Here is a 57671-nt window from a genome sequence, read left to right on the forward strand (position 1 = left end):
GGTATTTACATCACGACTAAGTACACTATCGGCCGATTGCTGCAAATTTAAAGTATTTTCTAATCGATACTCAATGGTATGAAAACCAAGCTGAGTAAATTGCGTTAATAAACTTTCTTGAATTTGCTGACTCAAGCCACTGCCCTGATCTTCAGCTAAATCAGTACCTAAGCCATCAGCCATATAAAAACTGGTCACAGCAATACGTGCATTGCCTTTGTAAGGGCCTTGAATACGGCTCAGCTGACTACTTAAATCAGCAACGTATTGATGCACCGTATAAGGTGCCATCGGCGATTTTGGGGTTTCTCTAGGGGGCGTTTTTTGTGGCTCTTCAGTTAAGCTACAACCCACCAACACTAAAAAAACTGAATAAAATAACAGGCGCATAATTGCCATCCTCACTAAACTTAGTAAGTACAAAGCAATAATTATGCCTAAGTATTATTGTTGATGGGATAAATCAAGCGGATTCTGTACATAATGTGATACCAAGCATGCCACCCCGACTGATGCTAACTTTTTACAATCATTAGCTGCTTGCTGCTTTTGTTGATATGCACCAATTTTCAAACGATGAAAAGTGCTGCCATTCACTGTTACTGACTCTACATTAGCAATAAACTGGCCATTAAATAGCGCCGGCGCTTGTTTTTTAATTTCAGCAAGGCGAGCTGTTAGTCGAGGTAATTCTGTTACGGAAGCAAGTTGTAGTGCAAATTTGGCTGTAGGCTCAGCTATAAACTGAGGTGCGGTTACTGATGACTTTTTAGTCTTTTCAGGCTCAGTTTGCTGCGCATTTAGCAAAGTAAGTTGTTCAGTGAGTAAGGTTAACTCACTTTCTATTGTCAGCAAGCGCTCAAGCTCTGGCTTCATCGCTTGGAATTGTTGATGCGACTGCCTAAGCTCTATAAGCTCTTGCTGGCTAATTTTTACTAAGTTTTCTTCACTCACTTGTGGCTCTGACATGCTTTGGCAACCAATGATAGGAGTAACCAGTAAGACTAACCATACTTTCTTCAGATTTTGAAAAGTAGTAAAAACCATAATTTGCTCCTTGCTAGTGTTGAACATGCTGTTCTGTTACATGGCATTTAATTGCTTGTGATATTAGCTGCACACATTGCTGCTCAAGCTCGTTTGCAGACTGTGGGTCAAAGCCTATCGCAAGCGTGTAGTGTGCATTTGCTTTATCGTGTATATAAAAAGCGTTATGTAACCCTTGCTGTAACAAACGCTGTTTCACCAATGAGTAATACACCTTTAAAATTTTCAGTGAATTAAACTTGCCAATACTCGCTATATATCCTTGGCGCTTTTCGAGTGATCGCAAAGTAATATCAACCCCCACCAGCACATCACCTTTAGGCGATAATTGTATTTTGTGTGTTTGAGCACTGGTCAGTGATTTTTGCTCTTGGTATTGCTTATCAACAACCGCTTTATACTTACCGGGTTTAATATCAGTAAACAAGTAATAGCCATCATAAGCCGCTTGCGTAGTAGCTACATCATTACCTTGTTCATCCACTAAAGTAATTTGGGCATAAGGTTGAACATTAGAGCCTTGCTCTGTTTGCTGATAAACAGTACCTTCTATTTCGCTGGCATTATTTACTGGGTAATCCATGTACTCAACAAAACCTGCTCGTGGTGTTATGGAGAAACCATCGTGGGCGGGGATCATAAAAGGGTCAGAAAAACTGTCACGATCTAGCACTATATCTGTTGTGCGATTAGCTGGCATAGCTGAAAGAATCGCAATACCTTGTTCATCGGTAATAGCTTGGCGATAATTTTGTAAGCCTTTTACTTTAACACCCGCCAAGCCTTTTTCATTGTAGTCTTTAAGGCCATTATCATTTTCATCTAAAAACACATTAACCATCAAACTACCAGTATTGGTCAATGTTCGATTACTCATAAATGGCTGATTATATTGACTATCAAAGCCAAAACTAAATCGACTATTTAAGCGAATTTGCCATTGATCATTGCTGTCGTAATTAACATTACTGCTTAAGTTAATCCTGTCATTTTGCCACGTTAATCCTAATTCGGCAGACTGAACATCGTAATCTAGAGAATCCCTTAAAGTTAGTTCTGTTTGTAAGCTTGGGCCTAAACTTCTGCTAAACTCAGCTTCATAACTCACTATTTCACTAACCGGAGAGAGTCGATAATTAACCCCAAATCGACTATACACTCTACCTAGGCGTGTTTGTAAACGCGTCGTACCATCAACACTTTCTTGCCCAACACTTAAGTCTTGCCACTGCAATAAATTATTTATAGAGACGTTTGCATAGCTGTAATTTAAACGGTTATAAATTTGCTTTAAATCACCACTTTGTGCATGTTGAATCAGAAAGTTGTTCTGATAATTAAGCCGCCCAAAATCATTTTTCATCAGCTCACCAGACATATCAAACTGATAGCTTTTCAGCGTTATATCTCGACCATTCTGATTATCAGTACGGTTCGTTGCGCTGAATAGCAAAGACTGATCAGCCAATTTAGTTCTTGTTGTTAATTCAAATTCTCTTTGTTGTTGATTGTTTTCTTCATATTCCAGATTAACCAAAAACCTGTCTAACAAGCTAAGGTTCGTTCCTAGAGCAACATGATATAGCTCATCTTGCTCTCGTTTTTGCGCCATGAAGCCTGAATACATGGCAATGTTATCACTCACACCATATTGGTATCGCCCTGCAGCAACCCAGCCCTTGTTGGCACTGTAGTTACTGCTGCCAAGTAACTGCTCACCTTGCTCTGAAACAGATAGCTCATAAACAGCTTCCCCTTGCTCAAGCTGCGTGCCATCAATGTAGTAATATTCAGTTTTTCGCTCTACTTGTCCTTGTGGGCCATAAAAGATCAACTCAAAGCTGTTTTCACCAAACAGTAAATCAATATCAGCAAAAACATAGCGACCATCAGTCAAGCTCAGCTGCTGATCAATTAAAATGCCATTACGATATAATTCAACATCCCAACCTGGCTGTACTGCACTAGTTAGATTCACCCGATTATTATCAATAGCTTGCCCTAGTTGATAATTCGAAATTTTAACCCCGCGACCGTATTGGTTGTTATAACGGCTGCCAACTTGAGTAGCTGTGACATCACCTACTTCAATAAGACTTGCAGCAAGTGGACCTAACAATTGATTATTCACATCTTGCTTGGAGAAAGTTAGCCTTGAGTTATTCAATAAATCACTTTCACGACCCGATAAAAAGTATTCCATCGTTAAATATGCAAAATCTTGCGAGCCAAGTAATGAGTAACTTGCCTGACTGCCATCATTATCTTGGGTATAATTCAATTGTAAGTCAGCCACAGGGACTGATAAGGCCTGATATGGGCTTGGTTTCCAAGGTAAGGTTGCTTGTTTTTGAGTACTATAGCTTTGCAGTTGTTTTTTATGACGCTGCGCTTGGGCGACAACCGGATAAACAGACTCAGTTTCAATATGTAGCTCTAAGCTTGCGTAGTCAGAGCGGTGCTTAAATTCTAAAGCCTCTGCAAGTACTGCTGCCTCAATATAAATATCATCGTCAACACTAATTTGTTGCTCAGTAAGCTGCCACTTTTTATTATCTGTAATCAGCTCTTTTTGAGCTGTTAATTGAAAGGTTTTATTAGTGTTGATGAACCAACCTTCTGCCCTCTCGGCCGATAAATCGACATTGATTGCTAATTGTAAGATATCAACTAGCCCTGAAAGCCCGAGCAATATGTCTTGATCAGACTTAAGGGCAAAAATCTCACCGAGGTAATTTTCATTTAAATAAATTGAAAATAGCAAAAACTCCCCAGTCGCAATTCGCTGCTGGGTGTCTAAGGTGTCTGCAGAATGATTGACAGCAGGTGTATGCTTTGATTGTGGAGCATGAAGCTGTTCGCCATTTAGCTTAGCCTTTATGGCATTGAGTCTAGCTAGTACATCCTCTGTACTCACAGTCGAATTAGCAAAGCTAATAGGGCTTAATAGCATAAGCCCTAACGCAAATAAGCGATTCATAAGTTTTTTCGCATTAATCCCTAATGTCGAATAGCAAATGAATATGAGTCAAAAACTATACCTTCATACTCATCAGCACCTTCATATTTAATCTCAATAGGCCCTTTCTTCGGTAGTTTTTTATCGGTAAATAGAGCTAGGTAAGCTGTTGTTTCATTGACTTCAGGGTACAAACTCAAGTTACCAATTTCAGCGATTTTCTCTTGTTTACCCGCTGTATTAGTTGCATACGCACTGAGCCTCCCATAACTACTAAAGCCTTGGCTTTCGGTTAACTTAACTGCAAGACTAAGTTTTTTATTAATAGAGTCTTCAACCAGCTTAACGTCCCTAATTTTAACATTCGGTTGTTCGCCTTGCTCACGATATACAACTGGAATACTAAAACTCATTATCATGTTCACTTTAATACCTGGTTTAGTGCTTTTCACTTCATTGGGTAATGCTTGAAACAATAAGTGAGAACGATACTCCCCTTTAGCCAAATTCTTAGGCTTTCTAATTGCTATTTTAATCGTTTGCCTTTCGCCCGGTGCTAAGCGAATTTGCTTTGGGGATAAACGCGTCATTGGTGAAAGGCTCCTTGCTACAGGCTCACTCAATGTTTGGTAACCACCTGCGGGGAGCGCTAATTTTTCGCTCCATACCACGCGATATGTTCTATATTCATCTGAGCTATTAATGACGGTGACTTTTGCGCTACGTTGGCGCTCATCAAATGAAACCCGCGTTGGTGAAATAAGTAAATTTGCTGTTGCATATTGACTGAATAAAACAAAAAAGAGTCCACATAAAAGACGTTTTGCGAACATATCTATCCTTAGTAATCGACCGATATTTCTAAATAAGTTGAAGAAGAGTAATGACCATCTGCGTATGCTTTAGCGCTACGATCTGTTGTTAAAATACCGCCAATAAATACTTTTGCCTCACCAAACTCATTGGTGATCACATATTTAGGAAAACCATTAAGGCGCACAGAAAACTCAGCACTCGTGTTGCCATCTACATCATGTATTAAGTCAACTGGAGCAACTAGATTCATAGTTAGTTGGGTTCTGGCAGGAAAGTCAGTAAGTAATAATTCTGCTGGGTGGCCATTTTCAAGTACATAAACTGAGCCCTGAGTATTGATACTGCCATCATCTTTGACAATTACAGAGCTGGTATTTGTATTAGCTAAAATAACAAGAGTGCCAAAATCAAGCGCTTGTTGCTCTGTGCTCGCTGCTTGTAGAGGCAAAGAGAAAACAGAAAATAGCACAGTGGCTAATAGCAAAAAGCGCATAAAAATTACCTAAAATAATTAATAAGCGACTTCGATTTGAAAAGTCCCCGCATAAACACCATCAGCATATGGCTTTGTGGTAGTACGATCTGATGTATCTAAGCTTGCGCCAATATTGAATGACACAGTACCGTCTTGCGCAACCTGTAAGTTAGGTGTACCAGAATTGTAGTTCGCATTTGCGTTTGGCCCGCTAGTAATAACGAATAACCAATTACCAATTTCAAAGTCAGGACGGTCAGTATCTTGTCCATCTTCAAATTCTAACTGAGTCTGAGTAGGCTCAGTAATCGATAAAATAGCATTTGGAACAGCTTCAGACACAGTAAACGCCGCAGGCTCGCCATCTTCAATGACAGCAAATAAAGCGTTTTCTGTATTATTGGTACTTACTGATATTGGACTAGCATTTGGTGTCGCATTAACTGTAAGCCTTGCTCGATCGTTTCCAGATGGGTCTGCAACAGCACGAATAGTCCCAAAATTAAGGTCACTATCTTTGGTCAAAACAACAGTGTTTTGAACTGTAACTTCAGCACGAAAAGTTTCAGTAGCAGAAAAGGCAGTTGATGAGGCGAAAATAACACTAAGAGAAAGTAAAGAAAGAGGTAATTTCATATTAAGTCCTTATAATTAAATGGCTAAGCCATTTTTCTGTATCTTAAGCTTTATCGACCTCTAGAACAAATACTTTAAGATTAATTACCTAATTTTTAAGAGGAAAGATGCTTAAAGCATCTCTCCAATAAATGGTGCCGTCACACAGGTTTGCCCCATTCTTTTGGCTATCTCACAAAATGCAGTAGCCTGAGTATAATTTGCAAATGGACCGGCCCTTAACCCATACACGGTTACGCCTTTTTGCTCTCGTGTTTTAAAACGAAAATCAAGGCCATTTAAAACAGCAGGATAATCACGTTTGAGCTTTAAGACCTGATAACTAACTTTTTTCGGCGTTAAATATAAACCTAATTGCACACCCGCTTCAGCCGCTTTGTTTGCTGCAATAATCGCCTCAAGTGAGTCTGTGGATGATGTTTGCTGTACTTGCGTTTGTTCGCTTTGATGAATAATCACATCATTTTGTGGCTCAAATTGTGATGGTTGTGCGGTTAAATCGCTATTGGCTGAAAGCACTTCGATTAACAACGCAAGGTCTTTTTCCATCAACGCAAGACGTTCAATACTAGGTTGTTTATTTTGCCACTCGGCAGCAAATTGCTGTACTTGCTGCTCAGTGTAAGCTGGCTGGGCTTGCTCTTGGCTCATCATACATGCTGTTAGAGCAGTTAAGCTGATGGTTATCAGTAGATATTTAGAAAAAATAGAAAAATGCATGGTGACGTCAATTCTAAAAAACAGACTTAAATCTTAGCAATAAAAATGCCACCTTTAGAGTGAATATTTGACGCTAAAAATAAATTCGGTTGTCAGTGTAGTTACTTACCCAGCAATCAATGCCTTGTCGTTTAATCGCTTCACAATCAGCTTTCGCGTTTTTCAAATACTTATAGCCACCAAACTTAAGTCGATAGTAGGTATGCTCATTTACATCAGCGACTTCAACATTAAGTATCGGCTTTCCTTGAAAAATACTGGGTGCTCGTTTAGCCATTTTCTTTAATGTATAAGCAAGACCTTGTTCCGTATTAACAGACGCTAATTGCAAAGCAAATGCATAGTCAGGTTTAACAGAGTCTTTAGAGTCGCTTGATAGTGCTTGAGAAGTATCAGCCTGTTCTAGCACTGTACTGACAGGTTCACTTTGGGTTTGCGCCAACAAAAATGAGTTTTGCATTAGCGTTACATCACTAAGGTACTGAACAACATTGAAAACAGGAAGCTTGTTAAAAGAGATATCAGGAAATGCCTTATTACTGCAACCAGACACAGTCAATAACACCAACAGGTATATACTGTAACGCAAAGGTTTTGAGCAATATTTCATAAGTAGGATTCTTAAACGTACCATTAAAAATTTGCTTCTTTTTAAAGAAGTCTATCTGTTAGCACTTACCTATACAAAAACCATAAAAGTGATTTACGACATTGCATAAGAAAACTCTAACACATTATTTGTTATTATAATATTTTCAGTACAGTGCTTAACTAACTGCAATAAAAACTTAATGACACCCTAATACTTAAGTTTTCATATTAGACAACCTAAAGCAATAAAAATCCGTCTTTACATAGGTATTTTTATAAGTATAGCTGAGTTTAACTATCCTACAGGGGTAAATAAGCATCTCACTGATCTTTAATCTTAACAATGCGTTAAGACTTAGGTATATCAGAAAAATCCTTTATTGGGTAATAATCGACAATTGGGAGGAACATGTAAATAACAAAAAAGTGCCATATAGACACTTTTTTTACATAATTTTCAATTAGGTAATTTGAATTGCTTATTTAACCAGCGACTTTATGAAGTCTGTAAGCTCACCTTTGAATTCATCACGACGCAGTGCAAACTCAACTATGGCTTTTAAATAACCAATTTTGCTACCGCAATCATGGCTTTTCCCCTTCATTGAGTAAGCATCAACAATCTCTTTTTCCATGAGCATGGCAATGGCATCTGTTAATTGGATTTCATCGCCTGCACCGGCTGGGGTTTTTGCAAGTAATGGCCAAATATTTTTGCTCAATACATAGCGACCCACAACAGCAAGATTTGATGGAGCTTGATCAACTGGAGGCTTTTCAACCATATTTAAAATAGCTGCGCTTTCACCTTGATTGATTTTTACATCACCTAAGTCGACAACACCGAACTTGTCTACTTCGTTTTGCGGCACAGGCTCAACCATGATTTGGCTCTCACCGGTGGTTTCAAAGCGCTGGATCATTTCAGCTAAGTTATCTTTTTTAAGGTCGCTTGCTACATCATCGATGATCACATCCGGTAAGATAACAACAAACGGTTCATCACCTATGATAGGTGCAGCACAGTTAATCGCATGACCAAGACCTTTCGCTTCCCCCTGACGAACATGAATAATTGTTACATCTTTCGGGCAGATTGATTGTACTTCTGCAAGTAACTGACGTTTTACACGCTTTTCAAGCGTTGCTTCTAACTCAAAACTGGTATCAAAGTGGTTTTCAATTGAGTTTTTACTTGAATGCGTTACTAAAACAATTTCTTTAATTCCTGCTGAAATAGCTTCATTCACAACGTACTGAATCAACGGGCGGTCAACAATAGGAAGCATTTCTTTAGGGATTGCTTTTGTTGCAGGTAACATACGCGTGCCAAGACCAGCAACTGGGATCACTGCTTTCATTGATTTCTCCTTAAATTTTATTGTTCTTAAACTGAAAACGGATACTTAATTGCATCGTGACACTGATAACCTACTACTTCAAAATCATCTTTTGTAACCCAGGTTTCAATGTCTTCTAATGATTTAATATTTGGGTTTATTTTTAATTCTGGCGACGCGAATGGCTCACGCTTAAGCTGCACATCACGCATCAACTCAAGTTGGTTTTCATAAATATGCGCATTCGCTATTTTATGATACGCCTTCCCCGGTTTGTGGCCGGTGATTTGTGCAACTAAAGCAAGTAACACAAAACATTGAATTTGATTAAAGTTCAAACCCAAAAGTTTTTAACCCCATTAAATCTGGTCAACTCACTATAAAATGCGACATTCCAAAGAATATTAAGGCTGACCAGCTGCAACTTTTGTCATTATATATAGTTTACAGGAAAACAGCACTTAATTTCCTAATATTGATACGCATTAGAAAGCCTCATAATCGAGGCTGAGTTAGCACTCATCAATCAACCCTATACTTTTCCATCGCTTCTTTATACAACCCCTCGATTTGATCTTTGAAATTCACTTTATCATCTATGAACTCTTTGAATTTATTATAAATATTAGTGAAAATAATCTTCTGCGCTGGATTCTTAATCTGAGAACAATCAATATTTTCTAAACTAACATCTTCCTTAATACAAAGGTTTAGCATATCTGATATGTCATTTTTGTTTATCTCATCAATGTTTCTCCAATCATTGCCATTTGTGGTGAATTGCGGAATGTCTGTAGTCTCATTAATTCTTAATAGTTTCATAGTCAGCACTTCTTTTTGCGTAAGGGGACTCACCAGCCTCAAGTGAATCCATTTGCACGATATAGTTCTCTATGCTTTTTCCACATTTTGTGTAAAGGTACTTATCAGTGGGGCGTCCTGAGTAGATGTCGTATACTAGCCCATCCTCAGTTTGAGATTTTTCTGTATATATAATGTAGTTTGGTATGATCGAGCTACCAACTGTACTGTTGTGGGTTACAACAACTACAGGCATCTGCTTTGACAAGTCTTTAATTATTGAGTTAACACTACCAAACAAGAAAGTATTATCAAAAGAGGACTCTGGCTCATCAATTAATAGAATGTCATAATTTTTGGCGTCATTTAACTTTCTCAATAATCTATATTCTGAACGCTCACCTCCGGAAACACTATCCCCAAATTTATTCAGAATTCGATAATTAACTTTGGTGATTAATTTATAAACTTCACTATCTTCTACCCCTGACTCTCTGAGCTTCTCGATGTAGGCCACCGGATCATCGTAATAACCGAATGCTTCTACCAAACTTAATTTGCGCTTGATTACCCGCTGTAATTCGGTCGCATTTTTAAACCGGCTTCTTTCAGCTACAACGCTGTAGCCATACAGTTCTTTTTTATCAATCCGCTTGTCTAGCTTTACGAGCTCAGCTAACTCGTTGAACCTTTGCACTTTAACTCTATTTAAAGCAATCTGTTTCAGATCTATTTGCTCTATAGGTGTCAAAGTCGTTTTTACGTTTAGGCTTGATTTAATACTCAATATTAAATCGTTAGTGAATCTCTTTATTCTTCTATCCGACTCTTCTTGCTTATATTTAGCAACCAAGTCGGCATGCAAGGCAATAAGGCTAGTTCTAGACAGATGCTTCTCGACAATAGGACTATATTCTAAATTATTTAACAGGTTTTGAACGGAAGAAATAAGACTGGCGAGACTACTACTGTCTCTCTCAGGAAATAAAGTTTCTGAAAATAAAGCTACTTTTGAATAAGCATCTTTTCTAGTTTGATTGTTAGCATTATCCGAAAGAGACTTAGCAAACCTCTCCAATTGATAATCATCATTCCTCAAGTCAATTGTCTGAATATCATCTATTGCAATCTTTAGTAGGCTTAAATACCTTTCGGTTACGTCGCTTTGATTCCTACTGATATGGTCATCAAAGTCTTTCTTGTCACGACCCTCATCACTTTCGAGTAATTCAAACTGCTTGATATACTTTACATCATCCTCTCCAGCACCTTGATATATTGAGTTGAGCGTATATGACTTACCTGATGAACGCTTACCTAAGATGACGTTCAGCCCTGTGGAAATTTTGACATCACCATTCATAACTTCAATGAAGTCATTACCTTCCTCTTCAGTTAAACTAACATGTTCCCGCTTCGATATTCCCAGTTTTATACTTCTAAAATCACAATCACTAATATTAAGGCAAGTGTATCTAAAGGGATAGTTAGTGATATTTTCGCCCATCCTCATGTCACTAAACAATACAGGTACTAAATCATCACTTTGCTTATAGGTATTGATAAACTTCTTTGCTGACTGAACCTCTCCGGCAGTTATGAAATTTGAGAGATCATCAATGACAAATTGTTTAACTTTTGGGGTCTTATCATAGTGAGGAATAAGGATGTATCGTCCCAAATCTGGAAATATAGCTTTGAAATTATCTAAGGTTATATTCGGGTTTGGATATGATATGAGCTCAGTAATCCTCTGGCATTTCTCGGAAAATAATTCCAACTCTTGGTTGTCGGAAATCAAAAGCATATGGCCATTTTCCAGATCAATTTCAATCCCTGGGAGCACAGTTATATCTAGGCTTTCATTAATTTCGTTGAACTGATATAAATCAAATACATTATGATTTGTGATAGCAATGCAATCCAACCCCACAGCTTCTACATAATGCTTCAACGTTGCTAGTGAATATGTAAATCTAGCATCCGATTCAGTTCGGACAGTATGAATGTGAAGGTCAACTTTTTTCATCTTGAAGTCCATTTCAAATCGCTTGTATAGTCTCCCTAAAAGTTAATCACGATATCTAGATTAATGCAATTAGAGCCTCATTGATTAACTTTAGCACATAAACTAGCCTAGAAATCTTCTTCTATGCTTTGAAAATCTTTGATTTCACTTAACCATAGAAAATCAAAGTCGTAATTGCCCGAAATGATATTCATCAACCCTTCTAGTCCTTCTTTCAAGTAAACATATTTTAAGGATGACCAAACTTTTTCAATACCTGGGTTTACTAAGCAGTTTTCCTTGCTAAAGTTCCTTAGATGGGACCGTAAGCCATCTGAAGGGTCAAAATGATTCTCGACATTCATAGATACCCAAACTGCACCGGCTATCAACAATTGCCTAAATTCATTAAATACAATCTCATCACACTTCTTTCCCATTACTTTTGTTCTCCTGACAATAAGTTAATTTTCGATATAATAAGTGGCACCATATTGGTGCCGGGAGGCTATTGTATACCGGCACTAGTTTGGTGCCAACAGGGAAAGGTAATAAAATGCGGAAATGATCAAACATATCAATAACTCTCGTTATAAAGCCTTAATTGATTGGCTTAAGACTGCTCGCATAGAGCAGGGCTTGAGCGTGCGCGATTTAGGTAAGCTTTTAGATGAGCCGCATCAGTTTGTGGTTAAAGTTGAAACTTGCGAGAGGAAACTTAACGTTTTTGAATATGTTCAGTACTGTGAAGCACTAAAGCTTGATTCAAAGAAAGGCATAGATAAACTAAATGTTAGGCAAAAGTAGACAGTTTTCGTGACCCACGAAGGTTAGTGAATTTCTGAAAAAATCTCACAAAATACAATTTAAGGCACGCCAGTCAATAGCGTGCTTTTTTATTCGAAAAATGAGGCTGAATTTGCTAAGCATTGGTACATTACTTTTTTCCAATGGTTAGGAAATTGATTTGAGTTCACTATAGGCATTAGGTTTGAGTTTATGAACTCATCTTTTATCGCTTGAGCTGACACATTTGGAGCCAATCTAATGACACTTGCTTCAAAAGCTCTTTTTTGGTCAATAATTTCACTTAAATGCTTTCCTGCTTCCAGGCGATATCGATTACTCAAATCAAGTTCGTTAAAATGATTTTCAGCCCTATTTTTATCTTCTTGACTCCAAACATCAGGACATTGAACGTAGTAACGTAAAGCACCGTCATTTTCATTAATGTATTCTGCATATACCCACTGTTCCTGAAAAAAGATATCTTTATCAACATATGGGTGAATGGCTTGCTCTTCTTCAACGGTCGCGTATGCTTGGCCTTTTTCACCCATATTACAATCACGACATGACGGAACTAAGTTAAGAGGCATTACTGAAAACTCAGGAAAGTGGGCTTTAGGTAAGAAATGATCTAAATTCTTGGTGTGACCAATATCCCCGCAAAATGGACAACGCTCACCAGAAGAAACTAGTAATGCATCGTAATAATCCCTTGCAGGTTTATCTTTATTCCGTAAGTTATTTTCATATAAATTGATTAGCTTTGTTTTGGTGAGATGACCTATAACAGGCGTAGTATTAGCTAAAGGAGTTACTCTTGGGTAGGTATACAAGTTACCCGTCAAACTTAACGCTTGATATTGTCGCTCTTTCGTATGAAACGTTGGAAAAACTGAAATGAAGTTATTGCGAACATGTATTTGCTCCATTCCTTCTGCACATTTATTCAACATTTCAGTAAACGAGATACTTGGTAGGTTTAACTTCTTCATCCTATCGTTCTTGCATCCCTACTTAACACCATTGCCTTTAACACTGTTCGTCCCTCTAGACCTATTTGCCCCTTATACTCATCTAATATTTCCTCATATGAGGCTCCAGACTCAACAGATTTAGTAAGTAATGAATGATATCCAGAGTTCGATACTTCGAGCACGAAAACTTCGCGAGTTAACACGCCCAGATTTTCTCCAAACGTTTCAATATCGGGTCTTTCTATACCTATAACTTCCCTTGAGCGAATAACTTTCCATACGCAGGATTTAGGTATTTCTTGTAAAACAACAGGGGAATGTGTTGCGATGATGGCTACGCCATTCTTGACATAAAGTAGGTCACTTAATGTACGCAGAAATGCAGAAAGCAAGGGAGGGTGTAAATGACCCTCTGGCTCATCTAATAAGACTAGCGATTTTTCACCAACTGTGTCGACTAACCTTGTTATAGTAAATAAAACAATTGCATGGCCTGAACTCATTCGCTTTAGATAGCTTTGTATATCTTGAAAAAACAACTCTTTAAACTCATCACTATCGACCTGGGTGTTGGGGTGATACTGTCGTAAATTAGCATACCGAGTATTTAGGATGCTTAGCCCCATGTGTTCGAAATTTTGATCGCTACTTAGTTTTTCAATCGCATCAAGCCAAAGTCTTTTTTTGTCGTCTTTACGTAAACAACCTATTAGTGCCGAAATGAAATCTTTGCGCAGATCTTTTAATGAATTTAATTCATTATCATTTTCTCTATTTTTAAGCCCAATATAAAAATACTTAGTACCTTTGGCTGGGTCGGGTTGTTCTTGTGGTGGAGTAAATGGATCAAAAGCGCTAAAAGACACTGAAACAAGAGACCGAAAATATCCATTTGGAATTCTAGACTCAGTAAAAAAGTTATTTTCAGTAAAATAATAGTTTTCGTTCTCAGGTTCGGTTATGGCTTTAATCATTCCGTTCAAAATAGTTGTTTTGCCACAACCGTTACGCCCGATAAAAGCATGGATATTTGTACTAGGAACTGATCCGACTTTCACTCCGAATGGTATTTTCAAATCGCAAAAATCATCTAAGCCTTGTCGTATAAAATTAAAATTGAAATCGGATAATTCAGCTAAGCCTGCGAGGACTCTTGAGAACTGACCATGAACGTCCGATAAGGTAACTCCACGGAAAAGAGATGTATTTAATACTTCTTCATCTTCAATTTCTTTTAACTTTTCTGGCTTATATACAATGTCTTGCAATGCAGATAGAAGGCTATTTTTAAGTTCGGCACTGAGCTTATTTAGGTTTTTGTAATATTCAGTATCTGTACCTAACGAAAAATATTGATCTGTTAGTAAGGAAAAGGCATTCCCCAAAGTTGAGTAAGTTTTTGTCTCGGTTGTCTGCCCTTTGTAAGCAATCTTCACATTACCAATGTCATGTTTTGTTCCTGAACTATCAAAAACCGTTAAATAAAACATTGTTACAAAGGAGTAGTCGTTCCAGTTATCTACACTTAAATAAGCCGTATCTATGGCTGTAGCAGGTGCTCGCCCGTAACTATTTAAAACAATAAAATTCATCCCTACATCCCACCATAAAACGTATTAACAAAACCTTTTAGCTTTTCTGCCAACCTTGGTATTACTTTCTTGCGTTGCAATACGCTAGGTGGCTTTTCCATCGTTGCTACTATGTCTTCACGTAGTGGTTCTTGATTGTTGAAGATCATGCGTTCGACTAGTTCTTTTACGTTTTCTGGAATAAGGTTTTCTTCCTCAGCCATTTGCTGAGTGGCTTTTTCTTTTTCTTCTTCCCAGTAAACTGCAAACGCGTCATCCACTTCTTCGGCTGACTTCACTTCTGGTAAGCTTTCTTGGATGAATTTATCAATTAATTCTTGTTTGCTGCGAAGGTTAGGATCACCACCAATAACCTGCATAATTGCTTTATATTGATACTGGTATTCTTCTTCAGTGTCTGTCTCTTTGAGCTTGCTAAGCAGCTTTAAGATGTAGGCAACGTTTACTTCATCCATTGCCAGTAGCTCTAGTTCAAAGTCGACTTCTTCGAGAATAGATTCTTTTTCAGGTGCCGTATTAGTCTTAACTTTGTCATAAAGATCAAGGTACTTACTCTTATAGTCCTCGAACTCTTGTTCACTGATGTCTACGTCATCAAACTCAAAGTCGACAAAGGTTGAAAGCACATTACGCAATCGCATTAATTCCCTAAAGGCTTTAACGTATTCCAGCTCCATATGCTCATCTTGCAACGAATCAACACTATCTACCTCTGGCGCAATCTTTTTAAGCTGCTCTAAAGCCTGGTTAAACAGCTTAAGGAATTCTTCATACGGCGGCATTATAACCGTATCTCTAGCGTCTTTATTTGAGAAAAGTGCTAAGGCTTCGTCTGTGCGCTTTTTAAGGTTACGGAAACAAACAATATTGCCTTGTGATTTTTGCTCATTCAGAATGCGGTTAGTGCGTGAGTACGCTTGAATCAACCCGTGATATTTAAGGTTTTTATCAACGTACAAAGTATTAAGTGTTTTGCTATCAAAGCCGGTAAGGAACATGTTCACGACTAGCAGAATGTCGATTTTTCTTTCCCGAACTTTTTTGGAAATATCGTTGTAGTAGTTATAAAACGATTCGCTGTCTTTCGTGGTATAGCTACAACGGAACATCTCGTTGTAATCGCCAATGAACTGTTCTAGCTTATCTCGGCTATGGCTATATGCAGCCTGAGGCTCGGCAACTTTATCCAACACTGCCTCATCTAAGCCATCAGCGTCTGGGTCTTCTTCATTGGCAGCATAGGAGAATATCGTCGCAATTCTGAGGTTGTGTTTACCTTCAGCCTTTTTCTTAGCAAACAGCTCATAATACTTAATTAAGGCAGGTACGCTCGACACACAAAACATGCCGGTAAATTCTTTACTGTGCGTTTTGCGTTTATGCTGAGCGATAATGTAATCAGCGATCTTTTCTAACCTAACATCAGATTCCATCAGCTCTTTGGTATCAATGCCTTCAACCTCAATATCCATCTCATTAGCGCTGTCTTTCTTCTTATAGCGGCCAACGTACTCAATATTGAATTTGAGCACGTTCTCGTCCTTAATCGCATCAACAATGGTGTATTTATGAAGTGGCTTGTGGAATAAGTCTGTCGTGGTGTATTTACGAGATGATTTTGACACCGCATTCTTTTCAAGAATAGGTGTACCGGTAAAACCAAACATTTGATGATTAGAGAAGAACTGAGTGATTTTCTTATGGGTATCGCCAAATTGACTGCGATGGCATTCATCAAAGATAAACACCATACTTTTGTCTTGCACCGGTTCCATTCGTTTAGAATAGCGTTTATGACTAATGGCGTTATTGAGCTTTTGTATGGTAGTAACAATCAGCTTGGTATTACGTTTTTCGTTAACCTTATCCGCAGGAATTGGCGCGTCAGTAAACTGGTCCACTAACAACTTAGTGTTATCAGTGCTATCAACACAGCCTTTGGCAAAGCCATTAAATTCTTTACTGGTTTGGTAGTCGAGGTCTTTACGATCAACCACAAATACTACTTTATGGATGTTGCTATCGCCGGTAAGAAGCTGTGCTGTTTTAAACGAGGTTAGTGTCTTACCAGAGCCTGTGGTATGCCAGATATAACCGTTGAGCTCATCAGTTGCTTGATTCTGAGCTTTTAACTGTTCACGTTCTGCAACTCGTTCAATAATCGCTTCTGTGGCATAGATTTGATACGGGCGCATGACCATAAGAATGCGGTCAGTTTCATTCAATACCACATACTTAGTGATCATATCTGTTAGGTGTTGAGGCGTTAAAAACTCGTCGGCAAACTTAGTTAACTCTGTAAAACGCTCATTTTTAACATCGGCCCAATAGAAGGTTTGTTTAAAGCTTTGTTTGCGATTATTGGCGTAATATTTAGTATTTACGCCATTGGAGATGACAAATACTTGAACGTACTGAAATAAGCCATCTTCAGCCCAGTAGGAGTGGCGCTGGTATCGGTTAATTTGATTAAACGCCTCTTTAAGCTCTAACCCTCTGCGCTTAAGTTCTATTTGAACTAAAGGCAAGCCATTAACCAATATGGTTACGTCATAGCGGTTTTTATAATGGCCTTCTACCGTAACTTGCTGCGTTACTTGAAAATGATTTTTGCTAAAGTCATCATCAAGAAACCGAACATAACCAGCCGTGCCATCGTCCTTGTTTATTTGAAGCCTATCACGTAGCGTTTTCGCTTTATCAAACACGTTGCCTTTTGATAAAGCATTACGAACTTGCTTAAGCTCGTTATCACTAATTTCAAACCCATTAAGCTTTGAAAGCTGTTTCTTTAGATTAGCTCGAAGGGATTTAACATCATTAATGACGGCATTCCCAAAGCCACCTTTAACGAGCTGTGCTACTAAATTATTTTCTAATTCTTGTTCAGACTGGTAGGCCACAATAACTCCTTTTAACTCTATCCCTTAAACAAACATCTGCTGCAACAAGCCTTTTTTAAAGGTTTGCGTTAGTTCAATTTGTTGATGCACCGCTGCTAGCTTTTTATCTAACGCCCCAGCAAACTCAGCAATTTTGGCTTGTTCTTCAGTACAAGGCATAGCAAATTTTATGTTTTTTAATTCATTGAAGGACAGCACAACTTGAGAAGTACCAACAGCTTGCCTACCAAACCGATTTTTGTGAAATCTTGATAATTCGATGAAGAATTTGTTTTGGTCATTCTTCATCTTAAAAACTGGGTAATAGGTGCTAATAATTCCCGTGTAGTCAAGTTCATTTAAATTAAAAAAGAATTGTCTGTCGTCACTTCTTGACCGGAAAGTTAAATACCCACTGGGAATAATATTAAATCCTATATTCGAGCGCTCTGTAATTCGCCCCTCACCATAATAATCGGACTGTTTCATAAGTCCTGTTCTTGATGACGTTAGGACTTCAAACTGATTCTCTTCGGTTGACTTGGCCTTATATTCTTCCAGCCATTTTCCGAGCTTTTCATCTTGCCAATCAGGGAAGTCATTACCATTATCATCTTTAAAGCGGATTTCTTGCTTAAACAGCTTTTGCATCACGCCTTTTTTGTATTGAGTCAGTAAGGTATTCTTTTCTTTAAGTAGGCTTATTTTTTTGTCTACTGAAGATAGGAAATTAGCAATTTTTTGTTGCTCATCATGATTACTAGAAATATAAATTTTTACTTCTGAAAGAGTATCTTGCCCTACATTATATCTAGTACTTCCACCGCTTTTTGTGACTATTTCTTTTCTTGCTAAATAGCTTTTGAGCAAATAGTTTAAATACACAGGGTTGTAGGCTTTCTTAGCTTTCCCCCTAATTACAAACCCGCCAAAACACGATGTCTTGTCAGGGTCTAAATAAACATTGGATTGTCCTGCTTCTTCACGATTTTCAGAGCTTCGCTGAAATAATATATCCCCATAAGCGACTTCATTTCTTTCAAAAACTTTTTCATCAACATCAACAGAACCAATAATAGATTCATGAGTAATAAAGTTATTGTTAATTATGTCGAGAACATTAATAAACTTATACCCTTTACCGTATGATTCTTTATCAGCATTAATACCGTTTTTAAAACTTAAGTAGTCGCCCAGTCTTTCAATATTCCAATACTCACCAAAGCCTTTAAACCTTAAATTGGGTTTAGCACGTTGTGATAGTTTACTCATGACATTAACTCTCCGAAGGAGCTTTGATGCCTAGCTCATTGCAGAATTTTCGAATATCTAAAACTGATTCTGACAGCAATGAATCAACGCTTTGTAGATTTTTAGAAACATCATTGATATCAACCTCAGGTTCTTCAACAAAATTATCTACATATCTGGGGATATTTAAGTTGTACCCATGTTCTTCTATAGATTCTCTCTCTTCATCTAGCTTGATTGGAGCCACATAAGAAAATTTATTAGCCTTTTCCGGCTCAAGCAGCTCTCTTTTTTCCACGGCTTCTAAAATCGCTTCTAAATCTTTATCACGCAGGTAGTTTTGATTCGTTGCTTTGCCATAATTCTGACTAGCATCAATAAACAGAATATTATCACTATGCTTGCGATTTTTCTTTAGTACCAAAATACAGGTTGGGATTGAGGTTCCGTAAAAGATGTTTGCTGGCAGACCTATTACCGCATCTAGATAATTTTTATCTTTAATCAAATGCTTACGAATATGTCCTTCTGCTGCACCTCGGAATAACACACCATGCGGTAATACAACCGCCATAGTGCCATCATCATCTAATTGATGCACCATATGTTGAACAAAGGCAAAGTCTGCCTTTGAGGCGGGCGCTAACTTGCCATAGTCTTGAAAGCGCTCATCAGTTAAATAGCCAGGCGATGCACTCCATTTTGCTGAAAACGGTGGGTTAGCTACCACTGCTTCAAATCGTTTTTCAATATGATGCGGCTGCTCCAACGTGTCATCTTGTTGAATATCAAACTGACGGTAGTGCACACCGTGCAAAATCATATTCATTCGAGCAAGGTTATAGGTACTAGGGTTTGACTCCTGACCGTAATAGTTACCAACTTCCTTTACTTCTTTCGCTACCCGCAGCAACAATGAACCTGAACCACAGGTTGGATCGTAAACGCTTCGCAATTTGTCTTTGCCCATAGTCACTAGCTTTGCTAGCAATTTTGAAACCATGGGTGGGGTATAGAATTCACCGGCTTTTTTACCAGCACCAGAAGCGAATTGGCCGATTAGGTATTCATATGCATCACCTAATACATCGATTTCTGTTTCGTGGTGTAGGAAGTCGATATCATCAAGGTGAACAAGGATTTTTGAAATCAGCTCGTTTTTGGCTTTTTCAGTTTTGCCCAGCTTGTTTGACGTTAAATCTAAATCATCGAACAGACCATTGAAGTCATCTTCTGATGCCGTGCCCATAGTGCTTTGTTCAATATGGTTAAGCACTTCAGATAAGGCTTCAAGGATAAACTCACCGTTTTCACCTTTTTGAGCAAGCACATGGAAAAGCTCACTTGGCTTTAAAAAATAACCTAAGTGGTCAATGGCTTCTTCTTGAATGGCTTCTAGGTATTCTTTGCCTTCATCGGTATTTTCATCAATAGCATCAAACTTAATACCGTCTTCTTTTAAAAGCTCATCAGCGTATATATCCATACGCTCAGATAAATACTTGTAGAAGATAAACCCTAAAATGTAATCACGAAATTCATCAGCACTCATGTTGCCACGTAAGGCGTTGGCAATATTCCATAACTGTTTTTCGAGTGCTTTTTTATGTTGTTCAACCATATTGTCTACTTACTTTAATTCAGTTTCAGCCCATTTTATGTGGGCGCTAATTCCATCAAGCCCCGGATAAATAGTAGCTCGATTGATTCCATAGGCATGAAGCTGCCTCTTAATTTTCTCTCTTAATCGATTTGGAATAACTATTTTTTCTAGGTGTTCCGATTTAAATTCCGAATTTAATTGATGATGAACTGTAAAAAGTCCACTTTGAGCAACAATTCTCCGAGTTGTATGAGCTGGGATAAATCTTCGCACAGGTTCTGTATTAGGAACTTTTAAAGGGTTCTGTATATCATCTTGTTTGATTGGGTCTTTTTTGTCATTAAAAACATATACAGCAGAATCAGAGGAACACTTTTCTTCGACTGCGAAATATAGTGCAACTAAAGGGTTTCTTGTCCAATCTAAAAGCCTAGTTGGTAGACCATGATGTTGAGCCAATGCTAGCCACTCCCATTCATTACGAGGCGAGAAATCAAGGAATGGCGGTGATTGCTGTTTAAACTCTGAAAACAAACGCTCTTCTACTTCATACTTCTCATCAGCTTCTACAGGTAATCGACCTACAGATGGGATTAAAGTATGAGATTCATCTTTCATTCCCCTATAAACTGCATACTTAGGATTTTGTTTTTCAAAGATAGCGGTTAAATCAGAGAAACTGTTAACAATATGCTGTTTACTAACCTTAACATAATGGCTAATTGCTAAATTGTAATCATTGTTACTTATAGATTTCAAACTTATTGACGTACAATATTGTTCTACATCCTTACGTTTTTCATATGCAGAAACTATACGTTGAACATCTTCAGAACGAAGGTAATTTTGGTTCTTATTTTTACCATAATCCAAGCTAGCATCGATAAATATAACTTGATCGGCTTTTTTCCTGTTCTTTTTAAATATTAGTATACAAGTGGGAATGCTAGTACCATTAAATATATTGGCTGGCAAACCTATTACCGCATCTAAATAGTTTTTTTCACTTATTATATACTTACGAATATGACCTTCGGATCCCCCTCGGAATAACACTCCATGCGGCAATACAACCGCCATAGTTCCGTCACCATCTAATTGATGTAACATATGTTGTACAAAAGCAAAATCAGCTGTTGAGGCAGGAGCTAGCTTACCGTACTCTTGAAAACGCTTGTCATTTAAAAAGCTTGTGCTTGCACTCCATTTTACTGAAAATGGTGGGTTAGCTACCACAGCCTCAAATCGCTTTTCTAAATGATGTGGCTGCTCTAAGGTGTCATCTTGCCGAATATCAAACCTACGGTAATGCACACCGTGCAAGATCATATTCATGCGGGCTAGATTGTAGGTGCTAGGGTTTGACTCTTGCCCATAATAGTTATCGATTGTTTGAACTTCATTGGCGACACTTAGTAACAATGAGCCTGAGCCACAGGTTGGGTCGTAAACGCTTCGCAATTTATCTTTGCCCATTGTCACTAGCTTTGCTAGTAATTTTGAAACCATTTGGGGGGTATAGAATTCACGTGCCATTTTACCAGCACCAGAGGCGAACTTGGCGATAAGGTATTCGTAGGCATCACCTAATACATCGAAATCTTTTTCGTGGGGTGGAAAGTCAATATTATCTAGGTGAACTAAGATTTTTGAAATTAGTTCATTCTTGGCTTTTTCAGATCTACCCAACTTATTTGAAGTTAAATCTAAATCATCAAACAAGCCATAAAAGTCACCTTCAGATTCCTTGCCTAAGGTGCTTTTTTCAATATGGTTAAGCACTTCAGATAATGCTTCCAAGATAAACTCACCGCTTTCACCTTTTTGAGCAAGCACATGGAATAGCTCGCTCGGCTTTAAAAAGTAACCTAAGTGATCAATGGCTTCTTCTTGAATGGCCTCCAAGTATTCTTTGCCTTCATCGGTATTTTCATCGATAGCATCAAATTTGATACCGTCTTCTTTTAAAAGATTATCAGCGAATATAGCTATACGCGCAGATAAATATTTGTAGAAGATAAACCCTAAAATGTAATCGCGAAATTCATCGACACTCATGTTACCACGTAGGGTATTAGCAATACTCCAGAACTGCTTTTCGAGTGTTTTCCTCTGTTGTTCAACCATATTGGCCACTGTTCCTAGTTAAGTTGTTGGCCTGGTGTTATTGAGAAGTCGATTAAATCGACCAGGCTGTTTTTATTCCTCAAATACAATTGATACTCCTCGCCAGTTAATGTTGCGTCTTCTGTACAGTCAACATTCCACTGACGGAGTACGTAATTTGCTAAAGCGGCTCGAACCTCAAGTTTAAGTATGCCCTTTATCATGCCGTAATCCATTTCAATAGCCTTGCTATGGCTAAGCCTTGGATGAGGTACTAGCTGCAATTCACAAAGCGTATTCCAAGCAGTATCTATGTCGGCCAGTTCATTATTTTTAGGCTCAGTTTCTTGCAGTTCGATACGCTTAAATCGCGTGCAAACAAAATCTTTAAACGCTTTGCTTTTACGGTCATAAGCTCGCACGTGCCAACGATGACCGTTATTAACAATGGCATGTGGTACTAACTCCCGTTTGGTTGCCCCGCTGCTAAGAGACTCATATTCACACTTAATGGCTGAATTCGAGTAAATCGCTCGCATGATAGCCGAAACGATTTCTGGCTTAGGGTGAACTAATCTAATAGCATCAAAACACCTTGGAGATTCCTCTTGTGGTAACGAGAAACCATCTCCAAAGCCGTTTGCCAATGTTCTAAGTACAGACTCAGGATTGTGCTCGAAAATGGCTCTGAATGCGTCTGAGCGCACATAGCGCTTGTTCTCATGCATGAGCACAGCGTTATCAGGTGATAGTTCTTTATATAGCGCGAGATCACGAGTACAAGAAGCTAGGCCAGTGCCAAACTTTTGGATCAAGTCAGCCCTTGCTATTTGACCAAAGAATTCGAGGCTAAAGTCAATAAAAGCAAGGCGTTCACGCTGTGCGTGATTAAGGTTATCGAGCACTGTAAACACATATTATATCAATAATTATATAAGCCAGATTAACCGATAAAAAACAAAGGAGCAATCAAATTGATGTAATCATTTTGATTTTTTATGCTAGTCTTATGAACATTATTAATTTGAGGCAATGCTATGATCATTAACCCTGACGGCTGGAGCGTATTGAGTCTTCTTCGTGAAAACGGAACAAGGACTTATAAAATCTTTTCATCATGGAAACACAATGATGTGTGGCGATTGTCTTCCGGTGCAAATAACCTAAAAGATATAACAGTGGAGGGTGAGTGCCTTGTATGGCCACAGATGTCGGGATCAGTGTACGAACTCTCATTTAGTGGTCAAAATATAAGTACACCATATACACTCAGCATCTTGAGCCAAAAGATTATCCCAACGTTAACTGAGGGCAGAATAAAACTGACCAGATTAGACTTAATCCAGAATGGCTCATTTGACATAAACTCAGTTAAAGAAACCGAGCTCAATGATATAAAGGATTTTAATCCTACAAGATTTGGCGATAATGCGTTGATAAACCAAAGTGATTCTAACTCAGATGCACCGGTGGAAGACAAGCAATCTGGGCATTATAAGCTAGCTAATGAGTTTAATGAATTGTTTAAACGGATTGAATCACCTAAGAATCCTCTGGGTATCTTCAGAGCTACAGAAGAGGAGCTAAGGATTACTTATAAAGCTGGAAAAACAGAAGATAATAACAAAGGCTAGAACAGATATATTGATGGCCCCAAAGGCAGTAGTCTAAATAACTGATCCTAAGTCTGCTACACCCTCGCCAGTCCAGGTTGGTTTCCAAGGAATGGTGAGGAGGTTCCCATAAAGCGACGCACTCTTTGCTGCAATGCCCACATTTCAGTGTATTTGTGATTGCGGGTTACGGTTTCGAGTAAGGCGTGCCATAGCTTTCAATCTTATAGACCCAAGGGCTATAAACCGGCTGGAACAGCACGATAAATTTCGGATTCTGCTTCAGCCATGCCTGCGTCTTTTTACTTTTGTGCACCACTCGCTAAATTAGGCCGCCTTGATTCATCGAATACCGTCACAGAAATGCTTACACTTAACCTCCATAAAAAAACGTTCAAAAAATAGACAAAACTTATTTTATGTAATATATGTTAAACTTAATCTGAAGGTTCAGCTTGTAAAGGATTACATATGTTAAAAAAGCCATTATTCATTTTTTTTTCAATCATTCTTATAACAGGATGTGTATCTAAAAATTCATTTAGACCACAAGCTGACTTTGTTTGTGAGTTATCCCCTTCAGAGCAATGTATAAAACAAGCTCGTCTTAGCGTACCTACAGCGAAAGGAAACTCTTACTTACTTAGTTTCTTCGAGTTCGATGACCAAGGTTTTCTTCACAACAAAGAGAACAAATCTACAATTATTCACGAATATAAGAATATTGCCGCTACAGAAGACGTAATTCTGATAGTTTTTGTTCACGGTTGGCATCATACAGCAGATAGTGATCCTGAAGATTCAAACATAACTTCATTCAGGGAAATTCTTGCCAATGCTTCAGATTATTTAGATAAGAAAGTCTTAGGCGTATATGTTGGGTGGCGGGGCGATTCCGTTAGAGTTCCACTATTAGACAGTTACAACATTGTTAACTGGTCTACTTTTTGGGAACGGAAAAACACAGCTCATGAAATAGGAACGCAAGGCTTAACAGATTTAATGCTTGAATTAGAAGAAGTTGTTCAGCCAAGATCTAGTAGTAATCACAAAATGCTGAGTATAGGACACAGTTTCGGTGGAGCTGCTTTATTTTCCTCGATAAAGCCAGTCTTAGCGGAACGACTAATTCAATCACGAGAGAAAAATTCCGGTGTTGAAGGTTTCGGCGACTTAGTCTTACTTATGAACCCTGCATTTGAGGGTACTAAATATGCTAGTTTATTCGAACTTTCGCAGAATGACTGTAAACCCTACATATCAACGCAAAAACCAAGATTCATATCACTAAGCTCCAGTGCAGATTTGGCCGTTAAATGGTTATTTCCAACAGGTAGACGCTTAAGCACTATTGCAGAATCTTATAGAGATGTATCACTTACGCATTGTAAAGATGGAGAATCAATACCCACTCCGTTATTAGACACTGAAGATACTGATAGATATGGCATGGGACACAACAGCTTCCTAATTTCTCATACTCTAACACTTTCAAATGATCCAGAAACCAAAGTTACTTCTCCTACAGTTAACCCTTTATTACAGAAAGAAGAATGGGATTCTAGTTTGGAGTCGGGAACAGCTTATTTTGCAAATTTTGAGTTGAAACACAATAAAATTACAGATGCGCATTCACCTTATATGAATATTCACACAGATAGTTCAATAATGGATGGGCATAATGACATTTGGAACGACAACGTAAAAATGTTCATTTATCAAATACTCAACCTAGCAAACAATTAATGTGAATTTGATAAGTTGCACCGACTCATACACGTTCTGGCTATTTTGGAATTTGTTTTGAGCAAATCAGACAGTCCTCAAAAAGTCGAGCTAGCAAGGGAAGTGCTGTGTCTTAATGCGTTAGGAGGCGCGAAGGTTCATATAAGTGTAAACTCATAATAGTGAAAATAAACACTGTACTGTAGGATTTCCCTACATAATAATGCTTTTTTGCACTATTACGGAACTCGATAGAAAAAGTAATTCATTATCCATTCAAACTATAAAATCAGATATGAGCTAGTACATCTAAAGCGAAGCAGCCGCTAGACCGCTTCGTATAACCTCAACACTCTCTAGATTGCCACTGGAGCTTTAATGTTTGGATGAGCGTCATAGTCAACGACTTCAAAGTCTTCAAATTTATAATCATAAATAGACTCTGGTTTTCGATTGATCTTTAACTGTGGCAATGGTTTAGGCTCACGTCCCATTTGCTCTTTGATTTGTTCCATGTGATTAGAATAAGCATGTAAATCACCAAAACTCACAATTACTTCACCAGGCTCTAAATCACATTGCTGGGCTAGCATGTGAACTAACAACGATAAACTTGCAATGTTATAGGGTAAGCCAAGAAAAATATCTGAGCTTCGAATATATAGCTGCCCAGATAGCTTGCCGTTGGCAACGTAAAATTGATAAAGCAGATGACACGGAGGTAATGCCATGCGCCCTTGCTTAACATTTTCTTGTGGGCTTATACTTTCATCAGGTAAATATTCAACATTCCAACCATGGAATAGAATTCTTCGACTATTAGGATTGTTTTTGAGGGTATCAACAACATAATCGATTTGGTTGATTTCACCGCCGTCTTTAGTTGGCCAAGCTGTCCACTGCTTACCATAAATTGGTCCTAAAGAGCCGTCTTCCAGCGCCCACTCATCCCAAATTTTCACACCATTTTCATTTAGCCATTTATTGTTTGTATCACCGTTTAAAAACCAAATGAGCTCATTGGCTATACTTTTAAAGTGCAGCTTTTTAGTCGTAAGCAACGGAAAGCCATCTTTTAAGTTGTGACGGATTTGACGACCAAATACTGAAGTTGTGCCTGTTCCGGTTCGGTCACCTTTTTGAGTGCCATTTTCAAGCACATCCTTTAATAGGTTTAAATAAATATTCATGACAATTCTCTTATTATTTCTTGTAATTTATTTCGTTCATCTATCAGTTTTGCAACTTCAAATTTAAGGTTATCAACATCTTTTTTTGTTGAATTAAGAGCATCTCTAGTTCTGTCAGCTTGCTTTTTATAGTCTTGTTTTATTTCGTAAGCGGAGACTGCTCTGGAAAACCAAAATCCAATTTCTAGTTGCAATTGAGCGATACAACTTTTAGCTTCTTGCAACTGTTCTGCATCAGATATAATCTCTTTAGATTCTTCTGGTATTACACACTTTGACTGAATTTCTCTAAGCTTTTCACTATTAAATCCACGGACTTTTAGTGTATTTCTAGAGAAACCAGTTACTCTTGCGAGCTCAGAAACTGTCAACTTCATTTCAGAAGTGTTTAATATCAAGTCGATAGCACTTTCTATCTCTTCTGTTCTGGCTTCATAAGCTTCAATGTTATGCTCATCAAAGTTAAATTGTACCATGTTTTATACCTCTACTCCCAGATCATCTAGCACCATTTTTGCTTCGTCTAACACGGCGATTAGTTGCTTTTTGACTTCAGGTTCTTTTTCTTTCGCAAGTTTAGATTTATTCGATATATACAGTTCTTTCCATTTAGGAATATGTACCTGAGAAACAACAGCATGCTTGCAACGAATAGGGTTACAACGTAGTGTGCCAATACAAGGTAACGATTCATCAAAATCTTCTCGGCCTCCACCACAGAATCCTGTCCCAACGTCAATTATCGCGATTCCTTGCTCAACCAGTTGGTCGATGATTTCTTCAACTGTGTATCCAGCCGCCATATATCCGACAAAAAACTTTTGGATTCTAGCTTTGTGCTCTTTACCTAGCTTTCCAACATAAGCTCCATCTGGATTGTAAAGACCAAGCACCTTCTCACGTTCTGCTTGCTTATAATAAAAGTCACTTTGCATCTTGTTCTCAACAAGAGACTCAGCAATAGACCCATAATCAATGGTTGTTACTGATGCAGCACCATCTTTAGTAAATCGTTCAACCCCTTCAACCATATGTTTAAGCTGAAAGGAAATTAGCGGTAAGCCAACCCCCATTCTGTGCAGTTGAAATGCCAAAGTATGACGAAAATAGTAAGGATTAAAGCCAATTTTTTTAATCTTTTGTTGTTTCGTTAGGCTACTATTGTAGTGAAGGCATACAGCAAGGTAATTGTTAAAGAAATTGGTCATTCCTGAGCTTGTCATTTCCTGCTGTTCTTGACTTGGACCTAAAGTATCTACATTTCCAAGTAAATAATTATTTTGATAAATACTAGAAATCATCCTCGCGACTTTAAAAGCATCATCCATAATCGGAATCCGAACCCACGCTTCATCAAACAGCTTAAGATTCTCAAATTCATTTTTACCTACATTCGATAAAATAACAGGTACTTCATCTTTCTCAGAAAAGCTATGTTCTAAATGAATATTTGAGAGTTCTTCTGGTCTAGCTCCCATGTACTGACAAATAATGAAGCAACTTGCATAATAAATTTCATTAATCTGCACCCTAAGGGTGTCCATGTGCTCTATGTCATGACGCTCTTTAAATAACTTTCCAAGGCTGGTCCGTTGATGAACTTTTCCATTCTCTTTAAAAAAGTAAGAAGGAAGTTCACAAACGGAATCTACATAACTTAAATCATAACCTTTTGCTAGCAACCTAATAGCGGTATACTCTTTAAGTATCTGCGGTGTTATTTTAAAATCACTTTCAAATTTAGCAGCATAATGTTGCTGGTAAAAAAGTAGTGAAGTTTTATCACTAATTTCAAGCTCTTTCTCTTGCCAAAGCAAAAATTGCATCACCCTGTTTGATGAGTGTGTCACTGCATCGCTAAACTCTTCATTAGTAAAGTATTTTTTCTTTACCGGCTCCCCTCCCCGTACTTTTGAAAGTTTAGCTTTTTTAGATTTCACTTTTCCTAAGATTTGCTCATGATAGTCAATTTCAAAACCTAAAAACTCTTTCAGCCTAGGACTCGTAAGGTGATTAAAAAACGATTTTAAAGTACTGTCTTTAGCCCCTTCAAAACTATCCATGCCTTGCTCAAATTCATCATAGTTAATATCAGATAACGACTGGTACGTTTCCATAACATACTTCTCAGTGTATTCGTTAATTAAGCCATTGAACGTATGATTCAAATAACGCATTCCAGCTTCAAGATGGCTAATGATGGTATTCGGCTTTAACGAAACTTTTCCTTTACGCTTTCCCTTCCGAGCAGGTTTAATAAAACTCTTTGGAAGCAGATATACACACTGAAATAAGCACTTCAGCTCAACAATGATAAATTTAGGAATGCAATTGTATTTCGAAAAATCAATTCTCAGTTTTGCACCTTTAACATTTGGAGCTGGATTTATAATGTCAGAGTTAAAATCCCAAATTGGATCTCTGAAAACACTCAATTTAGATACAGGTAAGTTAAGCAACTGAATTACAGAAAGATCTATAGACTCTGTATCTATTTGTCTGTCGCCACTGTCCAATATAGAGATTGCATGTCTGATCAACGCAGTTTTTTCTTTGACAGCGTTAAGTGTTTTTATTTTTTTATTTAATTCAATATCTTTCACTATTCACACTCCCATAGATTCAATTTCTGCAATATCAATATGAAAAGACTGCTTCTTTGCAAACTCTAGCTCAGCTGAAGAAAAATCAGACTCATTTGGATCTAAGATTTGTTCCAGAATTGCCAAGTTTTCTAATATGACGATCCCATATGGTGTATCTATCACCCGATTAACCTCTGATAAACGGATGTAATGTCTTTCCAAAGCGAAAAGAATAGGAAGATGCATAACACTCAGCATTATATTTTCGCAACTCAAACACTTATTAAATTGTGAGCAAGCCTGACCTTCTTTAAACTTTTGCGATTTTTTAATGAAGTCTGGTGGGTCAAATATATTTGCACATCCAGACAAAGGTGTTTGAAAGATAATTTTATGTTGATTATCTTTGTAAGTTTTAGGTCTTTTTACTTTCCTTATATCCTGACCGTGACGCTGTAATGCAGCCAGAGCATCAAATAATTTCAGTCTTGAAATACGTGAAAAGTCTAATCGATCCAAATAACTGATCGTAACGTCAATACTAGAGTGACCCAGCAACACTTGGATATCTCTAATTGACAAGCCATCCTCAAGCATCTCACTAACAAAAGACGGTCTAAATCGACTTAAACTAAATGACATCGGCTCTCCATTGTCATTAACTAACTTGTGCCTATCTATAAATGCGTTATAAAGGCCGTAAGAGTTTTGAGGTGTTAGATGCATTACTTTATCAAACGCCTTTCGTCCGTCACTTTGATAAATAAACAATTTATTTTTAAATTCAGGGGGTAGTTTATTTCGAATATTTTTTGTTAGTTCAATTACTGTATCAAAGATCTCCTTAACCATTTTCCCTTGCAGATCAGGCAACCAGGTTATTTCTGAATTAAATAGATCCAAGTGAACATCTTGTTCACCAATTCCCCTTTCTTTCCAGTATCTAATACAAGGCTTATGAGTAAGAGGGTGTTCTTCTAGGTAAGAGTCAACATCTAAATCAATCGCTGACTCAGGATTTAGTCCTGTAATTCGGCACAATTGAAAAAGAAATGGCGAAAGCACTTTTGAGCTAACTTTTGGCAAAATTCCCCAACATTCGTACAGTTCATGCAAACCAATATCCAATCGACTAGTAATCGAGATAAAAGCTTTTTCAACTTGTGTACTAGCTGTATGGTTAAAAATAAGCTTGCAATTCAGACGCTGCTCAAATAAATACCTAGCATTATCTTCCGTAGACATTCCTAACTTAACTCGGTAGTTACTATCTAAAGGATCTTCTCCAACACCTGTCAACTCATATTCCTTCATTAAAGATTGAATATGCGCAATATCACTCTTTATTGCGGAATCAATTTGTTCGCGCTCTGATAATGTATAAGGCTTATAAGATTCCCCAACTCTACCTTTAACTCTCAATTCATCATCATAAAAGGATTTGAATCCTAGGTTTTTAATCTTTGTCGCACGTTTTAGTGTCATTCTTAATGAACTAAATACTGTTGTAGCTGTGCTTGGTGAGATTAATTTTTGCTCTAAAAGCGGCAGTAAATATTCTTTTTTAAAACTAGTAAGAAAGAACTCATTAACACTCTCACTCAATAACGATAAAGGTGATACTTCGCACTGAGATAAATAAGCTTTGGTATGGTTTAAAGCGTCTTGGTAATTAGACTTTCCGGACTCTGATGCGACACCTTCTGATGCTGCCATAAAAAGTTGTTCCCACTGAACATAAGGTCTATCTAAATCAGGCTCGACTAAGTCATCCACTGTCTGTAAAGGCAGTTTACCAAGAGACCTTAATAAAATTTTATTGGCACTTTGCATTTCATGAAACTTGGAGTTCCTAAGCTTATCTCTATTTTTAACAGGTACATATCCAGCGTCTAGCACCCCCATATCTAATAGTTCACCATGTATTACTTCAATTTCCTCTTTAAGCAACTCATAGCCTTTGCCCGTTCTCAAGTTTTCAACGTACTTCGATATTTGTATCCGATTTCCGAAGATATCGAGGGAGCGTTTGTCTTTTTCTGTTAAGCTTTTCCACCACAACATTAATCTACGTCGCATATTTAATACAGATGGCCCATATTCAGGCAAAATTACCTTTTCTAAGATTAACAACTTCGTGATTTCATTTATCTGAACCTTGTAAGAGCTTTTCGACAAGACACTTTTTGAAATCCCTAAATTTTCAGATAAAAAAGAATAAGACACTTGGCTTTTATAGCGTTTGCTATTACTCCAACGATCTAACTTAACTAACCACAGAAGCTCTCTATTTGATTTAAGAGTCGCTATGTATTCATTCAATTTTTCAACTACTTGGGTATTTATCATTTAGCTCTCTCTACTTGCCGAACTTTTTAAATAAATTCATCTTGGTTTTGTCCCAAGTAATCTGCATCAAATCATTTCTATGTAGAGCTGAACCGTGTTCATCTAAATAATGACAGTAAATATCTGCTGGAATAGTGGTATAAACCTTTGTTGTATCAAGAAACTCATGTCCCATTGCAGTCATAAGAATTAATAACCGGTGAGCTGCATCGGTTCCTAAATCATTAGAGTTTAAAAAACCAACAGCAAAGCTATGCCTTAATTTATGAGGGTGAAGATTTTTTTTAATAATTCCTTGTAAAAGAGCTTTTTTGGATACTCGGCTTATCATTTTTTTGAGAGAAGCAGTCGTCCATGGCTTTCCTCTACTATTTAGAAAGATAGGATTATTCGATTGATTTTGTTTAAAGTGTTTTCTGTAAATAGGGCTAGAAATATAACGTTTAACTCGATGCAGTGTCGAAACAGATACATAGGTATACCTTGGTTTAATTTCATTTCTACGACCTTTAGATCCCATAACGTAGAATGGCTTATAAACAGTACCTTCACAAAATGTGTCATCATCAATAATTGTTCCACTTTCATAGGCTAGCGCATCATCAATATCAGCTTTAGTTATTCTTGGTATTTCAGAGACCCTTAAACCAGAATCAAACATAAATTGAATCACGGCTCGCTCTGACTCACGAGCTAATAAATTAAGAATGCCGATTAACTCATCTATTTTAATCAATTCAATTAGTTTGTTTTTTCCCTTTTTAGATAAACAACCTGAGGAAAAAGGCGAATCTTCTCGGTATTGAAGAGGTCTAGATTTTTTCTTCGATAAATAAGAGTTAAAAAAATTTGAATAGGCACCTTCTCTATTTCTGATAGTACTTAAGCTCAAATTTTCTTCATTTTCGAGATATACAAAGTATTCTTTAAAATGATGTTCCTCGATATACATTAGAGCATCATCATTTGAATAATCCTTAAAAAGATCATGCTCATTTAGATAATCAATTAAATAGCTAAAGCTTCTTCCATAGTTCTTAATTGTCGTTGTAGCCAACACCTCATTTTTAAAACACATTGAAAGCCAATGAGAAACTTTAGGTAGTAACTGACCTTTCGAATTGAAAACAGCCACATTTTTAAATGGGTTAGCTTGTTGTAGTAAACTTTCTATCGACGAAGTTAAATTTGATTTTTCAAAGTTCTTTTTACTTACATAAGAACAGGTTAAGTCAAATAAACCATCTGAAATTAGTATACGACTTAAAAACATGCTAAAACCTCTATTTCCAACAATTTAAGAAATAGCAATATAGTCTGTTTTTTTTCTACGCCCACATAAAGAGCTAAAAAATTTTAGTCTTTTTATAAACTATTTTTTTTGGGACTGTTAAAAAGAGAGAGGGGGGATAACAAAAAGAAATTGAATGCAGAGTTGACCACTTAATGAATGGGGTTTAAAAGCGGCACATCGCAGCTACGTTGGTATGATGTTAAGTATAGAGTATCGCCCAACAAAGAAAAAGTGTGCGTGTGCATACAAGGGCGTAAACAGCCTAACTCAAACTCACCTGGGTTATAAAATGTGACGATTTCACCGCGATCATCAATCCCTTTTGATAAGTTATCGATAACTTTTTTAAGTTGATCAAGGTGGCTGCCATCCGGACGTTGCCAACTGCGGCCTTGCACACCATACACTCGACCCATATCATCTTCACCACGGCGATGTGGGTTTTCTAGCCAAGCTTTGTTTTCGTTTGCGTTAGCATTCCAAGTCATACAGCCGATATCACGAAACTGTGCAGCGCTGTCGTAACCACGTAAATAACCAAGTAACTCCGCTATCGCCGCTTTGTAAAAGCTCTTGCGCGTTGTTATTAGCGGAAACTTATTATTTGCCACATCATATTCAAGATCGGCATTAATAACGGTTAAACACTTGGTACCTGTGCGTTTGTTCTCAACCCACACACCTTCGTCAACAATACGCTGACATAAATCTAAATACTGTTTCATTGATTTGCTCTTGTTATGCTTTGCTTGCCACGCTGTGTTGCGGCTTTTTATAGGCCCATATTAACAAACCAAGGCCACCAATTACCATCGGCAATGACAGTATTTGCCCCATCGAGATAAAGCCTGCGAATAAACCTAAATGAGCATCTGGTTCACGGAAATATTCAACAATAAATCTAAACACGCCATAGCCAAGTAAGAACACCCCAGCAACACTTCCCGCTGGGCGAGGCTTTTTGATAAACCATTGTAATATTAAGAACAGCACCAAACCTTCTAAAAAGGCTTCGTATAATTGTGATGGATGACGAGGCTCTGGGCCACCTGATGGGAAAATAAACGCCCAAGGTACATCAGTCACTCGGCCCCATAGCTCGCCATTAATAAAGTTACCAATACGTCCGGCTAGTAAACCAAGCGGCACCAGTGGCACTACAAAATCGCCCACTTCAAATAATGATTTTTTACGTGTCCAGGCAAAAATAGCAATGGCTGTAATCACACCTAGCGTACCGCCATGGAACGACATGCCACCTTGGTCAATTCTGAATAAGTACAGTGGGTTTTCAATAAAGTAGCTGAACTGATAAAACAATACATAACCGATACGGCCACCGAGTATTACCCCGAGCATGCCGTAAAATAATAAGTCACTAACTTGTTCTTTTGTCCAACCTGAGTTTGGTTTTTCTGCTTGACGATTAGCAAGCCACATCGCCAAAGCAAAACCAATTAAATACATTAAACCGTACCAACGTACGCTGAGCGGGCCTACCGAAAAAATAACCGGATCGATATCTGGGAATTGAAGAGCCATAAAAATAAAAACCTTTAACTAAACACCATTTTAAGCGCAATTATGACAAGTAATAGCGCGAATACTTTTTTTATTGTTGCCACAGGCAAGTAATGCGTGGCTTTGGCACCTATTGGCGCAATAAGCGACGAGGTAACCACAATCCCGACTAACGCAGGTAAATACACAAATCCGGCAAATCCATCACTAAAAGATGTTAATTGCCACCCGGCAGATACGTAACCCACCGAGCCGAACAGGGCAATGACAATACCACATGCAGCAGCACAACCAATGGCCTTTTTAATATCAACAGAAAAATAATGCAGTAGCGGCACAATAAGCGCCCCGCCGCCAATACCAATTAGTCCTGACAGCGCCCCCATTATGGCACATAAAAAGCCAAGAATAGGCCCTGATGGAAGCGGCTTTTCACTGGCTGCTTTTTTTCGTGTCGATAACACCATTCTGAGCGCGATAAACACCACGCTACCGGCAAAAACAAAGCGCAGTAGCTGCTCTGGGATAAAGCTTGCTGCAAAGCCACTGATCAATGCGCCTAGGCCAACACCAGTCATAACCCATGGGGCAATTTCCCAAGGCACGTTAGCATTACGATGATGAGCAAGGGCTGAAGAAGTCGAGGTAAAAATAATGGATGCTAACGAGGTTGCTATCGCGATAACTAATACATGACTTGGGTCGGCAACATTAAACGACACTAATAGCGCACTAAGTACCGGCACGATAATCAAACCGCCACCAATGCCTAATAACCCTGCTAAAAATCCAACCACGCTGCCCAAAATTGCGCAGTACACCATTAAAAGTATTACGTCATGCATAGCACACTCATATATTCAATTTGTTATATACATATACTAAACTAATATATATACCCAAACCACCTCAAGATGCGAGTTTCAGTTGGAATTAAAAGCGATTTAGGCAAGGCATTGATTGCAAGTAATAGTGGTTCTATTGTTAAAATCAATAACGCAGTATAAATCGCTTTTAAACCAACCCTTTGGGCTTTTCACAGGCACTTACTCTCATCGTTGTTACTTCTTAAAAGGGACTGCCATTGTTGCAAAGTAACGCCTTGATATTAAGCACCTGTGAAACGCTGAATTCTACATCTTGAGGTGGCTTGGGTATAGGCGCTTCACAGCACAATTTTCCCTCATGATTGACCTTGGCTTGGGGTGTAAAAAAGCTCACCGAGTTGATGTTCGATCATAAAGTTACGCGTTAACCTAAGTACATGCTTTGCCGTTGGTTGTAATAAACACTCTGCAAGTAACTTTTCCATATCACTGACATTTAATCGCCTAAGCACGAACTTAATTTTACTAATCGAAGCGTAGTTCATGCTCAAGCTTCGATACCCCATCGCAATAAGCAGTAACGCTCCTTCGGGGTCGCCCCCTAACTCACCACACAAGCTAAATGGCAACTCATGTTGCTGACACTCTTGTGCTATTTTTAACAGCACTCTAAGTACACTTGGGTGATAAGGGTTAAATAGCTCAGCAACGCGGGCATTAGAGCGATCAACTGCCAGCATATACTGGGTTAAATCGTTGCTACCTACAGAGCAAAAATCGACTTTTTGCGACCACTCTTCAAGCATAAATACACTTGAAGGTACTTCTAACATCACACCAATTTCAGGGCGCTCAATGGCTTGTTCAGGATATTGTTCACTTAACTCAAAGTAGGCTTGTTCGAGCAATTTTAACGATTCATCGACTTCCTCTGAGCCGCTGATCATCGGCAGCATGATTTTTAAATTACCCAAACCAATATTGGCTTTTAACATTGCCTTAAGCTGATCTAAAAATAGCTCTGGGTGATCTAAGGTCACGCGAATACCACGCCAACCTAAAAATGGATTTTCTTCTGTTATATTGAAGTAATCTAAAACTTTATCGCCACCAATATCGAGTGTACGCATCACCACAGGATTAGGATGGTAACTAGTAAGCACTTCGCGATACCAGCTTTCTTGTTCTGACTGTGAAGGAAATTGGCCTTTTTGCATAAACCAGGCTTCGGTGCGATAAAGACCTACCCCATCGCAAAATGGCTTATTGTCATGCTCGGTATTTAATTCAAGACCCGCGTTAAGTAATAAGCTAATGTGTTCGCCATCTTTAGTGATGGCATCTAGGTTTTGCTCTGCTACAAAACGGTCGTTCAATAAGGCTTCTTGATATTTGAGCTGACTGTATTCCTCTTGCAGCATTTGTGAAGGAGAAATATATAAACGCCCTGCATAGGCATCTAAAATCATTTGCTTGCCTTCAAACTGCAATAACGGCACATCTTCAATGCCCCAAATTGCAGGGATCCCCATAGCACGAGTTAAAATTGAAGCATGGCTATTTGCTGCACCATTAACACTCACAACCCCAGCAAGATGCCCTTTAGGTACTTCAGCAAGCATTGCGGGAGTTAATGTACCGGCAATTAAAATAGTGTCTTTAGGGTAAGGTTTTGCCGCATGCTCAGTATTAACTAAATGGTGTAAGACTCGCAAACCAATATCTTTAACATCAACAGCACGCTCTTTAATGTAAGGGTCTTGCATGGCATTGAATTGAGTCACTAATTTCTCAATTACAATTTTCAGGGCGCTTTTAGCATTCCAGCCTTGTTGTAATTGCGCTTCAACATTTTGACCAAGACTTTTGGCATCAAGTAACTGCTGATAAACATCAAATACCGCCAGCGCCTCTTGCGGAATAGAGTCGCTCAGAGTCATCGATAAGGTATTAAATTCGTTCCGCGTCGCAGCCACTGCTTGGGTAAATAGCTTACGCTGAGTGCTCACATCGTCGTCTTTTTGCAGTTCAATGGAGCTAAAGTCGAGCTTAGGGATCACCACAAAGGCCTCGCCTATGGCAATACCTGGTGCACTTGATACCCCTTTTAGTACTGAGGTTTGGTGTGAAAACTCATCGACGCGTAATATTTCTTTTATTTCTGCATGAGCTAACTGAGAAGCTAGCTGGGCCGAGAGCGTAATTAAGAATGACTCTTCGTCAGGGCTAAATACACGGGCTAGTTTTTGTTGAACAACAATAACGCCTAAAACTTTTTTCTGGTGCACGACTGGCACTGATAAAAATGCGTTATAGCCTTCTTCATTAACTTCAGGTGAGAGTTTAAAGCGAGGGTGAGACTTAGCAAAAGCAATATTGATAGGCTCTTCACGCTGAGCAACAAGACCCACGAGACCTTCAGTAAAGCCTATACGAAACTTACCCACTGCATCTGGGTTGAGGCCTTGGGTGGCCATCAATACAAAGTTATCTTGACTATAATCTGCAAAATAAATCGAGCAGCACTGTGTTTGCATGGCATCTTTTACCATTTGCACAAAACACCCCAGCGCACTATTCAAGTCCGCCTGTTGCGACACTGCCTCAGCAATTGATCTGAGCGTGGCTAACATGATGCTGCTCCTTTGATTTAAATAAGGTTGCCCTTATCGTTTATGTCGCCAATGATCTTTGTGTTGCTCTCGTTTATTAAACGGCATTGCAAACGGAGCAAACTCTTTCATTACTCGACGATATACATCGCGCTTAAACGAAACAACTTGCCTAACCGGATACCAATAACTCACCCATCGCCAATCATCAAACTCGGGGTGATGAGTTTTAAGTAAATCTACATCTTCATCTTTACAACGAAGTTTCAGTAAAAACCATTTTTGTTTTTGCCCAATACACACAGGACTTGAGTCTCTGCGAATTAAACGTTTGGGTAATTTATAGCGTAACCAATGTTTAGAACTTGCGACGATCTCAACGTCTTCAGGAAGCAAGCCCACTTCTTCGTGTAATTCTCTGTACATGGTTTGCTCTGCTGTTTCGCCGTCATCAACACCACCTTGGGGAAATTGCCAAGAGTGCTGACCATAGCGACGAGCCCAAAATACTTGTCCCTGATTATTGCAAATTACAATTCCGACATTGGCACGAAAACCTTCGGCATCAATCACCTTAGTGCCTCATTTGTAAGTCGATTTTTATTGATTGTTCCACATAACCTGCGATACAGCAAACACTTTACACCTAAGCCTAAATTAGATTGAAAAATTATTTTTTAACAAACATGTTTAATCAAGGTGTTACGAAGTAATTATTATAAAAATGTGCTGTTTGATTAAAATAACTATTTACAACCGTATTTTTATCACCTTACCCACAGCTTGTGCATAACTTTTATAAATCATGCCTAAATTGCAAACAAATCCACAATCCACAGTTGAAATATCCACTTTCTCCACAGAAACTGTGGATAAACATGTTTATATATCTGTATTTATACAAACAACTGTTTAATTAATGAAATAGAAACAACATAAAAAAAACAGTAAAACAATTAAATATCAGTTAGTTATACTAAAACATCGAAAAGTAAAACTGATTATTTTTAGCCCACCCTTAACGTGCGCAAAAAACACCCAAACACAAAGATATCCACTAAGGCACGCATTTGCTATCATGAACCGGATAAATAGACAATCAAATAAACGCCTTATGCGACCAATAAAACCCGCTTCTATAAACGAATTAATGCAACGTGTTGATGCTATTGCTGGCCTCACCCTAGGGCAGCTAGCCGAGCAATATCAGTTCAAAACCCCTGACGATTTACTTCGTGAAAAAGGCTGGACCGGGCAACTTATCGAATATGTGCTTGGCGCAACAGCGGGTTCAAAACCAACACCTGATTTTGAAGAGTTAGGCATTGAGCTAAAAACCTTGCCGATTTCATTTAAAGGGAAACCTCTCGAAACAACCTTTGTTTCGGTAACGCCGCTATTAAATGTTACAGGAATGACTTGGCAGCAAAGCACGGTTCGTAAAAAGTTGAATCATGTTTTATGGCTACCGATTTTAGGCGAACGTGAGATACTGCCTTTTCACCGCACCATAGGCAGTGGCTTTTTATGGCAGCCAAGTGCAGAGCAAGATGCCCTTTTACAGCGTGATTGGGAAGAACAAATGGAGCTAATTGCCCTTGGTCGCGTAGATGAAATTTCGGGTCATTTAGGTGATGTAATGCAAATAAGGCCAAAAGCTGCCAATAGCAAAGCGGTGACTGATGCAATTGGCCCGAATGGCCAGATAGTACAAACTTTACCTCGCGGCTTTTATCTAAAAACCAGCTTCACCGGCGAAATCCTAAAACAACAATTTCAGCTATAAAAAAACCTCCCGAAGGAGGTTTTTTAAAGTCTTGATGAGCTAAGCCAGATTACTGACCTTTAACCTCTTTAAGACCGTTGTAAGGTGCTTTTTCACCTAATACTTCTTCAATGCGAAGTAGTTGGTTGTACTTAGCAATACGGTCAGAACGGCTTAATGAACCCGTTTTGATTTGACCAGCTGCAGTACCTACTGCTAAATCAGCAATTGTCGCATCTTCAGTTTCACCTGAACGGTGTGAGATAACAGCAGTGAAGCCAGCGTCTTTAGCCATTTTGATAGCAGCAAGCGTTTCAGTTAATGAACCGATTTGGTTGAATTTGATTAGGATTGAGTTAGCAATACCGTTATCAATACCACGCTTTAAGATCTTCGTGTTAGTTACGAACAGATCGTCACCTACTAATTGTACTTTGTCGCCAATTAGTTGTGTTTGGTGTGCGAAACCATCCCAATCCGACTCATCTAAGCCGTCTTCAATTGAAACAATTGGGTATTGCTCAGTAAGGCCTTTAAGGAAGTGGTTGAATTCTTCAGAAGTGAATTTTTTACCTTCGCCTTTAAGGTCGTAGATATTAGCTTCTTTGTCGTAGAACTCAGATGCCGCACAGTCTAGAGCTAGAGTGATATCTTTACCAAGCTCATAACCTGCATTTGCAACAGCTACCTTGATTGCAGCAAGTGCCGCTTCGTTAGATTCAAGGTTAGGAGCAAAACCACCTTCATCACCTACTGATGTAGAGTGGCCTTCAGCTTTAAGTACTTTTGCTAAGCTGTGGAAAACTTCAGCGCCCATACGTAATGCTTCACGGAAGTTTGTAGCGCCAACTGGTTGGATCATGAACTCTTGAATATCAACAGAATTATCAGCGTGCTCACCACCATTGATGATGTTCATCATAGGTAATGGCATTGAGTAAACACCTGGTGTGCCGTTTAGGTCTGCAATGTGCTCATAAAGCTCAACGCCTTTAGAGTTAGCAGCCGCTTTAGCCGTTGCTAAAGATACAGCTAAGATAGCGTTAGCACCTAGTTTTTCTTTGTTTTCAGTACCATCTAAGTCAAGCATTACTTGGTCAACCGCTTTTTGGTCAACTGCGTTTTGGCCTTTAAGCGCTTCAGCGATTTCGTTATTGATATAGCCTACTGCTTTTAAAACACCTTTACCTAGGTAACGTGCTTTATCACCATCACGTAATTCAAGCGCTTCGCGAGTACCTGTTGATGCACCAGATGGTGCTGCAGCACGGCCCCATGAACCATCAGCTAAATGTACATCAGCTTCAACAGTTGGGTTACCACGCGAGTCCATGATTTCGCGACCAATCACTTTTACGATTTCTGACATCTTGATTCCTCTTTTCCCGAAAATGGTGAGTTAGTGCCAATTTTATTAATTATCCTTAATGCCATTGGCTTATTAAAACAAATAAGCCGTGCATAAAGCACGGCCTATTTAAATTACGATGACGCTTTTTGGTGAGTATGCGCAGCTGCAACAAACCCTTCAAATAGCGGGTGACCATCACGTGGTGTTGACGTGAATTCCGGGTGGAATTGCGCGGCAATAAACCAAGGGTGATCTTTATTCTCAATAATTTCGACTAGTTTCTTATCTTCAGATAAACCAGTGAAACTTAAGCCTGCTTTTTCAAGCTGCTCTACGTAGTGATTATTCACTTCGTAACGGTGACGGTGACGCTCAACAATCTCGTCACTACCGTACACTTCGCTTACTTTAGAACCAGGTGTTAAGTGACACTTCTGTGCACCTAAACGCATAGTACCACCTAGGTCAGATTGCTCATCACGGATTTCAACGTTACCGTCAGCATCTTGCCATTCAGTGATTAAACCAACAACTGGGTGTGCTGATTTAGCGTTAAACTCTGTTGAGTTTGCATCTTCAAGGCCTGCAACGTTACGCGCATATTCAATAAGCGCTACTTGCATACCTAAACAAATGCCTAAGTAAGGAACTTTATTTTCACGTGCATATTTAGCCGCTAAGATCTTACCTTCAACACCACGGCCGCCGAAGCCACCTGGAACTAAGATAGCATCAAGATGAGAGAGTAACTCAGTACCTTTGCTTTCTAAGTCTTGTGAATCAACGTATTCGATGTTCACAGTTAAACGGTTTTTCAAACCTGCATGCTTTAATGCTTCGTTTACTGATTTATATGCATCTGGTAGCTCGATGTACTTACCAACCATACCAATTGTCACTTCACCTGTTGGGTTAGACTCTTGATATAACACTTGCTCCCACTCAGATAAATCTGCTTCTGGGCACTCAAGATAGAAACGACGACATACGAAGTTATCTAATTCTTGTGACTTAAGTAACGCAGGGATCTTATAGATGCTTTCTACGTCTGGTAATGAAATAACAGCTTTCTCTTCAACGTTAGTGAAAAGTGCGATCTTCGCGCGCTCGTTATTTGGTAATTTACGATCAGAACGACAGATCAAGATATCTGGTTGGATACCAATCGAACGTAATTCTTTTACTGAATGTTGTGTTGGCTTAGTTTTAACTTCACCTGCAGGGCCTAAGAATGGCACTAGCGTTAGGTGGATAAACAATGCGCGCTCACGGCCAATTTCAGTGCCAAGCTGACGAATTGCTTCTAAAAATGGTTGTGACTCGATGTCACCAACTGTACCGCCAATTTCAACGATTGCTACATCGCGACCTTCAGCACCGTCGTATACACGTTGCTTAATGTCGTTTGTGATGTGTGGAATAACCTGAATTGTTGCACCAAGGTACTCACCACGACGCTCACGTCGTAATACATCTTCATAAACACGACCTTGTGTGAAGTTGTTGCGGCTAGTCATCTTGGTACGGATGAAACGCTCATAGTGACCTAAGTCAAGGTCAGTCTCTGCACCGTCTTCAGTTACAAATACTTCACCGTGCTGAATTGGGCTCATAGTGCCTGGGTCAACGTTAATGTAAGGATCCAGCTTTAAAATAGTCACGTTAAGACCACGTGCTTCTAAAATAGCGGCTAATGACGCTGCTGCAATACCCTTACCCAACGAAGAAACAACCCCGCCAGTTACGAAGATAAATTTTGTACTCATGCGAACCCTAGAATATCAGGAATTAAAAGGAATAATATAGAATCAAGACGGGGCGATATTATAGCAAAGGGGCTGCTATCAATCCAGATAAAATTAGCAAATAAGTGCACAAAAAACGAGCTTGGTTACACTGTACCCAAACTGCTCTACAACGCACTTACCTGGCTTGTTTTTTTATGGCTTCCCATGCGTTGTCCATTTCTTCAAGGCTAGCCGTTTCTAAACTCTGGCCACGTTCACCTAAGTAAGCAGCCACTTTTTCAAAGCGTGACGCGAACTTAGCATTGGCACTTCGTAATAATTGCTCAGGATCGCGCTTAATATGACGGGCAACATTCACTGTTGCAAACAGTAAATCACCAAGCTCTTCTGCACTGTGCTCTGAATAAGGGTCGTGAGCCAGCGCTTCTTTTACTTCGTCTACTTCTTCAGCAACTTTATCGAGCGCACAATGATAACTTGGCCAATCAAACCCTAGGCTTGCTACACGCTGTTGAATCTTCTTCGCTTTTGATAACCCCGGCATAGCATCAGGAATGTCTTGCCACAGGCTCATTTGTGGTGAAGCTGCTTTTTCTGCTCGCTCTTGTGCTTTAATAGCCTGCCACTGCGCCGAAAGCTCAGCGTCAGTCAGCTCACTTTGTTCTGCAAAGACATGGGGATGACGACGCACTAACTTATCATTAAGCGTATTAGCCACATCGGTAAAATCAAATAATCCTTGCTCTTTGGCAAGTTGAGCATAAAAGATGACTTGAAACAGTAAATCGCCAAGCTCACTTTTAAGCTCAGTAAGCTCACCTTTTTCAATGCAGTCTGCTACTTCGTAAGCTTCTTCAAGGGTATGGGGCACTATTGATTTAAAGTCTTGTTTTAAATCCCACGGGCACCCAGATTCTGGGTCCCGTAGTTTAGCCATAATTGCAAGCGACTGCTCAATTGCCTGTTTATCATCCATTACGAGTGACCACGCTTTGCATCATGTACACCTTCGATTTGGTGTAACTTAGACAATAAGCGGTTGGTGCTTGATAAGTCATGTACTTCAACCTGCATTGAAAACAGCGCAAGCTGCTTATCTTCAACCGTGTTGACGTTCATGTTCAGCACATTCACTTTTTCGTTTGCAAGCACTGAGCTGATATCTCGAATAAGGCCTGAGCGATCGGTCGCTTCAACTTTAATCGTTAATGAGTAAGAGCCATTGACATCGTCTGACCAACTTACTGATATCACCCGCTCAGGATGCTTTTCACGAAGTTTCTCAAACGAATCACAATCTTCACGGTGAACGGCAATCCCTCGGCCTTGCGTAATGTAGCCAATAATTTCATCGCCCGGCACAGGTCGGCAGCATTTAGCAACATGGCTCATTAAGCTACCTACCCCATCAACAACAATACCGTTCTTATCGCCGGTGACACTTTTTGGCTTTTTAAACTTAATTTGTGGTTCGTCATGCTCACGGTCACTGATAAAGTTTAATAACTGGTTTAAACGAACATCTCCAGCACCTACCGCAACCATAAGGTCGTCAAGGCCTTTAAGGTTAAAGCGCTCGATTGCTGGCGCTAGATCTTTGGTTGTTAAATCTAGTTTTTGCAGCTCAGTTTCGAGTATTTCTTTACCGGCACTTAAGTTTTTATCGCGATCAAGCTGCTTAAACCAATGATGGATTTTAGAGCGTGCTCGCGATGACTTAATATAACCTAGCGATGGGTTTAACCAATCACGGCTTGGGTTAGGTTGCTTTTGAGTTAAAATTTCAACCTGATCGCCGGTGCTTAATTGATGAGTAAAAGGCACAATTTTGCCAAACACTTTTGCACCAATGCAGCGATGTCCTACATTTGAGTGAATGTAATAAGCAAAATCAAGTGGAGTTGCACCCAGCGGTAAATCGAAAATATCCCCTTTAGGCGTAAACACATAAACACGGTCTTCTACTACTTGGTTTTTAAGCTCTTCCGCTAGGTCACTGCCATCAACAACTTCTTCTTGCCATTGCAGTAACTTACGTAACCAGCTAATTTTTTGCTCGTAGCCTGAACCACGCCCAGGCAATGCACCTTCTTTGTACATCCAATGCGCAGCAACACCTAGCTCAGCATCTTGGTGCATTTCGCTCGTACGAATTTGAATTTCAACGGTTTTACCTTCTGGGCCAAATACCACGGTATGAATTGACTGATAACCGTTTTGCTTAGGTGTTGCGATGTAATCATCAAACTCTTTATTTAAATGGCGCCAGTTAGTATGCACGATACCTAATGCCGCGTAACAATCTTGCAGACGCTCTACCACAATGCGCATAGCGCGAATATCAAAAAGCTGGTCGAACTCGTAGTTCTTCTGTGCCATTTTTTTGTAGATGCTGTAGATATGCTTAGGGCGGCCATACACCTCACCTTCAATACCTGCTTCAGCCAAGCGTGTTTTGACTAAAGCAACCATGTTCTCCATATAAGCTTCTCGGGCAAGGCGCTTATCATCCAGCTGTTTGGCGATATTTTTATAGGTATCTGGGTGCAAATAACGGAACGAAAGATCTTCAAGTTCCCATTTAAGCTGACCAATCCCTAAACGATTCGCAAGGGGCGCAAAAATGTCGCGTGTTTCTTTAGCGGCGATAACGCGCTCTTCTTCACTGGCATCTTTAACATCACGCAGGTGGCACACTTGCTCTGCAAGTTTAATCACTACAGCGCGCACATCTTCAACCATAGCTAGTAACATGCGGCGGATATTATCAATTTGTACAGTGCCTTTACCTTGGTGGGCTAAGGTACTGATGGTAGCCATTTGGCTTACGCCTGTTAGTAATAACGCAACGTGATTACCTAGCTTTTCGGTGACTGTCTCAATTGAGATTTTTTCGGCTAAAAAATAAGGCGTTAAAAAAGCAGTGGTAAGAGAGTCTGCATCTAAATTTAGCTCAGCTAAAATCTCCACCATTTCAATGGCTGTGTTTTCACGTTTTGCATCATCGCAATGCAGGCACAGTTGGTGGGCCTGCTCTAATAAGGTATGTTTGTCTTCTGTTAGCGCTAACAGCTCGATACGGCTGGCAAAATCACTCGGCTTAGTTAGCTGATGTGACTGTCTAGTGGCTACCATGTGCGCTTTACCTCCTGTGAAATAACGCCATCGTTTCAATATGCCCGGTATGCGGGAACATATTCATAAGCCCAATTTTTTCAATGCTAAAGCCTGCTTGTAAAATAATTGCACTGTCACGGGCTAAAGTAACAGGATCACAAGAGACGTATAAAATCGTTTTAAACTGAGTAAGTGGTAACTGCTCTAAAATAGCCATTGCGCCAGTACGTGATGGATCAAGAACTAACACGTCAAGTTCAGCACTAAACCAAGCAGCTGATTGCATTGATTTTGTTAAATCAAAACAATAAAAATCGGTATTCGACAATGAGTTAGTTTGCGCATTTTGTTTTGCTAATGCAACCGCAGAATCGACCCCTTCAACACCAATAACATATTTAGCATACTTTGCAATCAATAATGAAAAGTTACCAATACCACAAAACAAATCCAATACCTGCTCATGACCTTGTAAATCAAGCCACTGTTTTGCTTGATGCAGCATAGCTTGGTTCACTTGCGGGTTAACTTGAATAAAGTTCTCAAGGCCAAACTCAAAACGCAAATCATAAGCTGGTATCTGGTAGTACGGCATTGGATGGTCACTGTGATCAATTTCACCACTTTGTGATTGCCACACAACACGCCAGCTATATTCATCACACGCCGCTACGACTATGGCTTTTAACTCTGCATTAATAGCTTTGGTATGCCTAATAACCACAAAGGCCACGTTATCAGCTTCACATAATTGTAAGTGACTAATACTACTAAGACCTGAATGGCTGTTGATAAGAACATCAAAAACTGAAAAAACGTCTTTAAAAGTGCTGCTCAGCACATCACAGCTTTCAATACTCACCAATTGCTTAGACCCCTGAGCTCGATACCCTACACGCATTTTCTTTGCAGCTTTGTCATGCATTACAGCAATACGCGCAGAGCGACGGTAATGGTGCTCTTCACTAAGCAGAGGTGCTTGCCAATTTAAGTCATCAGCTTTAGCAAACTTGCTAAACAGCTGGCTAACCGCAGCTTGCTTCTCAACCAATTGTTGCTCTGCATTAAGGTGCTGTAGCTGACAACCACCACAAACCTGATAATGCTGACAAAAAGGAGTAACCCTATGCGCTGAGGCTGATAGTACTTTTTTACAATCAGCACTGGCAAAACGTGCTTTATCTTCAATCAATAACGCTTTTACTTCTTCACCCGGCAAAGCACCATTAACAAAACAGACTTTATTTCCCTGCTTAGCAACGCCTCGCCCTTGGTGATCCATAGCAGTGACATTGAGGGTTAGCATTTTTTGCGAAACGGATTTCTTTTTGGCTTTGAAAATCTGTGCCATCGGGCAACACCTTAATTATTGATAAAGCGGGAGTAAGTATATACTCTTAAACAACGATAATAATGATAACAACATTCTTTATGACTAAATTTGGCTTACGTGACTCAGTCTTAACCCTTACACTTATACCGACTGTGATCATAGGCTTGTTGCTGGGCGGTTATTTTACAATAAATCGTTACATTGAGCTCGATGAAATTTTGTATCAGCAGGGCGTGACTATTATTGAGCCCCTCGCCATTGCTGTTGAGCAACCATTAATAAAGCGTGATAAAGCCTTATTAACTCGCTTAGTTAGTCATACACATAACAAACACTCCCCTGCTATCCAATCAATTGCTATTTTTGATGAAAACAATGAGTTAGTGATTTTTAGTAAATACCAAAGTGAATTCAAAGAAATTGTTAGCAGCAATGCAAACAGCATGGATGGCATTCAAGTACAAAATTCTGAGCACTATCTAACATTCTCTACTGCCATAATTAATCATAGCCGCCAAGACATGATTTGGAATCATCACAGCTACCAAGCATCGCTGGGCACTGTGGTGATCATGCTTAACAAACAACAAGCCATTATTGGCCAGCAACGGGCATTATTAGTCAGTGGCGTGGTAATTTTACTCGCGCTCATACTTGCCACCGTATTAGCGTTCAGATTAACCCGCATGTTTATTCAGCCTCTTAATAAGTTAGTACTAGCTACCGACAAACTCATTGAAGGTAAAGTCGACACTGGGCTCGATCAAAAAATGTTTGGCGAATTTGAGCTATTACGCACAGGTTTAAATACCATTTCAGAAACTATGGTTGTGCAACGTGATGAGATGCAAAAGCACATTGACCAAGCAACCTCTGATTACCGCGAAACACTCGAACAATACGAAACCCAAAATATTCAGTTAAGTATTGCTAAAAAAGATGCACAAGATGCGAACCGAGTAAAATCAGACTTTTTAGCTAAAATGAGTCACGAATTACGTACACCTTTAAACGGTGTAATAGGTTTTACGCGCCAGCTTTATAAAACCCCGCTCAATAAGCATCAAAAAGATTATCTAGATACCATTGAACTGTCGGCCAATAGCTTACTTACAATTATCAGTGATATTTTAGACTTTTCGAAATTAGAAGCCGGTGCCATGGAACTTGAGTCAATGCAATTCCAGCTCCGTGACAATATTAATGAAGTTATGACCTTGTTGGCACCGAGTGCTCACGAAAAGCAACTTGAGCTTTCAATATTTATCCATCCACAAGTACCAGACAATCTAACTGGCGACCCGACCCGCTTTAAACAAATTTTGATAAACCTGTTAAGCAATGCCATTAAATTTACTGAAAAAGGCTCAATCAAGGTTGATGTTGGCTACCGTTTACTGGATGAAGAGCGCGCCTCGATTTTGGTGTCTGTCACCGACACCGGTGTGGGCATCCCAATGGATAAACAAGATGCGTTGTTTACACCATTTGGCCAAGCAGACTCTAGTATCACCCGTAAATTTGGTGGCACAGGTCTTGGGTTAATCATCACTAAACATATTGTTGAAGCGATGAATGGCCGCATTACCCTAAACTCAGCACCTGGTAATGGTACCTGCTTTACGTTCAATGCCGTATTCAGAACGCCAAGTAACTCAATTACCAGTGACTTACCGACTCAATCACTGATCAATAAACGTATTTTGTATCTTGAGCCTCATGAGCATACCCATCAAGCAACGTTATCGCTACTACATGAATGGCAAACTCGCGTTACCGCCTGCATGGATGAAGAAAGCTTCTTAAATGAGATCAACAAAGACTTCAGCTACGATATTTGTATTATTGGCCATACCGCTACTATTGACGATATGCAGCAACTTAAGAGTTATGTAAAAGCAGTCCGCCCTGTCACTGATTATTTATACATAATGCTTAATACGGTTTCGCATAATATGCGTGAAGCCTTTGTCGGTAGCGGTGCAGATGCTTGCTTAAGTAAACCGCTTAACCACCGTAAATTATGTGAGGTACTTGCTGCGCCTTACCGTCTTGACCACCCGGTGCATAACATTGAGCAAGGTGATGAAAAATTATTACCACTTAAAGTACTGGTTGTTGACGATAACGATGCCAACCTAAAACTGATTTGCACCTTGCTTGAAGAACAAATTGAGCTAATTGATACCGCACATAATGGCTCACAAGCTTACAGTTTAAGTAAAAGCCATAAATATGACTTGATCTTTATGGACATCCAAATGCCAATTATGGATGGTATTACCGCATGTAAACTTATTCGCGAGTCATCTCTCAATGAAGATACCCCTATCATTGCAGTGACTGCTCACGCCCTCGCAGGTGAAAAAGAGCAACTGCTTAAAGATGGCTTTAAAGGTTACTTAACTAAGCCTATTGATGAGGACATGCTAAAACAAATAATTAGCGATCATAGCCCGCAATCGCCAATTAATCGTGAACGTAGCAAAACTGCCGCAGTTGACTCAGAACCTCCATTTGAAAGTGCCCGCCTCGATTGGCAACTGGCACTTCAACGCGCAGGCGGTAAAGAAGAACTAGCACTAGAAATGCTCAACATGCTATTACTCAGCGTGCCTGAAACCTTGCGCCTACTCAATGAAGCTATAGAAAAAGAAGATTGTGAACATGTACTTAGCATAGTGCACAAGTTCCATGGAGCATGTTGTTACACAGGCGTACCAAAACTAAAATCACTTGCCGAAACACTCGAGACAGCTTTAAAAGGCGATTGCGATTTAAATTACATTGAGCCTGAACTATTTGAGCTTGTTGATGAGCTGAATAATTTGTTAAGTGATGCAGGTATGGTTGAGCAACAAAGATAAAAGAACACCCAATAAATTATATAAAGGAATATATTAATGAAAAACTCTTTAATACTAGCTGGCAGTTTGTTTGTCTTTGGTTGCGCATCAACCTCAGACAAACCAGTAAAATTAGAGTATGCGGATTTAGCTGTTAGCTATAATGAAATGGAGTCAGCAAAATGGCAACAGCTTGAACGCTTTCCTGCCAGATACCCAAAAAAAGCAGTTATCCAAGCAAAAGAAGGTTGCGCAACTATTGAGTATGTCATTACGCCACAAAATGAGATTAGAGATATTCAGGTAGTTGCCTCAACTAACTCTGTATTTGCCGACGCAGCAAAAGATGTAATCACTAATTGGCACTGGAATGAGCTGGCGAAAAATATTACTGATAAAGCGGTGAAAACCCAAACTCGCTTTGACTTTTGTTTTGACACACCTGAGCAATCTTGCAAAGAGCTAAAACCTAACTATTCATGCCCTAGTTCAGATATTATTTATTCCACGGGTACACGCGTAGTGAAGTATTAAAGGGAGCTTGCTTTGTATTTTATCTTACTTATCGTCTTTAGTGCTATTTCACTCACTTGGTTTTTCCTCCGCTATAAAAAACTAAGTATAGAAGCTAATAATTACGTAAAAACCAATTACACAGAGAAGTGGCAAACATACGAAAGCCAAGCCCGTTTGATGAAGGCAAAACCTAACTCGATGGTTTTTCATTCAATTAAAAAAGGTGAATTGTCGGCCGTAGATGATGATGTTTTAAAAAGCTTTAAGAAAAAACATCAATATTTAGTGGCCCTACTCTGCCTTTCGCCTTGGCTATCTTCATTGCTTGCACAATTTATTGTTTATCTGAGTAAATAAAAACGCGATGGATATTATCTCCACCGCGTTCAGTATTCAAATTTGCTGGCTCTTATTAAAGGCGTCAGCTAAAGTCTTGCTTCAATCATTAAACGTTTCATATCGCTGACTGCTTTTTCTAAACCATCAATCGCTGCACGGGCAATAATCGCATGGCCAATGTTTAACTCATAAATTTCTGGCATTGCCGCAATGGGTTTTACATTGTGATAATGAAGACCATGGCCGGCATTAACGATTAAACCTAAGCTATCAGCATATTGTACGCCGCTACGTATACGCTCAAGCTCAGTGTGAAGCTCTTCGTCATTTTCAGCATCAGCATAAGCACCTGTGTGAATTTCAACGTATGGAGCATTACACGCTTTTGCAGCGTCAAGTTGTGCGTTGTCGGCATCAATGAATAACGAAACCTTAATTCCCGCAGCTGTTAGCTTTTCTGTTGCTGCTTTTACTTTTTCAAAATTACCCACAACATCTAGGCCGCCCTCAGTGGTGAGCTCTTCACGTTTTTCAGGCACTAAACAAACATAAGCAGGTTTCACTTCAAGGGCGATGTCGATCATTTCATCGGTGACTGCAATCTCAAGATTCATACGTGTTTGAATCGTTTTTGCCATCACATATACGTCGCGGTCTTGAATGTGACGACGGTCTTCACGCAAATGAATGGTGATACCATCTGCACCAGCATGCTCTGCAACAGCTGCAGCATGCGCAGGATCTGGGTAACTCGTGCCACGCGCTTGGCGTAAAGTGGCAATGTGATCAACGTTTACACCAAGAAGAATATCTTTCATTTTTTTACCTGTTTAATACAACGATTCAAGGCTGAACATCAGCCTACTTAATAAATAACTCACGGCTTTTTAATGGCTTTTTACCAAGTAAAGGCTTGAGTAGGTATCTACTTAATTGCTTTGCCATATATAACACATCAGGGGCGCTAAAGTCATGAGCTGCTATGGCATTTAATTGCTTTCCTGAAAAGCCACTATGGGGGTCGTCATGCAGTAAAAAACCGTATTCAGCAAAGTACTGGTAATTTGCTGCATCGTTTATTTCATCCCCTTCGGCATCAACGCTAAAATCAACGCCATAACCCAGCATCTCTAACAGTTGAAACTCGTAAGAGCGCAGCACCGCTTGTAGGTTTTTAGTGGTTGATAACTCGTCTAGATGCTGTTTATAAAGATGATATACACTTTCCATCGGCTCATTGATAGGTACGATACGATTGGTTAATTCGTTCATATAGAAGCCGCAATAAAGCTCGGTACCCTGCAACATAGTTTGCCGGCCATGGGGTTCAAAACGATTAATGTATTTTAAATCAGACTTGCCGCTATATTGTACGAGCAGAGATTGGAAAGGTTGTAATTGTGCTTTATGTTTAGTGGCCTGGCGACCACTAACACGGGCCAGCATTCTCAGCTGACCTACGCCTTCTACCAGCATATCGAGCATGACTTGCGAGTCGCTAAATGGACGTCGGTGCAGCAAGTATGCTGTGTAGAATTCGCTATCCATGGCGTGTAAGACTTTACTTAGTCTTCACCATAGCCAAGGCTACGTAGCGCACGCTCATCGTCAGCCCAGCCAGACTTCACTTTTACCCAAAGTTCTAAAAACACTTTGTTATCAAGCATGTCTTCAAGGTCTTTACGGGCTTCACGGCCAATAACTTTCAGCTTTTCGCCTTTATTGCCGATCACCATACGCTTTTGCGTTTCACGCTCAACGAGGATCAAACCATTAATTTGCCAGACACCGTTTTCTTGCCATTTAAACTGCTCGATCTCTACAGTGACTGAATATGGTAGCTCATCACCCATAAAGCGCATCAGCTTTTCACGGATCACTTCAGCCGCCATAAAGCGCATTGAACGGTCTGTTACGTAATCTTCAGGAAAGTAAAACTCACAAAGCGGTAAACGCTTTTTCACTTCATCTTTGATTAAATCAATATTTTTACCCTGCTTTGCAGAGACCGGCATAATAGCCACAAAATCAAATTTACCACCTAAAAACTGCATGTGCGGAAGCACTAAATCACGGTCTTTAACTTGGTCAATTTTATTCATCACTAACAATACTGGACGACCGCTCTGACGTACTTTATTTAGTACCATCTCATCGTCTTCGTTCCAGTGTGTGCCTTCAACCACAAAGATGATCAGTTCCACATCGCCAATTGAGCTCGACGCAGCACGGTTCATTAAACGGTTAATAGCGCGTTTTTCTTCGACGTGTAAGCCTGGTGTATCCACATAAACAGCTTGGTATTTACCTTCGGTATGAATACCCATGATACGGTGGCGTGTGGTTTGTGGCTTACGTGAGGTAATAGACACCTTTTGCTCAACAATATAGTTAAGTAAGGTTGATTTACCTACATTTGGGCGGCCAACAATGGCAACCATACCGCAGTGCGTATCTAGCTCTGCAGGTTCTTTGCTAATTAAATCATCAAGATTCATTTTTAAGTATCTTTAAGGCTTTTTCAGCGGCTTTTTGCTCAGCTTTACGACGTGAGCTACCTACTGAGATAATGCTATCCATCCCTTCAACAATACATTCAACCGTGAATGTTTGATTGTGCGCTTGGCCTTTTGTATCAATTACAGTGTAGCCAGGTAACGATAATTTGCGCGCTTGTAAGTATTCTTGAAGTAATGTTTTCGGATCTTTTTGATTTAAGCCCGGCGAAATTGCGTCAAGACGCGACTCGTACCAACTTAAAATTAACTCACCACATTGTTCAATGTTTGAGTCTAAGAACACCGCACCAATAATCGCCTCTACGGCATCAGCAAGGGTTGATTCACGGCGAAAACCACCGCTTTTAAGCTCACCTGGACCTAAGCGTAAGTAATCGCCTAAGCCAAACTCTAGGCCAAACTCAGCCAACGTTTGACCACGAACTAGGGTCGAACGCATGCGGCTTAAATCACCTTCGCGTGCTTTTGGAAATTTAGTGTAAAGTGCATTCGCAATCACAAAGCTCAAAATCGAATCACCTAAAAACTCTAAGCGCTCGTTATGTTGGCCTTTATGACTGCGGTGCGTCATTGCCTGCTCAAGCAAAGCTTGATCAGTAAATGTATAACCTATTTTGTTGTATAACTCTGTTACGTTTTTTTTCATCGTTACTGAATATTACCTAGGCGTTCAAAACGAACACCAGTTGGAACCCAGCCTGGTAAAAAGTCATCTGGGCCATTCTCAAATTCAAAACTCATCCATATAAAGACGGCTTTACCTACCAAGTTTTCTTTAGGTACAAAGCCCCAAAAGCGACTGTCTTGGCTATTATCACGGTTATCACCCATCATGAAATAATGATCGGCAGGAACAACCCACTCGTCTGAGCGTGTACCTGGTTGTTGATAATAACGGCCTTTCATTTCAGGAGCTTGCGGGTTTATTAAAATATTATGATTCACTGTGCTTAGGTTTTCTTCTAAGCGCACTAAATTCATCGAACCCTGCTTGAACTCGTCACTATTGAGGATTTCCATATCAATTTTGTTGTATTCATTACACAGCAAATCACCTTGCTGTGTTACACCTTCGGCACATTTTGGCTGAATATAAAGGTGCTTATTGCGATATACAATTTTATCGCCCGGTAAACCAATCGTGCGTTTAATGTAATCTACGCGCTCGTCTAATGGGTATTTAAATACCACAATATCACCACGTTCAGGTTCATCAACATCAACTAACTGGCTACGCCAAATTGGGTCTTTGATGCCATATGAGTACTTCTGTACCAAAATGAAGTCACCCACTAATAGGGTTGGCATCATTGAACCTGATGGAATTTGAAACGGTTCAAAAATGAAAGAGCGAAAAATAGTGATCGCTGCAATCATCGGGAAGATTGACTTAGCCGTTTCAGTGATGCTTGGCTCAGGCGCAATTAATGCAGCGGTTTCTTCGTCTAATTCGCCACCTGCTGCGTTTTGAGCAAGGGCAATGCGTTGCTGACGCTTTGGCGCAAACATAAAGTGGTCAATTAACCAAATTAATCCTGAGCCTAGCGTTAACAACACTAAGAAAATAGAAAAGTAACCCGCCATGCATTAATTCCTTTATTTACTTCTAATTATTTACCAACTTTAAGGATAGCTAAGAATGCATCTTGAGGTACTTCAACGTTACCTAGTTGCTTCATTCGCTTTTTACCTTCTTTTTGTTTTTGTAGTAGTTTCTTCTTACGACTCACGTCACCACCGTAACATTTCGCGATTACGTTTTTACGTAATTGCTTAACTGTTGTACGGGCAATAACATGCTGACCAATCGCTGCTTGAATCGCAATATCAAACTGCTGACGTGGAATTAAGTCTTTCAGTGCTTCAGCTAACTGACGACCACGTGATTGTGCAATATCGCGGTGTACAATAATCGCTAACGCATCAACACGCTCACCATTAATTAATACGTCAACACGTACCATGTCTGAAGCTTGGAAATGCTTAAAGTTATAATCAAGCGATGCAAAACCACGGCTTGTTGATTTTAACTTATCGAAGAAGTCCATGACTACTTCAGCCATCGGTAATTCGTACGTCACCGCAACTTGCTTACCATGGTAGCTCATTTTAGTTTGCATACCACGCTTTTCAACACAAAGCGTAATTACGTTACCTAAAAACTCTTGCGGAACTAGTATGTTAGCTTCAACAATTGGCTCACGGATTTCAAGAATATTATTCACCGGCGGTAAGTCAGACGGGTTATCTATCTGTTTAGTTCCGTCTTTAGTCTCTACTTCGTAGATTACTGTTGGCGCAGTGGTAATAAGATCAATGTCGTATTCACGCTCAAGACGCTCTTGAATGATTTCCATGTGTAGCATACCTAAGAAGCCACAACGGAAACCAAAGCCTAGTGCTGTTGAGTTTTCTGGCTCGAAGAATAACGACGCATCGTTCAAGCTTAATTTATCTAGCGCATCACGGAATGACTCATAGTCATCTGATGAAATTGGGAACATACCTGCATAAACCTGCGGTTTAATGCGTTGGAAGCCCGGTAAACGCTCTGGAGCAGGATTACGTTGTAAAGTGATGGTATCACCTACAGGTGCACCATGGATTTCTTTAATACCCGCAATAACAAAGCCTACCTCACCGGTTTTTAGGATACCCGTGTTGGTTTGTTTTGGTGTGAAAATACCGACTTTATCTGCGATGTGAACTTGATCATTCGACATGATCTTAATTTTATCGCCCGAGCGCAATTCACCATGTTTAATACGTACTAATGATACAACGCCTTGGTATGGGTCAAACCATGAGTCAATGATAAGCGCCTGTAGTGGCTCATCTTTGTCACCTTCTGGTGGCGGAATATCTTTAACAATGATTTCGAGTACTTCTTCAATACCAATACCAGTTTTAGCACTACATTGCACAGCATCTAGGGCATCGATACCAATGATGTCTTCAATTTCTTCTGCTACACGCAGTGGGTCGGCTTGCGGTAAATCGATTTTATTCAGAACTGGAATAACTTCTAAGTCCATTTCGATTGCTGTGTAGCAGTTAGCTAAAGTTTGAGCTTCTACACCTTGACCCGCATCAACAACTAAAAGCGCACCTTCACAGGCTGCAAGTGAACGCGATACTTCGTATGTGAAGTCAACGTGTCCTGGCGTGTCGATAAAGTTTAACTGATATGTTTCGCCGTCTTTAGCTTTATAATTTAGCGTTACACTTTGCGCTTTGATGGTAATACCACGCTCACGCTCAATGTCCATTGAGTCTAACACCTGCTGCTGCATTTCACGGTCTGTTAAACCACCACAAACTTGGATAAGACGGTCAGAGAGAGTCGATTTACCATGGTCAATATGGGCGATGATCGAAAAATTACGGATATGCTTCATAAACTGGATTCTAAACTTCTATATAAAATGGACTAAGTGTATAAAGCGACAATTTTACATTTAATTGGCTTTAATCACCATCTATTTGAGTGAAAGGAATAGTAATTGGGTGAATTTTTATTACTTTAATATCATGCTTAAGGCTCTTAACCCTTGATTTTGCTATCGCATAGCCCGTTAAGCCACCAATCACGGCGGCTAAAATTTGCCAGCCTTCTGTAAGCGAAAAAGCCGAAAATGCGATTAAAGCAAACCCTAAACTAAACAAAAGGGGTAGCATGTAAACAGCCATAGCGTGTTTAACTAAGTGGCTATCATCGAGTGCTAAAGTTACTTTTTGCCCTACTTGGAGCTCTTTTTCGAAGGTATAAGGAAAGGTTTTTTTAGCTGTTCCAAACAGCTTTGCAAAAACTTGCGAACCACAACGACCATT

The 57671-nt window shown here is 39.4% G+C and carries 47 protein-coding genes and 3 pseudogenes (2 of these 50 cut by a window edge); 7 read left to right on the forward strand and 43 right to left on the reverse strand.

Annotated elements, in window-relative coordinates; genetic code table 11:
• From WA256_RS04145 to WA256_RS04205, 13 genes and pseudogenes are all read right to left on the reverse strand, one after another.
• Positions 1-390: the 5' portion of a FlgO family outer membrane protein gene (locus tag WA256_RS04145; protein WP_055020737.1), read on the reverse strand. The gene continues 204 nt to the left of window position 1, outside the view; only the first 390 of its 594 coding nucleotides appear in the window; the start codon lies at positions 388-390; its stop codon lies beyond the left edge, outside the window.
• A 54-nt stretch (positions 391-444) separates the two neighbouring features.
• Positions 445-1047 carry an SPOR domain-containing protein gene (locus tag WA256_RS04150; RefSeq protein WP_165385088.1) on the reverse strand — a complete coding sequence of 201 codons (603 nt, stop codon included), beginning with the start codon at positions 1045-1047 and terminating at the stop codon, positions 445-447.
• 13 nt (positions 1048-1060) lie between these two features.
• The gene (locus tag WA256_RS04155) at positions 1061-4027 is read right to left on the reverse strand and encodes a hypothetical protein (RefSeq protein WP_335989172.1); all 2967 of its coding nucleotides are present in this window, start codon (positions 4025-4027) and stop codon (positions 1061-1063) included.
• Positions 4028-4047: 20 nt separating this feature from the next.
• Positions 4048-4839 carry a fimbrial biogenesis chaperone gene (locus WA256_RS04160; protein WP_062566767.1) on the reverse strand — a complete coding sequence of 264 codons (792 nt, stop codon included), beginning with the start codon at positions 4837-4839 and terminating at the stop codon, positions 4048-4050.
• An 8-nt stretch (positions 4840-4847) separates the two neighbouring features.
• Positions 4848-5315 (reverse strand): DUF4402 domain-containing protein, encoded by a 468-nt coding sequence (locus WA256_RS04165; protein WP_062566766.1) that lies wholly within the window; start codon positions 5313-5315, stop codon positions 4848-4850.
• A gap of 18 nt (positions 5316-5333) precedes the next feature.
• Positions 5334-5933 carry a DUF4402 domain-containing protein gene (locus WA256_RS04170; protein WP_175082323.1) on the reverse strand — a complete coding sequence of 200 codons (600 nt, stop codon included), beginning with the start codon at positions 5931-5933 and terminating at the stop codon, positions 5334-5336.
• Positions 5934-6044: 111 nt separating this feature from the next.
• Positions 6045-6653, reverse strand: coding sequence for an SPOR domain-containing protein (locus WA256_RS04175; RefSeq protein ID WP_130166610.1), 609 nt, complete (start codon positions 6651-6653; stop codon positions 6045-6047).
• Between the two features lie 73 nt (positions 6654-6726).
• The gene (locus tag WA256_RS04180; RefSeq protein WP_062566763.1) at positions 6727-7263 is read right to left on the reverse strand and encodes an SPOR domain-containing protein; all 537 of its coding nucleotides are present in this window, start codon (positions 7261-7263) and stop codon (positions 6727-6729) included.
• Between the two features lie 460 nt (positions 7264-7723).
• Positions 7724-8605 (reverse strand): UTP--glucose-1-phosphate uridylyltransferase GalU, encoded by an 882-nt coding sequence (gene galU / locus WA256_RS04185; protein WP_054562235.1) that lies wholly within the window; start codon positions 8603-8605, stop codon positions 7724-7726.
• Positions 8606-8631: 26 nt separating this feature from the next.
• Positions 8632-8928, reverse strand: a pseudogene (locus tag WA256_RS04190) (thymidylate synthase); the annotation flags it as partial.
• Positions 8929-9106: 178 nt separating this feature from the next.
• A complete protein-coding gene (locus WA256_RS04195) occupies positions 9107-9406 on the reverse strand; it encodes a hypothetical protein (protein ID WP_335989178.1) in 300 nt (99 codons plus the stop codon).
• On the reverse strand, positions 9387-11414 hold the full coding sequence (locus WA256_RS04200; protein ID WP_335989180.1) for a histidinol phosphatase: 2028 nt from the start codon (positions 11412-11414) through the stop codon (positions 9387-9389). Before WA256_RS04200 ends, WA256_RS04195 begins: the two co-directional genes overlap by 20 nt.
• Before the next feature lie 107 nt (positions 11415-11521).
• Entirely contained in the window at positions 11522-11833 is a 312-nt protein-coding gene (locus WA256_RS04205) for a hypothetical protein (RefSeq protein WP_335989182.1), read from the reverse strand.
• 124 nt (positions 11834-11957) lie between these two features.
• On the opposite strand from WA256_RS04205, the gene WA256_RS04210 reads away from it, so the two are divergent.
• A complete protein-coding gene (locus WA256_RS04210) occupies positions 11958-12200 on the forward strand; it encodes an XRE family transcriptional regulator (protein ID WP_335989184.1) in 243 nt (80 codons plus the stop codon).
• A gap of 89 nt (positions 12201-12289) precedes the next feature.
• Here the strand turns inward: WA256_RS04210 and WA256_RS04215 are convergent, their stop codons facing one another.
• From WA256_RS04215 to WA256_RS04245, 7 genes are all read right to left on the reverse strand, one after another.
• Positions 12290-13174, reverse strand: coding sequence for an HNH endonuclease (locus WA256_RS04215; RefSeq protein WP_335989186.1), 885 nt, complete (start codon positions 13172-13174; stop codon positions 12290-12292).
• Positions 13171-14748 carry an AAA family ATPase gene (locus tag WA256_RS04220; RefSeq protein ID WP_335989188.1) on the reverse strand — a complete coding sequence of 526 codons (1578 nt, stop codon included), beginning with the start codon at positions 14746-14748 and terminating at the stop codon, positions 13171-13173. Before WA256_RS04220 ends, WA256_RS04215 begins: the two co-directional genes overlap by 4 nt.
• A 2-nt stretch (positions 14749-14750) precedes the next feature.
• Entirely contained in the window at positions 14751-17651 is a 2901-nt protein-coding gene (locus tag WA256_RS04225) for a type I restriction endonuclease subunit R (protein ID WP_335989190.1), read from the reverse strand.
• A gap of 24 nt (positions 17652-17675) precedes the next feature.
• Positions 17676-18902, reverse strand: a complete 1227-nt coding sequence (locus tag WA256_RS04230; RefSeq protein WP_335989192.1) for a restriction endonuclease subunit S — start codon at positions 18900-18902, stop codon at positions 17676-17678.
• A gap of 4 nt (positions 18903-18906) precedes the next feature.
• Positions 18907-20502: a type I restriction-modification system subunit M gene (locus WA256_RS04235; protein WP_335989194.1), complete on the reverse strand. Its 1596-nt coding sequence runs from the start codon at positions 20500-20502 to the stop codon at positions 18907-18909.
• Between the two features lie 9 nt (positions 20503-20511).
• The gene (locus tag WA256_RS04240; protein ID WP_442961414.1) at positions 20512-22542 is read right to left on the reverse strand and encodes a type I restriction-modification system subunit M; all 2031 of its coding nucleotides are present in this window, start codon (positions 22540-22542) and stop codon (positions 20512-20514) included.
• An 83-nt stretch (positions 22543-22625) separates the two neighbouring features.
• Positions 22626-23504, reverse strand: a complete 879-nt coding sequence (locus WA256_RS04245; protein ID WP_335989197.1) for a WYL domain-containing protein — start codon at positions 23502-23504, stop codon at positions 22626-22628.
• A gap of 123 nt (positions 23505-23627) precedes the next feature.
• Here WA256_RS04245 and WA256_RS04250 point away from each other — a divergent pair, with 123 nt between their 5' ends.
• Positions 23628-24224, forward strand: a complete 597-nt coding sequence (locus WA256_RS04250) for a hypothetical protein (protein WP_335989199.1) — start codon at positions 23628-23630, stop codon at positions 24222-24224.
• A 56-nt stretch (positions 24225-24280) separates the two neighbouring features.
• Here WA256_RS04250 and WA256_RS04255 read toward each other — a convergent pair.
• A pseudogene (locus tag WA256_RS04255) lies at positions 24281-24522 on the reverse strand (IS630 family transposase); the annotation flags it as partial.
• Positions 24523-24674: 152 nt separating this feature from the next.
• Here WA256_RS04255 and WA256_RS04260 point away from each other — a divergent pair.
• Positions 24675-25949, forward strand: a complete 1275-nt coding sequence (locus tag WA256_RS04260) for a hypothetical protein (protein ID WP_335989201.1) — start codon at positions 24675-24677, stop codon at positions 25947-25949.
• Positions 25950-26284: 335 nt separating this feature from the next.
• On the opposite strand, the gene WA256_RS04265 is transcribed toward WA256_RS04260, so the two are convergent.
• From WA256_RS04265 to rppH, 10 genes and pseudogenes are all read right to left on the reverse strand, one after another.
• A complete protein-coding gene (locus WA256_RS04265; protein ID WP_335989203.1) occupies positions 26285-27118 on the reverse strand; it encodes a thymidylate synthase in 834 nt (277 codons plus the stop codon).
• Complete coding sequence (locus tag WA256_RS04270) at positions 27115-27594, reverse strand: hypothetical protein (protein WP_335989205.1); 480 nt, start codon at positions 27592-27594, stop codon at positions 27115-27117. Before WA256_RS04270 ends, WA256_RS04265 begins: the two co-directional genes overlap by 4 nt.
• Positions 27595-27597: 3 nt before the next feature.
• Entirely contained in the window at positions 27598-29721 is a 2124-nt protein-coding gene (locus WA256_RS04275; RefSeq protein ID WP_335989207.1) for a hypothetical protein, read from the reverse strand.
• A 3-nt stretch (positions 29722-29724) separates the two neighbouring features.
• Positions 29725-32052 carry a hypothetical protein gene (locus tag WA256_RS04280; RefSeq protein WP_335989210.1) on the reverse strand — a complete coding sequence of 776 codons (2328 nt, stop codon included), beginning with the start codon at positions 32050-32052 and terminating at the stop codon, positions 29725-29727.
• A 10-nt stretch (positions 32053-32062) separates the two neighbouring features.
• Positions 32063-33325 carry a tyrosine-type recombinase/integrase gene (locus WA256_RS04285; RefSeq protein ID WP_335989212.1) on the reverse strand — a complete coding sequence of 421 codons (1263 nt, stop codon included), beginning with the start codon at positions 33323-33325 and terminating at the stop codon, positions 32063-32065.
• A 188-nt stretch (positions 33326-33513) separates the two neighbouring features.
• Positions 33514-34071 (reverse strand): annotated as a pseudogene (locus tag WA256_RS04290) (thymidylate synthase); the annotation flags it as partial.
• 13 nt (positions 34072-34084) lie between these two features.
• Positions 34085-34888: a prolipoprotein diacylglyceryl transferase gene (lgt, locus tag WA256_RS04295; RefSeq protein ID WP_054562237.1), complete on the reverse strand. Its 804-nt coding sequence runs from the start codon at positions 34886-34888 to the stop codon at positions 34085-34087.
• Positions 34889-34902: 14 nt separating this feature from the next.
• Positions 34903-35712 (reverse strand): sulfite exporter TauE/SafE family protein, encoded by an 810-nt coding sequence (locus tag WA256_RS04300; RefSeq protein WP_055020682.1) that lies wholly within the window; start codon positions 35710-35712, stop codon positions 34903-34905.
• Positions 35713-36050: 338 nt separating this feature from the next.
• On the reverse strand, positions 36051-38327 hold the full coding sequence (ptsP, locus tag WA256_RS04305; protein WP_062566761.1) for a phosphoenolpyruvate--protein phosphotransferase: 2277 nt from the start codon (positions 38325-38327) through the stop codon (positions 36051-36053).
• 33 nt (positions 38328-38360) lie between these two features.
• Positions 38361-38879, reverse strand: coding sequence for an RNA pyrophosphohydrolase (gene rppH / locus WA256_RS04310; RefSeq protein ID WP_054562240.1), 519 nt, complete (start codon positions 38877-38879; stop codon positions 38361-38363).
• A gap of 541 nt (positions 38880-39420) precedes the next feature.
• Between rppH and mutH the strand changes: the two genes are divergently transcribed.
• A complete protein-coding gene (mutH, locus tag WA256_RS04315; RefSeq protein ID WP_335989218.1) occupies positions 39421-40092 on the forward strand; it encodes a DNA mismatch repair endonuclease MutH in 672 nt (223 codons plus the stop codon).
• A gap of 49 nt (positions 40093-40141) precedes the next feature.
• On the opposite strand, the gene eno is transcribed toward mutH, so the two are convergent.
• The 5 genes from eno to rlmD all read right to left on the reverse strand — a co-directional run bounded on the left by eno (position 40142) and on the right by rlmD (position 47638).
• Positions 40142-41440, reverse strand: coding sequence for a phosphopyruvate hydratase (eno, locus tag WA256_RS04320; RefSeq protein ID WP_062566760.1), 1299 nt, complete (start codon positions 41438-41440; stop codon positions 40142-40144).
• Between the two features lie 113 nt (positions 41441-41553).
• Entirely contained in the window at positions 41554-43188 is a 1635-nt protein-coding gene (locus WA256_RS04325; RefSeq protein ID WP_062566759.1) for a CTP synthase, read from the reverse strand.
• A 157-nt stretch (positions 43189-43345) separates the two neighbouring features.
• Complete coding sequence (gene mazG, locus WA256_RS04330) at positions 43346-44146, reverse strand: nucleoside triphosphate pyrophosphohydrolase (RefSeq protein WP_335989222.1); 801 nt, start codon at positions 44144-44146, stop codon at positions 43346-43348.
• Positions 44146-46305, reverse strand: coding sequence for a GTP diphosphokinase (relA, locus tag WA256_RS04335; RefSeq protein ID WP_063529468.1), 2160 nt, complete (start codon positions 46303-46305; stop codon positions 44146-44148). Before relA ends, mazG begins: the two co-directional genes overlap by 1 nt.
• A 7-nt stretch (positions 46306-46312) precedes the next feature.
• Positions 46313-47638: a 23S rRNA (uracil(1939)-C(5))-methyltransferase RlmD gene (gene rlmD, locus WA256_RS04340; RefSeq protein WP_335989224.1), complete on the reverse strand. Its 1326-nt coding sequence runs from the start codon at positions 47636-47638 to the stop codon at positions 46313-46315.
• Positions 47639-47718: 80 nt separating this feature from the next.
• Here rlmD and barA point away from each other — a divergent pair, with 80 nt between their 5' ends.
• The 3 genes from barA to WA256_RS04355 are packed head-to-tail and all read left to right on the forward strand — an operon-like array spanning position 47719 to position 51339.
• A complete protein-coding gene (gene barA, locus WA256_RS04345) occupies positions 47719-50487 on the forward strand; it encodes a two-component sensor histidine kinase BarA (protein WP_058586457.1) in 2769 nt (922 codons plus the stop codon).
• Positions 50488-50523: 36 nt separating this feature from the next.
• Positions 50524-51000, forward strand: a complete 477-nt coding sequence (locus WA256_RS04350) for an energy transducer TonB (protein WP_062566755.1) — start codon at positions 50524-50526, stop codon at positions 50998-51000.
• 12 nt (positions 51001-51012) lie between these two features.
• Positions 51013-51339 (forward strand): hypothetical protein, encoded by a 327-nt coding sequence (locus WA256_RS04355; protein WP_335989228.1) that lies wholly within the window; start codon positions 51013-51015, stop codon positions 51337-51339.
• A 68-nt stretch (positions 51340-51407) separates the two neighbouring features.
• Here the strand turns inward: WA256_RS04355 and pdxJ are convergent, their stop codons facing one another.
• The 7 genes from pdxJ to WA256_RS04390 form a co-directional block, all read right to left on the reverse strand.
• On the reverse strand, positions 51408-52139 hold the full coding sequence (pdxJ, locus tag WA256_RS04360) for a pyridoxine 5'-phosphate synthase (RefSeq protein ID WP_054554340.1): 732 nt from the start codon (positions 52137-52139) through the stop codon (positions 51408-51410).
• 43 nt (positions 52140-52182) lie between these two features.
• Entirely contained in the window at positions 52183-52869 is a 687-nt protein-coding gene (gene recO, locus WA256_RS04365) for a DNA repair protein RecO (RefSeq protein ID WP_058586460.1), read from the reverse strand.
• Positions 52870-52886: 17 nt separating this feature from the next.
• Entirely contained in the window at positions 52887-53819 is a 933-nt protein-coding gene (gene era, locus WA256_RS04370) for a GTPase Era (RefSeq protein ID WP_054554338.1), read from the reverse strand.
• On the reverse strand, positions 53809-54486 hold the full coding sequence (gene rnc, locus WA256_RS04375; protein ID WP_054554337.1) for a ribonuclease III: 678 nt from the start codon (positions 54484-54486) through the stop codon (positions 53809-53811). The genes era and rnc overlap by 11 nt, the downstream gene beginning before the upstream one ends.
• 2 nt (positions 54487-54488) lie before the next feature.
• Positions 54489-55424 (reverse strand): signal peptidase I, encoded by a 936-nt coding sequence (lepB, locus tag WA256_RS04380; protein WP_062566752.1) that lies wholly within the window; start codon positions 55422-55424, stop codon positions 54489-54491.
• Between the two features lie 26 nt (positions 55425-55450).
• Positions 55451-57238 (reverse strand): translation elongation factor 4, encoded by a 1788-nt coding sequence (lepA, locus tag WA256_RS04385; RefSeq protein WP_304636985.1) that lies wholly within the window; start codon positions 57236-57238, stop codon positions 55451-55453.
• A 70-nt stretch (positions 57239-57308) separates the two neighbouring features.
• Positions 57309-57671 carry the 3' portion of a SoxR reducing system RseC family protein gene (locus tag WA256_RS04390; RefSeq protein ID WP_058586462.1) on the reverse strand. Its footprint extends 87 nt past the window's final position, so 363 of the gene's 450 nt are visible here — the last part of the coding sequence; its start codon lies off the right edge, out of view; its stop codon occupies positions 57309-57311.

The sequence above is a fragment of the Pseudoalteromonas sp. CH_XMU1449-3 genome (assembly GCF_037027245.1).
Taxonomy (GTDB): domain Bacteria; phylum Pseudomonadota; class Gammaproteobacteria; order Enterobacterales; family Alteromonadaceae; genus Pseudoalteromonas; species Pseudoalteromonas shioyasakiensis.

Excerpts from the sequence above, each read along its gene's own strand:
- WA256_RS04160 (WP_062566767.1), bottom strand. The coding sequence starts at position 4,839 with ATGTTCGCAAAACGTCTTTTATGTGGACTCTTTTTTGTTTTATTCAGT.
- relA (WP_063529468.1), bottom strand. The coding sequence starts at position 46,305 with ATGGTAGCCACTAGACAGTCACATCAGCTAACTAAGCCGAGTGATTTT.
- rnc (WP_054554337.1), bottom strand. The coding sequence starts at position 54,486 with ATGAAAAAAAACGTAACAGAGTTATACAACAAAATAGGTTATACATTT.
- WA256_RS04175 (WP_130166610.1), bottom strand. The coding sequence starts at position 6,653 with ATGCATTTTTCTATTTTTTCTAAATATCTACTGATAACCATCAGCTTA.
- WA256_RS04170 (WP_175082323.1), bottom strand. The coding sequence starts at position 5,933 with ATGAAATTACCTCTTTCTTTACTTTCTCTTAGTGTTATTTTCGCCTCA.
- mazG (WP_335989222.1), bottom strand. The coding sequence starts at position 44,146 with ATGGATGATAAACAGGCAATTGAGCAGTCGCTTGCAATTATGGCTAAA.
- era (WP_054554338.1), bottom strand. The coding sequence starts at position 53,819 with ATGAATCTTGATGATTTAATTAGCAAAGAACCTGCAGAGCTAGATACG.
- WA256_RS04265 (WP_335989203.1), bottom strand. The coding sequence starts at position 27,118 with ATGAATATTTATTTAAACCTATTAAAGGATGTGCTTGAAAATGGCACT.
- WA256_RS04215 (WP_335989186.1), bottom strand. The coding sequence starts at position 13,174 with ATGAAGAAGTTAAACCTACCAAGTATCTCGTTTACTGAAATGTTGAAT.
- eno (WP_062566760.1), bottom strand. The coding sequence starts at position 41,440 with ATGTCAGAAATCGTAAAAGTGATTGGTCGCGAAATCATGGACTCGCGT.
- WA256_RS04235 (WP_335989194.1), bottom strand. The coding sequence starts at position 20,502 with ATGGTTGAACAACATAAAAAAGCACTCGAAAAACAGTTATGGAATATT.
- lgt (WP_054562237.1), bottom strand. The coding sequence starts at position 34,888 with ATGGCTCTTCAATTCCCAGATATCGATCCGGTTATTTTTTCGGTAGGC.
- WA256_RS04155 (WP_335989172.1), bottom strand. The coding sequence starts at position 4,027 with ATGAATCGCTTATTTGCGTTAGGGCTTATGCTATTAAGCCCTATTAGC.
- mutH (WP_335989218.1), top strand. The coding sequence starts at position 39,421 with ATGCGACCAATAAAACCCGCTTCTATAAACGAATTAATGCAACGTGTT.
- WA256_RS04280 (WP_335989210.1), bottom strand. The coding sequence starts at position 32,052 with ATGATAAATACCCAAGTAGTTGAAAAATTGAATGAATACATAGCGACT.
- pdxJ (WP_054554340.1), bottom strand. The coding sequence starts at position 52,139 with ATGAAAGATATTCTTCTTGGTGTAAACGTTGATCACATTGCCACTTTA.
- lepA (WP_304636985.1), bottom strand. The coding sequence starts at position 57,238 with ATGAAGCATATCCGTAATTTTTCGATCATCGCCCATATTGACCATGGT.
- barA (WP_058586457.1), top strand. The coding sequence starts at position 47,719 with ATGACTAAATTTGGCTTACGTGACTCAGTCTTAACCCTTACACTTATA.
- WA256_RS04220 (WP_335989188.1), bottom strand. The coding sequence starts at position 14,748 with ATGAATTTTATTGTTTTAAATAGTTACGGGCGAGCACCTGCTACAGCC.
- WA256_RS04300 (WP_055020682.1), bottom strand. The coding sequence starts at position 35,712 with ATGCATGACGTAATACTTTTAATGGTGTACTGCGCAATTTTGGGCAGC.
- WA256_RS04285 (WP_335989212.1), bottom strand. The coding sequence starts at position 33,325 with ATGTTTTTAAGTCGTATACTAATTTCAGATGGTTTATTTGACTTAACC.
- WA256_RS04250 (WP_335989199.1), top strand. The coding sequence starts at position 23,628 with ATGATCATTAACCCTGACGGCTGGAGCGTATTGAGTCTTCTTCGTGAA.
- ptsP (WP_062566761.1), bottom strand. The coding sequence starts at position 38,327 with ATGTTAGCCACGCTCAGATCAATTGCTGAGGCAGTGTCGCAACAGGCG.
- WA256_RS04180 (WP_062566763.1), bottom strand. The coding sequence starts at position 7,263 with ATGAAATATTGCTCAAAACCTTTGCGTTACAGTATATACCTGTTGGTG.
- WA256_RS04325 (WP_062566759.1), bottom strand. The coding sequence starts at position 43,188 with ATGAGTACAAAATTTATCTTCGTAACTGGCGGGGTTGTTTCTTCGTTG.
- WA256_RS04350 (WP_062566755.1), top strand. The coding sequence starts at position 50,524 with ATGAAAAACTCTTTAATACTAGCTGGCAGTTTGTTTGTCTTTGGTTGC.
- galU (WP_054562235.1), bottom strand. The coding sequence starts at position 8,605 with ATGAAAGCAGTGATCCCAGTTGCTGGTCTTGGCACGCGTATGTTACCT.
- recO (WP_058586460.1), bottom strand. The coding sequence starts at position 52,869 with ATGGATAGCGAATTCTACACAGCATACTTGCTGCACCGACGTCCATTT.
- WA256_RS04150 (WP_165385088.1), bottom strand. The coding sequence starts at position 1,047 with ATGGTTTTTACTACTTTTCAAAATCTGAAGAAAGTATGGTTAGTCTTA.
- rlmD (WP_335989224.1), bottom strand. The coding sequence starts at position 47,638 with ATGGCACAGATTTTCAAAGCCAAAAAGAAATCCGTTTCGCAAAAAATG.
- WA256_RS04270 (WP_335989205.1), bottom strand. The coding sequence starts at position 27,594 with ATGGTACAATTTAACTTTGATGAGCATAACATTGAAGCTTATGAAGCC.
- WA256_RS04230 (WP_335989192.1), bottom strand. The coding sequence starts at position 18,902 with ATGAGTAAACTATCACAACGTGCTAAACCCAATTTAAGGTTTAAAGGC.
- WA256_RS04200 (WP_335989180.1), bottom strand. The coding sequence starts at position 11,414 with ATGAAAAAAGTTGACCTTCACATTCATACTGTCCGAACTGAATCGGAT.
- WA256_RS04195 (WP_335989178.1), bottom strand. The coding sequence starts at position 9,406 with ATGAAACTATTAAGAATTAATGAGACTACAGACATTCCGCAATTCACC.
- WA256_RS04260 (WP_335989201.1), top strand. The coding sequence starts at position 24,675 with ATGTTAAAAAAGCCATTATTCATTTTTTTTTCAATCATTCTTATAACA.
- WA256_RS04165 (WP_062566766.1), bottom strand. The coding sequence starts at position 5,315 with ATGCGCTTTTTGCTATTAGCCACTGTGCTATTTTCTGTTTTCTCTTTG.
- WA256_RS04240 (WP_442961414.1), bottom strand. The coding sequence starts at position 22,542 with ATGAGTGTCGATGAATTTCGCGATTACATTTTAGGGTTTATCTTCTAC.
- lepB (WP_062566752.1), bottom strand. The coding sequence starts at position 55,424 with ATGGCGGGTTACTTTTCTATTTTCTTAGTGTTGTTAACGCTAGGCTCA.
- WA256_RS04210 (WP_335989184.1), top strand. The coding sequence starts at position 11,958 with ATGATCAAACATATCAATAACTCTCGTTATAAAGCCTTAATTGATTGG.
- WA256_RS04205 (WP_335989182.1), bottom strand. The coding sequence starts at position 11,833 with ATGGGAAAGAAGTGTGATGAGATTGTATTTAATGAATTTAGGCAATTG.